Origin of the sequence: Nitrospina sp. P1_D6 (genome assembly GCF_052156615.1) — a bacterium.
Taxonomy (GTDB): Bacteria; Nitrospinota; Nitrospinia; order Nitrospinales; family Nitrospinaceae; genus Nitrospina.
The window spans coordinates 172080-229750 of record NZ_JBQKUN010000001.1 but is presented as its reverse complement, the minus strand read 5'-3'; the positions used below and the strand labels follow the sequence as shown (position 1 = coordinate 229750).

Sequence of the window (57671 nt, the reverse complement as noted above, 5' to 3'; positions counted from 1 at the left end):
TCGGCGCGCAGGGTGCGGGGACCCAGTCCCACCGTCCGGAAGCCGCGTTTTTTCAGGAACTCGACTTCCTGTAGCTCCCAACCCCCTTCAGGGCCGGCCACAAAGGCAATCGACTCAAATGCCTTGTCCCCATTGTCAACGTCGCGCAGGCGCGCCCGGGTCTCGTCTTCCCAGAACAGGAGTTTCAGGTCGCAGGTCTCAACCTGATCGCAAAAATTTTCCAGATCGGGGATGTTGGGTCCGACCTGCGGGATTTTGGATCGACCGCACTGCTTGGCCGCTTCCTCGGCGATGCGTTGCCAGCGTTCCAGCTTTTTTTCTACTTCCTGTTTTTTGATTCGCGCTACGCACCGACTGGTTTCCAGCGGCAGTACCTGGTGAACCCCCAGCTCCACCGCCTTGCGGACCAGATGGTCGAAGCGGTTGCCCTTGATGAGCGCCTGCCCCATCACGATTTTCACCGGTGATTCTGTAGCCACGCTGACCTCGGTCACCACCTCTCCTTCCACTTCTTTCGCACCGAGGCCGGTGAGCCGCACCTGCCACTGCCGTCCTTCATCATCCACAACGAAAATGTGGTCGCCTTCACCCAGGCGCAATACCTTGCGGATGTGGTTGACATCAGAGCCGCGTACAACCACACGCTTTTCGTCGATCTGGTCTGCCGGAACGAAGAATCGATGCATGGCTCAATCGGCACACACGATCTTCGGTACATCGTGCAGGGTGGAAAGAACATGATCCGGCTTCAATCCCGGGGGCACCGGTTCGCGGTCTCGGTTGATCCACGCGGTCTGCATGCCCACAGCATGAGCCCCGGTAATGTCCGCCACCGGGTTGTCACCGACGAACAGGATGCGTTCGGGGGACAGGCCGAGCCGGTCGATGGCCAGTTGGAATATGGTCGGGTGTGGTTTTCTGAAGGGGACTTCCGATGAATAGATGGAAAATTCAAAGTAATCGCGAAGGCCCAGCATTTCCTGCTCACGGTCCTTCATGTACCCGGGGTTGGTTGTGTTGGATACAACGCCCATGCGAATGCCCCGTTGTTTCAGGCCTTCGAGCACCGCGACCGTTTCCGGATACACCTTGCGCCGGGAATAGATGTCTTCATAGTACAAGGTCATGAGTTCCCGCATGGTGGTGCCGTTCAGCGTAATGCCGTGGCGAAAGAACAGGGTTTGCAGGGCGATCTCGAAGCGCGCTTCGAGCCCACACTCACGAGACACCGCGATCATGCTGTAGAAGAGGTCGTGGCAGGAGCGGTAAGCTTTTTCGAAGTCTGGAAGGACGATCCCCTTTTTGGCCAGGTGATCGAAAACTTTTTTAAGAGGAACGCGGTCGTCTTCATCAACAAGGTCGACCAGGGTATACGCCCAGTCGAACAACACGGCTTCGCAGGATTGACTCATGGCTTGTCGGAATTCATTGTATAACGTGTTTGGTACATCAAAGGTGGTTTTGTCCGTTTTGATTTCATTCTGCAATAATCGTTCTAAAAACAGAAGATTTATTGGACGGGGTCAATGAGGAATGGCAAATGGAGTCAATCGACCGGTCTGCAGTCACCGGACCTCACCAGAAGGAGAATAAGTTCTGGCCCACTTACGGTGAACCATGTTGTAATATATCATATACTTTTTTGATACAATTCACGCCTTCATCACACTTCGACATCTCACCTGCAAGGGAGTTCCATGATTTCAGATTTGCCGAACGTCAAGAATCTGCCCACGGACCGAGTGTCTGCATCACAAATGATTCAGGAAGCGGAAGCTTTGGGCAGTGCCCGCGCGAAGGTGATCCCGGTCCATGAAATCGCTCTGGGCCACTGGGTGCGCCTGCGATGTCAGTTCGGGTGCTCCTGTTTCAACCAGCGCCATACGTGCCCCACGTTCACTCCCACGAGTGACGAAATGGCGGATATTCTTTTGAATTACGGCCGGGCAATGGTAGTCGAAGCATCGAACTCGGAGGGTGTGCACACACTGGTACTCAGCCTGGAAGCCCGATTGCGGGAGAAGGGGTTTTTCAAGGCATTTGGTATGGGCGCCCTGCCTTGTAATTTGTGCGAGGTGTGCAACATCGAATCGAATTGCAAGTATCCCGATCGAGCCCGCCCCACCCTGCAGGCCTGCGGCATCGACGTTTCCCAAACTTTGTTGAATATCGGCTGGGATTTTGCGGTAAAATTCCAACCCTGTACGGAAGGTCACAAAATAGGTATGGTGCTTCTGGACTGAGTCCCCCGAAAATTTCCAGGAATGTTCTTATCCCATGAGCTATCGGTACGCCGTCCTCGGCGCCGGACGCCAGGGCATCGCCGCGGCCTACGACCTGGCCCGGTTTGGCGATGCTGCGGGCATTACCCTCTTCGATTCCAATTCCCTTTCCGCCCGGCAGGGCGCCGAACGCATCAACTCCTTACTGAGCACTCGATGCGTTCATGCAAACACCCTGAATGTTACTGACCGGAAGGCTCTGTCCAAAGCGTTAGCAGAAATCCACGCCACGGTGAGCGCAGTGCCGTTTCAGTACAATCCCGGCATCACCGAAGCGGCCATTGAAGCCGGGTCCAGCCTGGTGGACATGGGTGGAAATACGGAAATCGTGCGCAAGCAGTTGGCGATGGGCGACCGTGCCGAGGCGCAGGGCGTTTCCATCATACCCGATTGCGGGATGGCGCCCGGCCTCAATATCAACATGGGCGTGCGCGCCATGGAACTGGTGGAGGAGCCGGAAGAACTGCACATCTGGGACGGCGGGCTCCCGCTGAACCCGCAGCCGCCATACAACTACACTCTTTTATTTCACATCAACGGCCTGACCAACGAGTACGACGGCCACGCTCACTTTCTTCGCAACGGGCAGGTGACGGAAGTGCCCTGCCTGACCGAACTGGAGTTGATCGAGTTCGAACCGCTGGGTACGCTGGAAGCGGCGGTCACCGCCGGAGGATTGAGCACCATGCCGTGGACATTTGAAGGCAAGCTGCGCCGGCTGGAAAACCGCACCCTGCGTTACCTTGGCCACTGGGAACATTTCCGCACGTTTCAGGAACTGGGGCTGTTCAGCGAGGAACCGGTTTCCGTGAACGCGCGACGAATTTCGCCGCGCGACCTCTACCATAAACTTCTGGAGAAGAAAATTCATACGGAAAACGTGCAGGACATCTGCCTGATCCGGGTGCAGTGCACAGGGACCTCCAACAACAAGATGGCATCCTGCACACTGGACCTGGTGGAGACAGCCGATCTGGATACCGGGTTCACCGCCATGGAAAAGCTGACCGGCTGGCATGCCTCCCTCATCGCCATCCTCGCCGCCAAAGGCGCATTGCCGCGCGGTGCGGTACCGGTGGATTCGGCGCTCAGCGGTGAAACCTTTGACCGGGAAATAGAGAAACGGGGATGGGAACTGCGTAAAACCGTAACCCCCTGAAAAACCAATCCAGACACACACCGGACAGGCAGTCAGTTCTCCTGACCATCAAACCGGGGCTTTGACCGGCTTGTCGTACCAGGTTCGGGTGGCGTTGGTGATCCGCACCACGGAGAGCATGACCGGCACCTCGACAAGAACCCCCACCACCGTCGCCAGCGCCGCACCGGAATGAAACCCGAACAGGCTGATGGCCGTCGCCACCGCAAGCTCAAAAAAGTTGCTGGCGCCGATGAGGGCCGAAGGCGCCGCCACACAGTGGGCCACGCCAAAGTGCCGGTTCAGCACATAAGCCAGCCCTGAATTGAAATAAACCTGAATCAATATGGGAATCGCGAGAATACCGATGATCATGGGTTGCGCTAAAATCTGATTTCCCTGAAATCCGAACAACAAGACCAGAGTTGCCAGCAACGCCGACAGGGAAAAAGGATGCAGAGTGTCCAGCGTCCGTTTCAGCGCACTTTCACCTCCCTTCCGTAACAAATGCATTCTCCAGAAATGAGCCACGATGACAGGCACGACGATATACAAAATTACCGACAGGGTCAGGGTTTCCCACGGGACGGTGATCGAAGACAATCCTAAAAGCAAACCGACGATGGGGGCGAAGGCGAAAATCATGATCACATCGTTGAGCGCCACCTGGGTCAGCGTGAAATGCGGTTCGCCATTGGCAAGATGGCTCCACACAAAAACCATCGCCGTGCAGGGCGCCGCCGCCAGGATGATCAGGCCCGCAATGTAGGATTCAATCTGCCCCGCGGGCAAATACGGGGCAAACAGATGTCCGATGAACAACCAGCCCAGAAGCGCCATGGAAAACGGTTTGACGGCCCAATTGATAAAAACCGTGACCCCGACGCCTTTCCAATGAGCCCCCACTTCATGCAGGGCCTTGAAGTTCACTTTAAGGAGCATGGGAATGATCATGAGCCAGATCAGCGCCGCAACCGGAATGTTGACGCGGAATACCTCCATCCGGCCGATGGACTGAAACGGTCCCGGCAACCAGTGACCGAGAACGATGCCCGCCACAATGCAGAGAAACACCCAAATGGTCAGATACTTCTCAAAAAATCCCATCGAAAGGGCTTTCTTACTGTAAACAGCGGTGGAATTTTGCACAACATTCATTCCCGTCTCCCCAGGTATTCGGCTTCGGATTTTTTCAACCGTTCCACCAGTTGTGCGGTGTCCAGCGTTTCAAAGCAGGGCTCCAGCAAAACTTCAATCCTGCGCTCCAATTCTTTATAAATCCGTTCCGTCACGTCCATGCGTTCCGCATAAGACCCCTCGAATCCAGCCGGATCCGGCAGGCTCCAATGGGCGGTCAACGGACTTCCCGGCCAAACGGGGCACACCTCTCCAGCGGCATTGTCACAAACCGTGACCACCACATCGAAGACAGGCGCACCAGGATGGGTGAACTCCTCCCAGCTTTTACTGCGCAGGGCGCTCATCAAATGTCCCTGTTGAACGAGCAACTCAAAAGCAAGCGGATGAATGGTTCCGGCGGGATGACTCCCGGCGCTGTAAGCGCAGAAACAACATTCGCCCCAGTTGTTCAAAATGGCCTCGGCCATGATGCTCCGTGCGGAATTGCCCGTACATAGGAACAAAATGTTATAGCAGGGCTTTCTGGATACCGGGGGGCACTGCATTTTTCTTAGTCCGTTTCTTCGCACGTCGGCGGCAGGACACAGTCTTCCGGGTTCCCTTGACAGCAATTTTCGGTGAGGTACGCCATCAACCCGTTCATGGCTTCAAAGTTTGCGGAGTAGAACAGGGTTCGCCCCTCCCGGCGGCACCGAGCCAGATCTCCCTTTTTCAGCTGGCTTAAGTGAAAGGACAGCGTGGAAGGCGGTAAATCCAGTTCCTCGCTCAACTTCCCAGCGGGAAGACCGGTTTTGCCCGCTTGGATCAAAAGTCGGAAAATCTGGAGGCGGCTCTCCTGGGCCAACGCCGCCAAAGATGCTACTGCATTTAATATTTCCATATTTCTAGAAATATCAAAATTAATATGATGGGTCAATAAAAATCATCTCAACGTAATGGAATCCCTCCGATGGTCTTTAACAAAAGGGAAATAGCAGGTGGCAGGCCACTGAAAATTTTCGGGAATGTGCAACCTGGAGGGTATGGATTGAAACTATCAGGGGCTCGATCGGCGAGGAGGCTCTTTTAAGAAAAAAATAATGCCTTGAGCAAGGGATGGGAATGCGGGGCTCCAACCTGTCAGTTGATGGCGCCATCATTATTGATGGTGAAGGTATTGGAACTGCTGAGATGCTGTGCGGTTGCGGAAAAACTGGTTTCATCCCCGGACCCGTTCACCGTGACGTCGGGAGGGTCGATGAATCCATAGGCGGGATTGCCGGCCACGGCGGGGTCACAGGTATTGGTGCCCCCCTGGTCATCCCAATAGACCCGGCATGAAATGAAAAGATGCCGCAAGGTGGATTTGGAATCCGAATCGTACGCCCGTTCCTTGTATTGAGTGAACTGGGGAATCGCTATAGCGGCCAGGACCGCCACGATGGCAATGGTGATCAAAACCTCGATCAAGGTAAAGCCGCGTTGGTTGAAAACCCGTTTTCGGTAAGAATACATGAAGCCCCGGAAATCATTATTCCTACTTCCAGAGTAAGGCCCATCCAACGGGATGCAAACAAATTCTGCATTAAATTAAGTGGTGGAGCGAATAAACTATTAGCTTATCCGATAATTTCTGGAGAATCACCAAGGGGGATGGAGGGTCCTGTTTTTGATCGCAATGGACCCTTTTTTCTCAAGGACAGGCCCTGCAAGAAATGCAATGTGGCCGGGGTGCATTGCAAAAGGGTAAGAGGAGCGTTGTTCCCGGGTTTCGGGCTTCAACTAATACTGCCGTTACTGTCTATGTTGTAGGTATTGGTGCTGTCGTTATGCTGCGCGGTGCCGGCAAAGGTGGTTTCCGTTCCGGAAGCGGACAAGGTGATGTCGCTCGGATTCACAAAACCATATTCAGGTCCGGCGGCCACGGTGGGATCGCAGGAATTGGATCCCCCATTGTCATCCCAGTACACCCGGCAGGACAAAAAAAGATTCCGCAAAGTGGCCTTGGAATCGGAGTCGTACGCCCGTTCCTTATACTGAGCAAATTGGGGAATGGCGATGGCGGCCAGTATGGAAATGATGGCGATTACGATCAATAATTCGATCAGTGTGAAGCCGCGCTCGGAGAAACGTGCGTTTTTGTGCAATTCCATGATGCTCTCGTGAAGTTTATTATACACCCAGAATAATCTCGCTTCTCCAAATTGCAACTGAATTCTGACCCAACTGCCGGAAAATGGTTTCTCCAGATATAGTTCTTTCCATATTTGCAGTAAAAAGGAAGTTGAGTGAGGCTGGGAATTTCGGTCTGTAACGGGACCTTTTTGAACTTTTTGGAGGCTGAAGAGAGTATCCGGCTTTCCACCCGGAAAAACCTGAACGGCCCGAATTACCGGGAGACATGAATTTTTCTTCAGCCGGGCTTTCTCTTCACGACCTGCCGGAGTTCCTGCAGTTCGTTCCCGCTGATTCCGAGAAAGTACAGGATCAGTTCCAGGTTGGAAGTGCTGATGATGGCTTGCGCGTGCTTCTGCACGATGGGTTTGGCGTTGAAGGCGATTCCAAGACCGGCGCGGGCGAGCATGTGGATGTCGTTGGCGCCGTCCCCCACAGCCACGCATTGCTGGACCAGCAGACCTTCTTTTTCCGCCACCGATTCCAGGATGCGTTCCTTGGCGCGGGCATCGACGATGTCGCCCTCGAGTTCTCCTGTCACCCGGCCGTCCCTGATCTGAAGCTGGTTGGCGAAGCCGTAATCGAGGCCGTATTTTGATTTCAGTTTATCGATAAAAAACTGGAATCCTCCGCTGACGATCGCCACCTTGTAACCCAGGTGCTTGACGATGCGGACGAGGTCCTCCGCTCCCGGCGTAAGTGGAATGCGCTCGAACAATTCCTCCAGCTTTTCTACCGGCAGGCCTTTGAGCAACTGCACGCGTTCGCGAAGAGCCTCCGTGAAATCCAGTTCTCCGCTCATCGCCTTGTGGGTGATGGCCGCGAGCTGGTCCCCCACTCCCGCCAGCTTGCCCAACTCGTCGATCACCTCGCATTGCAGGAAGGTCATGTCCGCGTCGAAGACGATCAGCCGTTTGTTGCGGCGGAACAGGGTGTCCTCCTGCACCGCAATGTCCACGTCGAAGTTTTCCTTGAACTTGAGGAGCGCGTTGAGCACATCCACGTTGGTCAGCAACTGCTTTCCCCCCACCACGATTTCGAGCACGTGGTGATCGCCGTAATCCAGTTGCTCGATGCGTGGGATGTTGATGTCGAGTTCGGCGATGGTGCGGGTCAGTTCGAGAAAGGCAATGGTGCCGATGCGCCGTCCCAGGACGGTGATCACCAGCCGGTGGCAATACGGCGCTTCCGGACGGTAACCCGGCCGCCACGGATAGACGTTGATCTTGAGGCCGGACCGTTTGCTGTAAGCCGCAAATTTCTCTTCCAGCTGCAAAAGGATTTCACTGTCACTGCTTTCAAGCAGGAGGGAGAGGTTCAACAGTCCGCTGAACACGAACTGCTTGATGTCCACCACCAGCGCTTCGCACTCCACGACGGACTCCAGCGCTTTGGCGAGGATGCCGGGACGGTCCTCCCCCGCAATATGGACGTGTACCTGATACCTGTGTGGGAGTTCCAGCATAGACTCAGAACTGGGGGTTGTACCGCCAGCCTTCACGTTTTCTGCAGGTCCAGCCGGAATTGATTTGGAAGGTCGAAAGATTGTCCAGCGTCTGCGACTCGAACAGCGCCACCACGCCTTTGCCTTCGATGGGGTTGTCCTTCAAATGCAGCCGCTTGAGTAAAGGCAGGCATTTCGATTCGGCCAAATACTGGAGTCCCTGGTCGGTGAGACCGTTTTTATTGAGGTTGAGGTACTGAACGTTGGCAAGAAGGCCGCATTCCGCAAGCTCGCGCACGCCTTCGTCACCCAGATCGTTGTCATCCAGGTCCAGCCAGTTGACCTCCTTCATGCGCTCCGACTGCCATAACAGGCGCGCCTCTTCCGCCGACAGGCCGAGACCGCTGAACATGGCCTGGTTGCCGCGCAGGCGGCCTTCGAAAATGTCCTCTACCGTGTTGAATTTGGTTCGCGATGTCATCCTGCTGAAAAACCTTTCCGTGATTCGGATAAACCTATCTGATATATCAAGTTTCGTCCCGTTTGTCATCCGGGAGATACTTTTTTCCCCGCAATTCGGTGGGCAGGTATTGTTGATCGACCTTGCCATCCGGGTAATCGTGGGGGTACTTGTAGTCCACCCCATACCCGTATTTTTTAGCGTCCCGGTAATGCGCGTCTTTCAGGTGATCCGGCACCGGGTAGGCCAGCCCCTTGTTTTCGATGTCGCTGAGCGCGCTGTCGATGGCGGTGATGGCGGAGTTGTCCTTGGGAGCCCGCGCCACATAAATGACCGCCTGCGCCAGCGGAATCCGTGCTTCCGGCAGGCCGATTCGCTCCACCGCATCGGCGGCAGCATTGGCCACGACCAGCGCCATCGGGTCGGCATTGCCCACATCCTCAGCGGCGGTCACCACCAGCCTGCGGGCGATGAACTTCGGATCCTCGCCTCCGGCGATCATTTTGGCCAGCCAGTATATCGCCGCGTCGGGGTCCGATCCACGCAAACTTTTCTGGAACGCCGAGGCGTGGTCGTAGTGCTCGGTTCCATCCTTGTCGTAAAGCACGGTACAGCGCTGGATGATGCTCTCGATCATCTCCCGGTCCACGGGGGTCGCCGCTTCCGGGTCTCTCTGCAGATGGTAGCTGACGGCGGAATCCAGCACATTCAGTGCCCGCCGGGCGTCGCCGTTGGCGTGGCTGACAATCAGGTGCAGGGCCTCGTCGTCGAAAGCGACCGGATAACGACCCAATCCGTGGTCGCGGTCCTTCATCGCCCGCTCCAGGATGCCGCGCACGTCATCCGCACTCAGGTAACCCAGCCGGAACACCTGGCATCGGGAGCGGAGCGCCGGGATAACCTCGAACGACGGGTTCTCGGTAGTGGAACCGATCATGCGGATGGTGCCGTTCTCGACGTAGGGCAGAACGGCGTCCTGCTGGGCCTTGTTGAAGCGGTGGATTTCGTCAATGAACAAAACGGTTCGGCGTTTCTGGCTTTTCCACAATTTCTGCGCGGTCTCGATGATGTCGCGGATGTCCTTCACCCCGGCGTTGACGGCGCTGATCTCGAAAAACTGGCTCTGAGTGACGCGGGCCACGATGCGGGCGATGGTGGTCTTGCCGCAACCCGGCGGACCCCACAGGATGAACGACAGCCCTGTGTCCTTTTCGATGAGGCGGCGCAGGGGACTGCTCTCCCCCACCAGGTGCTCATGGCCGAACAATTCCTGCCAGTCCGAAGGGCGCATGCGGTCCGCCAGCGGTGCCTGCGGCAGGCGGCTGTTTTCGTTTTCCAGTTCAGGAAACAGTTCCATTCAACACCTAGTGATTCACCCTTTATATATCCATGGTGCGCAGGGCGCGGATGCCCCGTTTCATCGGAATCCACGTGACCAGTACAGTGAGGACCACGATCATGCCGTAAAAAACCGGAACCTCGATGCCGCCCACGAACTTGAACAAAAATTTTTCGTTGAAGTGAACGTACATGGGACGAGCGCTCAATACCAGAACCAGCATCACGTAGGCCAGGCTGGAAATCATGAACAGGATGCCGCCGGTGCCGGTGGAGATCTCCGACATGTTTTCGTGATCGAACCGGGGATACATCGCCCCCATGCCAACACCCATTCCAACCAGCCCGGTGGTGATGAGCATCACGCCTATAATTGACATCTTCATCACATAGGCATCCACCTGCAAAAGGTAATTGGAGGCCACGGTCAAAATTTCCGCCACCACCAGCAACGGGGGCCAGTACATCCAGAACTTGGCAACGAGGAAATGGCGCATGTCCACCGGCGCAGTGTAGAGCGTCCACATTTTCTTTCCTTCAATACTGATCGACGAAAAGACGAAGCGCGCAATCAGTGCAGATAGCACGAAGCCGATCAACCCGATATTCAGCACCGAAACCACGTTCTTGAGAACCAGGTTATCGAGCGGCAGGTTCATGATATTGAAGATGTACACGATCACCAGAACCAGCAAAATGAATATTTGCGACCAGTGAGCCGGATCGCGGGCAAACACTTTGAGATCCTTTGAGATCAGCGCCTGCTTCATCGGTCCGATGGGCAGGTATGCAAGAAGCGGTTTCCGGTGGCCGTTGTTTCTTTTCCTGGTGCGTGGGGCGTTTTTCACCTCCTGGTAACTGCGCCAGCCGGAAAAGTAAATCCGGCGGCTGATCCACGCAAACAGGACCAGCCCCACCCCGGCGGCGGCATACAGAAAACCCAAACGCCCAAAACTGATTTCAATATTGCCTTCGGTCCATGCCGTCAGTCCCCGCGTGATCCAGCTGGATGGCAGATACGGAAACTCCGGCACGCGCAGGCTCTCGACAAAGTCGATGATGACTTCATCCGACACTTTCTTGTCGAAAAATTTTTCCGGCGACAGGAAACGGAGGAAGGCCACCAGTCCGGCGACAAAAAACAGGCCCAGAAACGAAAGGATCTGATGCGCCTTGTCGGTGGGGAAAAACCGCATCAACACCATGATGCCCAGCACACCCAACGCGCAGGGCAACACCACAAACGGTAGAAACGACGCAATCAGATAAACGTAATAGGACGCGGTGACCTTGAAGTAATATCCGTAGGCGATGAACATGGGAAGTGAAAACACCAGCACCACCCACGATGCGTTGATAAGGGTCTGCACGAACCGCACGTGAATGATCGCATCCGGCACCATGGGAAGGGAATGCAGAAATTCCAGATCGGAGGAAACGTAATAGATGGCCAGTGCGGCTATGATGGTCGAGAACAACAGCATGGCGAACAAGGTGAGGAAAACCACGTTCAGTAACTGAACGATCAGTTCCTCCCCGACGCGCAAGGGCAGTCCGTCGAGGTAAGCCACCATACGGTAGAAGAAAACGTAGTCGGCAATGAGAAACAGCGTGCCCAGGGTACCGATCAGCAGCCAGCGGGTAACTTTGTCCCTGTTGGGCCGGCCAAAATGATTTTTCATGAACTTCAACCGCACCGCCGACAGACTTCGCATGTTCACCCACCACGGTTGAATCGTTTCCATTCCCTTACCTTTCCGTTTTGGGTGTGTGGGCCCGCACCCATTCGACGCAGACGTAGTCCATCCACCGCCGGTCCCCGAAGGGAGTGCATTTGCGAGCAATGTATCCCATGTGGCCGCCCCCCTTCGGATTCACAAATCTCACTTGCGTGGCGGATTCGATGCCTTCGAATACCGAGGGCGGAATGAAGGGATCGTCCTGCGAACACAGTAGGGTCGTCGGGGTGCGGATTCGGTCCAGAAACTGACGCGAACTGCACGTGTCGTAGTAGTCCTCCACTGTAGCGTACCCTGCCGCGGGAGCGGTATAAAGCTCATCAAATTCCCAGATGGACCCCGCCCGTTTCGCAGGGGCAAAGGCATTGGGAAAACATTCACGCAATGCATCCAACTGGTTGTACATGAGCCCCAGATAGTAACGGTTGAACGTGCGGGCGAAAGGTCCGTGACTGATGGCGCGGCTGGCCGCTTTCAAATCGACGGGAGGATTCACTGCGAAAGCGGCGCGCAATTGCGGGATGGGATCGTGCCCCTCTCCCAGGTATTTAAGCAGGATATTTCCACTCAGGGAAAACCCGATCGCGAGCAGGGGCGAATCCGGATAACGGTCTGTGATGAACTGCAGGACGGCTTTCAGGTCGCCACTGGAGCCGCCATTGAACAGGCGGTCGCACAAGCCCATGCCGGGCCCGCTTCCCCGGTGATTCATCATGAACACGCCGTACCCCTCCTGCCCCAGCTTGTTTGCGATCCGCCGGATGTAAGCCGACTCACTGCACCCGCCCATGCCGTGCATCATTAATACAAGCGGGCGACCCGGAGCCTGCGGTTTCAGTTCCAACAGTGCCAGCACGGCGTTTTCCTCAAGCCGGATTTTGTGGAGCGTTCGGGAAGCAATGCGCGTGTCGCCGGTCCATTGGGAACTTACAATGGTTTGAGCCACGGGTCCGGGAATCAAAACATGGGGTTTGAAGGGCATCCAGAATGGATCGATTCCACTGTCGCCTCCGTTCTTACCAGGAGTCGGGGTTTGCTTCACAGGTGTTCCTTCTCTAAATAAAAGGGAATTCGATGGGGGTTCCCCATTTAAACTGATTCGTGGTTTAGGGTATTATACCGTTACCGGATACCTGCTTGGCAAGCCTATTGCCATTGTTGGCTTGGATTGGCGGGCGGTACCGGAAGACCCATAATTTTTATCTGGTTGGCCTGGTTTTATGTTCCGTTTGAAAGTTTCTATTCTGGTTTTGGCGTTCAGCCTGGTCCTGCCCGCGGGCAGTTTCGCCGGTGACTTCGATTCCACCCCTCACCTGAAAAGAGCTCAGGAAATGAGCCTGCTTGGAAAATGGCCGGAAGCGGTGGAGGCATTCCAACAAGCGCTGAAGGAGCAACCGGACAACAACTGGATTCAGGCCAATCTGGGTGTCGCTTTAAGCCGCTCGGAACGCAACATGGAAGCCCTGCTGGCTTTTGAAAAAGCCCTGCAAATGGGATACGACAATGCGGAATTCCGTTACCTTCGTGGCTTGACGTTTGCCAAGGTCAATCTGCTGGCCGATGCCGCGAAAGAAATCGAACTGGCGCTCGAAATGGATTCCCAGCTCAAGTTTGCGGATTACGACCTGGGCCTCATCTACGAACACATGGGCGCCCATGACAAGGCGCTGGCCCAGGTCACCAAACTCTACCGCCGGAACAACACGCTGGCACGGAAACTTTACTTCGAGCTGACACCGGAATACAAAATCGCGGCAGTGGATGACGGCGGCTCGTTGAAGGGCAAGGTGCGCATGAATGGCTCCATTCCCAAACCCCGGGTGTTCCACCTGATCAACATCCCCAACATAAAATACTGTTCCCGCATTTCAGACGGCCAGGGTCACCGCATCCTTCATGATTTCGTGGTGAACGACACAGGGGCTTTGAAAGACACGGTCATCGCGATCCTCAATGTGGAAAAGGGAAAACCGTTTCCCCGCAAGATGACCAATGTCACCATCAGCCGTTGCCAGGCGGACCAATATGTGATCGGATTCAAAAACGGCGAGGACCTTCTGCTTGAAAACACAGACCCCATCAAGCACGAGATGGCGCTCTATGAGGTCAATGGTGTGTACAAGTACCAGGTGTCGAACAAAAACACCATGCCCCATTCGTCTCAGGTGCGGTCACTGTTCATGAAGCCGGGAGCGCCGGAGTTGATTTTGAAATGCAACCTGCACCCCTTCATTCAGACGCGGGGCCTTATGGTGGCAAATCCCTACTACGCGGTGACGGACGCAGAAGGCAACTTTGAAATCCACGATATCCCTCCCGGAACCTACGAAGTGATGGCGTGGCATCCATTCATCCCGAGCCAGACCGGAACCATCACGATTGAAAAGGGGAAAACCGCAAAACTGGATTTCACGTTCGAGGGCGAGGAAGAACGCCGTAAACTCTACCAGAACGACACCAAGGGGTACCGCTTCAACACGGTATTTGAGAATGAGGAAGGATTTTACGGGGGCAAACGGGAAATGGACCCGGTCGAGGTTCTTCAGCAGTTCAACAACACCGACCGATACATCGACGTGGGGGACTCTCCTACTGAAGAGTGAGGATCATGGTTTGGAGAGAATCCCGCATGCGGGCCAGACGCGCCGCATCCTCTGCCGCACCACGCCTTTCAAACTCACCTAAAAACACCCGGTACCAGACCCCTTTACCAGGCAAAGCCACCTGTGTGTAAAACGCGGGATAGCCTTTATTCTGCAGCTCTTCTTTAAACGCACGGGCACGCTCCACTTCCCGGAATGAACTAACCTGAACCTGGAACCGCGGATCGCCGGATGAGGTGACAGTGGATTCATTCACAACTGCCCTCTCATTTGAAGATTCGCCAGACCCGGTTTGGTCGGACCTGGTTTCCCCCGAATCATCGACCAGCGCTTCAAGTGCCCTGATTTTCTCTTCCAGGCTGGACTCCGTTTTCTTCTGCACCACCTGCACCGGTTCCGATTCGGGTAAGGCTATTACCGGCTCCTCCGGCCCTAAAATCGATTTCCCGGCTTCCACTTCCAGCTCGTTGACCAGCGATTCCTGTTCGTAGCCTTCCATTTGGATAATATTTCCATCCAGGTCAATAAACCGGTTCTGGCTGACGTCCGTGAGCGTGTCGAAAAACGTGAAGTCGTTTTTGACCTCGGGACCAGGCACCACATCCAGCAATTTACTTTTAAAGTTATCGGGTTTGATGGCCCGTACTTTCTTCACTGCTTCAGAAAGATTCTCGCTTTCCAGGGAGGGTGCAAAAATATCACTGCGCCAGGCATAACCGGTACCGGCACCGATGGCGATGAAAAACAGGATCAGGATGAAGCGGGTTTTCAGATGCATGACAGCCCCTCACATTGGCGGTCCACCGCGGGTTTGCCCTATAAGTCTTTGATTTTATGTGATTAAATGTGGAACAAGTATAACATGATTTTTTAAAATTTAAACAAATTTTATCAAAAACCATGGACCCCTGATGCCTGCGGGTCGCGGATTGCGAAGGGGAGCGGTATTACTGGAACCGGGCTACATCTTCTCCGGGGCGGTGACGCCCATGAGGGTCAGCCCGCTGACAATGACGTTGCGCAAAACGTGGATCAGAAACAGCCGGGCTCGGGTGAGCTCCGCATTGTCGGTCACGATGCGGTGGTGGGCGTAATAATTGTGGAAAATCGCCACCAGTTCATGCAGGTAAAACGGGATGCGGTGCACTTCCTGAGCCACCGCACTTTTTTCGATGACCTCAGGGTAAGCAAGTATTTTCTTGATGAGTGCGATCTCAGCGTTTTCCGTGAGAGGTGACAACTCCCCTTCCGCCCAGTCCTCGGGGCGGTAACCCTGCTCTTCCGCGGTGCGGAACACGTTGCAAATGCGCGCATGCGCATACTGGATGTAATACACCGGGTTTTCAGGAGTTTCCTTTTTCGCCAGTTCGAGGTCGAAATCGAGATGACTGTCCGAACTGCGCATGAGAAAGAAAAAACGCGTCGCGTCCACACCCACCTCTTTCACCACGTCCGCAAGGGTGACGAACTCGCCGGAGCGTGTGGACATCGATACCTTTTCCCCGCCGCGCCGCAGGGTGACGAACTGCACGAGAAGAACCTTGAAAACGTTTTCATCAAAACCCATCATCTTGAGCACCGACTGCATGCGCGGTACGTAGCCGTGGTGATCGGCCCCCCACAGGTCCAAGATCATGTCGAAGCCACGGTCGATCTTGTTTTTGTGGTAGGCGATGTCGGCACAGAAATAGGTCCTCTCGCCGTCGTTTTTTATGACGACACGGTCGGAATCGTCGTCGAACTCCGCCGTCTTGAGCCACGTCGCTCCATCCATTTCATAGATGTAACCTTTATCCTTCAGCCACTCGAGGGACTGGTCCACAGACTTGTCCTCGTGCAGGATCTGCTCGCTGAACCACCGGTCATACTCGACGCGGAACTCTTTCAGGTCCTCCTTGATCCCTTCGAGAATGGAGCCGGTTGCATGAAGGCGGAAAAAAGTCAGGGCGTCTTCGTCCTTTTTCTCGAGATGGGCTTTGCCGTCGCGCTCGATAATCTCCTTGGCGATGTCCTTGATGTAGTCGCCCTGATACCCCTCCTCCGGGAATACGATGTCTTCTCCAAGGAGTTGCCGGTAGCGGATCCATGTGGAGCGGCCGAGCGTGTTCATCTGGTTTCCGACGTCGTTGATGTAGTATTCGGTGGACACTACAAATCCGGCCATTTTCAGGATGCAGGACAACGCATGGCCGACCGCGGCACCGCGTCCGTGCCCTACGTGGAGCGGACCGGTCGGGTTGGCGCTCACGAACTCAACCAGCACCTTTTTGTTTTCCCCAACGTAGCAGCGTCCAAACTCTTTGCCTTTTCCTGCGGCCTCCTTCAATTGGTCGCGGAAAAAGTCCTGCGTCATCTTCAGGTTGATGAAGCCCGGGCCTGCAACGTTTGCCGACTCCACCTGCCCGCCATCGGTGCTGATTTCTTCGCAGATTTTCTGGGCGATCTCTCTGGGATTTTTCTTCTCCGGCTTGGCCAGTTGCATGGCGATGGTGGTGGCGAAGTCGCCCATCGACTCGTCCTTCGGCTCCTCGATGACGAGGTCCGGCACCGTGTCCAAAGTGAGCCCGCCCTGTTCCTTGACCCGGTTGAGAGCCTGCACCACCAGGTATTTGACAATATCTTTCATGCTTTCCGTTCTCATATTGAATACCATCGCACCGGGCAGCCGGGTGCAATTTCAGGTTTCCTGGTTTTAAGGGTGAAAAAGGGGGGAATGGCGGGCCCTTTGATCATTTACGGGACTCGTGGATCGCCTCTACTTTTTGCTCCATTTCTTTTTCCAGGCGTTCCTTTTCTGTCGCAAATTCCCGTTTGAGTTCTTCAGAGGCCGCATGCAGGTCCTCGGGCCGTGTTCGCTCCGAAAGCCGGTCCAGCTGGTGCTGAAGCATGACTTCCTTATCCGCAATCCGGGCCTTGTATTCCTTGCGGATGGCGTCAATTTCCTGTTTTTGCTTGTCGGTCAGCTTTTTCTTGTTTTTGAGCCCCGGGACCATTTTGTCGGATTTTTCCAGACTGAGTTCCCATGCGCTTTTGAGACCGGACATTGTCGCCTCCTGTTCGAGATGAGGAAATTATAAATAAAGCGTCAAACCAAAACAATTATAAATCGCCGAGCAAGTTCCGGCCCCGCCCTTAGCGGTTGACTGCCTTCCATCTTCTGCTATCCTTTTTTATTATGGGGGTTGAAGCCGAAAGAGCCGTTTTATTGCGACAACTGAAGGATTACCTGGTTTTTTTGAAGGACCAGGGCATGGACCGCGTCCCCCTGCTGGAGGCACTGGAAACCTCTTTCCGGACCTCTGCCGTGGGCCCCGTGAGGGCTTCCGCGCCACCCGCATCCATGCCCGCGTCTTCCGTTCCCGTTCCTCAATCCCGCACTGCCGCCAATACCATGATCCAGCCCGATGCCATGAGCCGCCTGACCGAAGTACGCAACGAGCTGGGCGAATGCACGCGTTGCAAACTGTCGGAAACACGCACGAACATCGTTTTCGGGTCCGGCAATCCGAACGCGAAACTGCTGTTCATCGGCGAGGGCCCGGGAGCCGACGAGGACGCGCAGGGCCTTCCGTTTGTAGGTCGGGCGGGAAAGAAGCTGACCGAGATAATTGAAAAGGGCATGAAGCTCGACCGCGAAAAAGACACCTATATCTGCAACATCGTCAAGTGCCGTCCTCCCGGCAACCGCGATCCGGAGATCGACGAGATCAACGCCTGCAAACCGTTTCTGGTTGAGCAGGTCCGGGCCATCCGGCCCAGGGTGATCGTGGCGCTGGGCAAACCCGCCGCCTCCACCCTGCTGGGCCGGTCGGTGGCCATCACCAAGGAACGCGGCACCTGGCACGAATTCGACGGCATCAAGCTGATGCTCACGTTTCATCCGGCATACCTGCTCCGCTTTTACACTCTGGAAAACCGGCGGGCGGTGATGGAAGACATGCAGAAAGTTCTTGAGGTGCTGAACTCATGAGTTCCACGACCGCGGCGATCGCCCGCCTCCAGTCCAATATCGAAAGCGTCATCATCGGCAAATCCGATGTCATTGAAAACACCATCATCACCCTGATTGCCGGGGGACATCTGTTGATCGAAGACGTCCCCGGTGTCGGCAAAAGCTCGCTGGCCTTCGCACTCGCGAAATCCCTGGGCCTCGAGTTCCGCCGGATCCAGTTCACCAACGACATCCTGCCTTCGGACATCGTCGGCGTCTCCATTTACAACCAGAAGGAAAACACATTCGAGTTCAACCGCGGTCCCATTTTCGCCAACCTGGTGCTGGCGGACGAGATCAATCGCTCATCGCCGCGCACGCAGAGCGCTTTGCTTGAAGCCATGAATGAAAAGCAGGTATCGGTGGACAATCGTACCTACGACCTGGAAGACCCGTTCATGGTGATCGCCACGCAGAACCCCATCGAAAGCCATGGGGCGCATCCGCTTCCGGAATCGCAACTCGACCGCTTCATGATGTACCTGTCGATGGGGTATCCCGATCCGGAAGAAGAACGCAAACTGCTCGGCACACAGTCTCCATCGCGCAATATCAAGGAGGTGAAGGCCATCCTCTCGCATGAGGATGTGTTGAACCTGCAAAAGCAGGCGGAGGCGGTGACCATGGAACCGGTACTGATCGACTACATCATGAACGTGGTGACGGCCACCCGCGAATCGAAGCACCTGTCGCTGGGTGTCAGTCCTCGCGGCGGATTGATTCTGCAACAGGCCGCCCGCGCCCGTGCCCTGGTGCACGGTCGCACTTACTGCATTCCCGACGACATCAAGCAACTCGCCATTCCCGTCCTGTGCCACCGCGTCATCCCGCAGAACCACCACGGCATGAACAAGCGCACGGCGGCGGACACCTCCGCGGTCATCATGGAAATCGTCGATAAAATGGAAATTCCGGTTTAAAATCAAACCATCATTTCTACCATCCGGCATCTTCCCCGGCGGGGTGATTCCATGAACCAGCCCAATGAGCACAAACCGGTTTTCACCGTCTCGTTTTACAACCGGACGCTCCACCTGACCCGCGAGGGTGGTGGATTCATCTTCCTCGTGTTCGGTGTCGGGCTGGGGGCAATCAACACCGGCAACAACCTTCTGTACCTGATCCTTGCCATGTGTTGCAGTTTCATCGTGGTTTCGGGTATCCTTTCCGAGCACACGTTGCGGGATATCCGGGTTTGGGCCAGTCTGCCCAGATCGATCTACCCTGGTGACGCCTACCCGGTCCCAATCAAAGTCCAGAATTGCAAAAAACGATTATCGTCGTATTCCTGTTACGTGGAATTCCCGGCAGACTCTCTGGGTCGGTACTCGGTGGCTCCCCCCCTGTATTTTTTCCAGATTCCTCCCGGAGATACGCTGGAGAAAACAGCTCTGGTGACTGCAAAAAAACGGGGCCCGCTGAAAATCCGGTTCGCCCAGTTGCGGACGCGGTTTCCCTTCGGCTTCTTCATGAAAACCAAGCTGGTTCCGGTTGATGTCGAAACACTGGTGTATCCGGTGATCAAACCGGTGGAACTGCCGGACCCAACAGACATCGCGGAGGAAGGTGAAGGGGTGATCAGCCAGAGTGGGGACGACCTTTACGCCTTGCGCGAGTTCCGCCCGGGGGACACCTTGAGCGCGGTCCACTGGAAATCCAGCGCCAAAACCGGAAACCTGCGCGTCAAGGAGTTCGCGCATGGAGGGTTTCACAGCTTCACCCTGTTTTTGAATATCATCGATCCGGAAACGCAAAGGATGGTGGCTTCCAGCGTGCTGGAGCAACGCGTCTCGGAAACGGCCTCACTGGCGTATCATTTGATGCGGCGCGGCGACGAGGTACGGCTCAAAACCCACGACTACGAATCGGCATCGGGCAATTCGGAAGCGCATCTGGAATCGCTCCTCACCTACCTCGCACTGGTTGGGTACGATTCGCAAATTAAAGAAACGAATGGCTAAAAAGAACGTTCAGGTCGGAATCATCGGTTCCGGCACCAATCAATACGCCAAACTGACGTGGCCCATCGGGCGGTGGATCGCCGAACAGGGATTCAACCTGGTGACGGGCGGCGGGGGCGGCGTGATGGAATCCACCGCACAGGCCTTCTGCCAGGTATCCCACCGCAAGGGAAAAGTCATCGGCATCCTGCCCTCCGGCATTGCCTGCGACCGTGCGGCAATGCGCAGTCACTACAAAACGCCTCCGGGATACCCCAATGACTTCGTAGACATTCCCATCTACACTCACCTGCACATGTCGGGCATCCAGGGAAAAGGCGTGGCCAGCAGGAACCACATCATCGTGCTGACGTCAGACGTGGTGATCGGCTTTCCCGGTGGACCCGGTACGCGTTCGGAGGTTCAACTGGCGCTGGAATACAGAAAACCGATCGTGCTCCTCAACAAGGATCACATCTGGGAAGAATTCAAACGTACAGAGGCCCGGGTGGTGGATTCGCCCGACGATGTCATCGCCGCGGTGCGCAGTCTGGAGCCGGACTGGTTCGACTGATCCTCACCGTTTGAGAATCCGTTTGGAAAAATACTTTGCAGGGATGTCCAAATTGAACTCGATGTGGTCGAACATGTAGGTGGTCCTGGTGTTGTCTTTCAACATGTCGCGGAACACCATCTTGCGCGGAAACAGACGGCCGTCAATAATGCGGTAGCCTTTGAAGTCGATCATCTTGAGAAGTTTTCCACTCTTGGCAAAACGCTGTTCGCGCAGAACGATCTTGCGTTCCGGATCGGTCCACACCTTTCGAAACTGGTAGGTTTTTTCCGGGTCCTTCGCAGTGAGGTCCAGCACCAGAGTATTCACCCCTTCGAATTCCTCCACCTTCGCAATTTCGGGAATGTAAGCATCGCTTAGCTTTTCATCCTCAAGCATGTCTTCATACGACAGGTCGCTTCCCATCATCGACTGGCGCAGAAGGTGACCGGCAATGAGTATGATGCGGTCGGTCTGCGGGGTATACAGCCACAGCTTACGGTCGATCTTGAGCATCTTGGTGTCGCGCTCGCGCGGGGGAGACTTGTAATGACTGAACGATTTGACGATGCCCTCCATCCACGTGTTCATCTCAAGCGTACGCACGCGGCGGCCGTTGTCCACAATCAGCCGTCCTTCGACGTATTTGGTGGGAGACCACAAATTGGCGTCGATGGCTTCGACCAGCTTCTGTGGATCGAGATTCTTCCATTCCTCATGAATCCCTTTTTGCCCCGCAGCCGTGGAAACCAATGCCAAAACCATGGCCCACCCCAACGCAGTATTTGTGATCCAGCATTTCCAGCTCATCGTCACCCCACTTCCAATTCGCGGAACAGATTGGCCTCGGAACGTTTGAAAATGGCGAGGCTGGCGAACAGACTGCCCGCCACACTTGCCGTCATGCCCGGCACGATGCCCCGCACAAATCCCTCCACCGTGATCCGGCCGCGTGCAATGTCGTTGATCATCAAACCCGATTTGGCCATGGCATCGCCCATGTCCACCCCCACCTCCTGCAGGTAGAACACCACGAGACCCCCGACCACGCACCCGGCAATGGAACCCAGCACTCCCACCGCAAACGCTTCCAGCGTGAGCGACGCCACCAGGTGCTTGTGCGTCTCGCCCATCGCCAGGCGCAGCCCCATCTCGCCGTAACGATGAATGCCGTTCAACAGGCCCGCGTTCCACAACACCAGCACCATGAGGAAGGTGAAGATGAGCACGATGACGCCGCGGATGAGTTCGAACTTGCGGGCGATCTCGCCGATGTTCCTCTGGTCGAGGATGGTGAGTGCGATGGGAAAATCATCCTTCGCCCACTGTTCCGGCGGGTTCTGCCGCAGGTCCGGCAGTTTTTCCTCGATGGCCCGCTTGATGTCCACATACTCATCATACGGCACCGAAGCGGGAAGGTACCCCAGCCAGTCGGTCACCATGTTCTCCATGTAAAACGTGTGCTGGGCGTCGGCCAGATCGATGAGCGCCATCTTCTTGTCCATGGCGGTGACACCGAACTGAATGAGTCCCGTCACCGTATAATTGTCGGTGGCGAGCCCGCCGTCGAAGGTCTGGCCCAGCAGGGTCACCATGGATCCGGGTTTCAGTCCCAGAGATTCAGCCAACTGAAACCCCACCAGCATCTCATGCGGGTTTTCGGAAACGCGCCCCGTTATGACGGAGGCCTTCAAATCGAGCCGCTCCCGCTCGGATGAAGTCGGGTTCAAAAGCTGAACCGCCATGCCGGTGATCGGGGTCTGGCTCACGGTGTTCCCTTCCTCGTCAGGCACATCCATCAACGCTCCCCAGCGGATGCGCGGGGTCCACTCGATACGCGGATCGCTGTTGGCTTCCAGCCACTCGCGGGTTTCCTGCTGGTCGGCCAGAGCCCGGTCCAGGGGCACGAGATGCTCTTCTTTATAAAACGGCTTGTTGACGAAGCGCAGGTGGCCGGTGTCCAGTTTCGCCGACATGTCCAGCATTCCCATGAAGATTCCGTCCATGAAACCGAGCAAACCCACCATGAGTGCCACGCCGACGGTGACGATGAGAAACGGAAACAGAGAACGGCTTTTGTCGCGCAGGATGCCCTTGAAGGTGAAATGGATCACGTGATGGCCCTCCCGCGCAACGCCTGCGTCGGGTCCAACCGTACTATTTTTTTCACCGGCGCCCAGGAAACCGCAATGACAATTGCGACAGTAATGAGGGTGGAGGTGATCACTTCCCAGAGATTGATGTCGAGGAATATTTTTTCGCGCACCGGGAACCCGGTCTCGCTCAGGTGCGATACGTCAAAACCGACACCCTGAAACCAGATGAAAAATGGAACGCCGAGCAGAACCGCAACCACCACCGCGAGAAGCGCGGCGAAACTTCCCTCCAGAGTGAACAGTCGCACCACCCACTGCGGCGTCATGCCCAATGCCATGAGGGTGCCGATTTCTTTCTGCCGTTTGAACACGCTGAGAATCTGTGTATTGAACACACTGATGGCGGCGAGCGAGATGAGGATGAACCACAGAATGCGCGTGTTTCTCCGGTCATGACGAAGAAGCGTCATGAGATCGTGCATAAGCATTTCCACTGACTGGAACTCGAATCCCTTGATGACGCCCATCGGCTCCTTCACCGCCACCCAGGTGACCTCGCCCGGCCGGTCGGTGATTTTGCGCAGGTGATCCAGCCGCATCCACACCACGCCTTCGTCGATGCGTGGATTGATGAGAGGCACCACATCGACCACCCGCACGTCCAGCGCATCCACTGCACCGTGGCGGTCGCGCCACTTGAGCACCACCACGTCGCCCACCGCCAGGTGTGATTTTTCCGCCATTTTGTTTCCGAGAATGACGGGGATGATCGATCCCACCTCCGGACTTTCACGCCGGAGGGGTTCCAGCGGCAGCTCAAGCAGGGCCTGTTCCATTTCCACGCCGCGCAACTGCACCGGGAACAGGCGCCGGTTGGGGAACAACTGCCCCTGTTGAACGAGCACTTCGGCTTTTTCCGAGTGCGGCAGTCGGGCGAGGTTGTGCGGCACCGCCCGTGTCTGGTCTTCCCACTCCGTCGGCTCCAGAATGTCGAAACCGGGCACACGGTAATGGCCCCCGGCAACATCGGTGCTGGCCATGTTGCGCAGGGCCTGAGCCTGGAAGCCGTTGAGGAGGGAAAGCGAAAATACGACGGCAATCAGTATCAGTGCGGTAACCAGCACGTTCAGCCAGACACGCAGGCCCTGCCGAATGAAATTCTTGAACGCCATGTCGTAGATCATGCCGCCTCGCCTCCCACCTGGCGCACCTCATCCGTTTTTACGTATCCGTCCTCCAGACGGATTTCCCGGCGAACGTACTGTGTCACTTTCTCGTCGTGAGTGCTGAACACAAAGGCGGCACCGATCTCACGGTTGAGCTTCTGCATCAGTTCAAGGACGTGGTACGAGTTCTCAGCGTCGAGGTTTGCGGTGGGTTCGTCTGCCAGCACCACCGCCGGTTCCTTCACCAGGGCCCGGGCGATGGCAACGCGCTGGCACTGGCCTCCGGAAAGCGTTGCCGGTTTCTTGTTGATCTGCTCCGACAGGCCCACCCGGTCTACCAGGTCCCTCACTTTCTGCCTCACTTCGTTTTCGTCCTTACCCATGAGGAGGAGTGGGAACAGGACGTTTTCGTACACATCGTAGACAGGAAGCAGGTTGTAAGACTGGAATATGAAGCCGACATGGTCCCGCCGGAAGGCGGCTAACTCGTCGCGGGACATGGAACTGAGCGCCCTGCCCTGGAACCGCACCTCGCCGGAGGTGGGACTGTCGAGCCCGCCAAGCAGGTTCAGGATGGTGGTCTTGCCGGAGCCGGACGGCCCGACGAACGACATGAAGGAACCGTTTTCGATTTCGAGGGAAATGCCGTGCAGGGCGGTGAAATCCTGCTCGCCCACCCGGTACACCTTGGTCACGTCCTGCATCAAGAACATGCACGCACTCCCATTGAAATGTTAATGAAACCACACCAGCGTGAGCCCGACCCGTGACTCGGTACCGTTGAACACCGGGGTCTGCCGAAACAGGCGGCCGGTGCGGTTGTCGCCTTCCACACTGCCGCCGATCAACGCGGTGAGGTACAGATAAACCTGGCCGAACACATTGTGCTCGATCTGCGGTGCGATCTGGAAACTGCGGTCACGCATATCGTAGAAAGCAAAGAAGCGCCAGACGGTGGCAATGCCGACGGGCTGATCGATCTGCAATCCCAGCTCGTGAAGGGTGCGTTCCCGCTTGACGTCTTCGACGGTGAACCCGGGTTCCTGCGTACGGAAAAAATATTCCAGCAGGACGTGCAGCCCCTGCCCGACGTCGAAGGTGTAGTCAATCCCCGCGACCATGTCGAAGCGGAGCGGCTTCCCCGGCTTGTTCTGCTCGATGTCCACCCGGCCCTCGTTCCAGAATCCAATCACCTGCGTCCCTTTAAAATGGTACCCGAACTGGAACAACTCCAAATTGTGGCTGGGCAGAAACTCGAGATCGGTGACCGGCTTGTATTGAAGCAGGAGGCCCGTCTCCAGAATACCAATCTGGCGCTCGCCGCGCAGTCCCCAAATGATGCGTTCGTTGAAACGGGCGGGAATGGCCCATCCTTCCACTTTGGAGGTGGGGCCGGTGAAGTAAGTGGCGCGGAGGCCGTCCACGCCGGTGGTCTGGGGAATGACGCCGGATATGAGGCGGTCGTCGAACACACCGAGGGGGCGGAACAACTGGCCCGGACCGAACAGGATGGCCTGACGTCCCCCCCGCAGACGAAACTGGTCTTTCTCGAAGCGGAGCCAGCCGCGGAACACGTCGAGGTCCCATTCGTCCACCAGGCCCACCTGCTCGATGGCTCCGCCGCGATATTCGGATTGGAAGGTGAATTCGAAGTCGAGGAGCGAGGTGTCATCGCTCCAGATATCGCCCACGAGGCCGTTTCTCAGCTGGACCTGGTGGTTGAAGTCGTTGGAGAGAGGGGGCGCGTCCCACAGGTACTCCGAGGCGGCCAGAAACCGCCCCTCATAGCGCCAGTCGAAAGCCCCTGCAGGGGAAGGTAAAAGCAGCCACCCGCCCTGAATGAGGACCAGCAACAAGGCAAAGATAAGGGAGCCGGGACACCGCACCGGACAACATGATATCAATTATCGCATTTAATATTAAAAATTTAAAAATACTTATTTAAAGTAATTTCTTAATAAATGGAATCAGCTGATCCGCACCCACCCCGGGGCTGCGTGCCTGGATGACACCTTTGGAGTCGATGACCAGCACGGTCGGCATGTCCCGCTGGACATATTTCTGGTGAACGGTATGGTTGGGATCCAGCAGATAGGGAAAGTCCACCTGGCTCGGGAACTGGGAAAGGTAATCCACGACCTTTTCCTTGGAATCGCCACTGGTGTTAATACCAATGATGGCCACCTTATCACCAAGTTCTTTACGGACTTTTTCAAATTCCATAGCCTGGTTCATGCAGGGAACGCATATGTGGAACATGCCGACCAGAACCACCTTCCCCTTGAAGTCGCCCAGCGAAACCTGCTGGCCGTCCACAGAGGTCAGGGAAAAGCCCGGTGCCGGGTCTCCCGCTTTAGGTACCGCCGCCCAGGCAGTCTGCCAGATCAACAACAACGCTGTGACGAAAATGGCGCATTTTTTCATGGTGTCCTTATTCCTTCCTTACGCTACGGTTGAGAGCCCGGATTTGCACTTTAAATGGGCACCTTTTTTATCATTTTAAAATACGGGGAGGCTGAATCAAAGCCAAATCCGGTCCGTCTTCCATTAAGTGTTTTTCATCTCCGGTTAAGCTTCGTTTAATGCAGCCAGGTTAGACTTTAGGAGTGGGATGGGCCGCGCGAACCTGACAAAAGGGGCTGAAAACCCGGAAATCCGGCCAATCAAGTCCCCCCTTGCACTTGCCTGGGGATTGAGATATGATTCGTTAGTAATACTCCTTTGTAGGGCTTAAGTCGATATGTTTAAAGGTTTTTTTCTTACACTCAGCCTGTTTGCGTTGGTCGGAACCGCGTCCGCGGCCGAGCTCAAAGGGACGGTCACATTCAGTGGAACGCCGCCCCCTGCGACCATCCATAAAACCGGAATATACAGCAAGGCATGTGGAGCGGAGTTTGCCGGTCAGACCCTTCTTTTAAAAGGAAAAAACGTACGGAACGCCGTGGTCTGGCTGACGGAGAAAAAAGGCCATGCCCTCAAAGACAAAGACACCTCGGGCGAATTCGTTCTGGATCAGACGAAGTGCCGCTACGAACCGCATGTGGTGGCCATGCCGCGGGGCAGCGAGTTGACGATCCTGTCCAGTGATCCGATCAACCACAACATTCATACCTATTCCTTCGACAACGACCCGATCAACCTGATGTTCATTCCGGGGCAGGAACACATCCAGGAATTTGAAGAAGCAGAGATCGTGAAAGTCGAGTGCGACCTGCATTCCTGGATGCAGGCATGGATTGTGGTGACCCCGAACCCTTATTATTCCACCACCGTGGAATCCGGCGCGTTCACCATCCCCAATGTGCCTGCGGGAAATTACACCCTGAATGTCTGGCACGAAGTTCTGGGAACGCAGAGTCGGGAAGTTGAAGTTTCCAGCGCCAACCAGGAAATTCATTTCGATTTTCCCGAGTTGGCCGAACAGGTATCACAGAACCAATAACCTTAAGCTTTCCTGAGTCGTTACCATGTTTGAAAATTGGATTAAACATTTTTCCGTAAAAATGAGTTGCGCGTTCACCGCCCTGTTTATCCTCATGCTGGGTTTCGGCCCCTCTGCCTGGGCTTATCAGGAAATTGAAGTGAACAACGGCGGCTCGATTTCCGGAAAGGCCATTCTGGACGGCCCCATTCCCCAGCCCCGCGTTTATCACCTGGTGCTGTTCCCCAACCTCGACATCTGCGCCGAGGTGGAAACCGATGATGAAATGAACCGCGTACTCTACGACTTCATCGTGGATGAAAACCGCGGAATGCGCGATGTGGTCATCACGCTGGAGCACGTGGATGCGGGCAAACCGTTCGAGCCCAAGCCCATCAACATCCTGTCCGAGAACTGCAAATTCTACCCGGACGTGAACGTGATCCGGCAGGGAGAGACGTTTTTCGTGGACAACCAGGATGCGGTGATGCACAACAGCCAAGTTTACCAGAAGGAACGCGGCAAGATCATTCTGAACATCCCCATTCCCGCAGAGGAAATCTCCGAAGGCAAGGTGCATTTCCAGAAGCACTATAAAATCTTTCAGATGATCTGCGGCATGCACGAGTTCATGCAGACCTGGGGCTACCGCGTACAGAATCCCTACTTCTTCAAAACCGGCGCCGATGGTACTTTCAAAATCGAAAACATTCCCCCCGGGGAATACACCGTCAATGCCTGGCATTACCTGATGAAGGTGCGGACCCAGAAAATCAAGATCGGACCGAATGAGGACGTGAAGATCGATTTCCATTTCAATGGAGACGAAATCGAACGGCCTTATTACGAGACGATCAAGTCCGGACGCATCAAGAAAGACGCCCGATTGCCGGGAACGATTCATTGAGGCGTTGAGGAATCAATCCGGAACCATACTTTCCGCTGGGTAACCCGTTGATTGCATCCGTTATCGTTAAACTTCAACGGACGTATCTGCCCGGGCTGGGGGGGCTCGCCTTGCTTGTGAGCCTGCTCGTCAGCCCGGTTTTTGCGTTCACCAGTCCGACGAGTGCCGACCTGCCGGAAACCATCACGGTCGGGGCCACCACCTATTCCCTGCCCAACCTGGACAACCCGCTCCGGGCCGACAAAACCAAACTGAAGGACCATAAAAAGGCCGGGGCCAAACTGTACTTCACCCACTGCTTTCTGTGCCACGGCGACCTGAAAGACGGACAGGGCGTGTTTGGGGACCGGTTCCGTCCGGCTCCAGCCAACCTGAGAAAGCTCGTGGCCGACCCGGACAAGGGAGAGAATTACGCCTTCTGGCGGATCGCAAAAGGGGGCCGTGGACTGCCTCAAGAGCATCAACCCTGGGAGTCCGCCATGCCGGCATGGGGAGGCAAACTGACACCGGAGGAAATCTGGCAGGTGGTTCTCTATCTCTTCGATTCGGTTCGATACCCCTTTGTGCCCAATGAGCCCCAAAAAGCCAGCGTGGAACGGGGCACCGAGGTCTACGAAAAGCATTGCCTCCACTGCCACGGAGCGAAAGGGGGCGGCAAAGGTATCGCGGCCCCATTTTCCAGCCCGCAGCCACGCAACTTCACCAAGGGTCACTACAAGTTCCGCTCCACCGCCTTCGGTAAAATCCCCACGGATGAAGACCTGCGCGAAATGCTGGTTACAGGCATGCCCGGCACCACCATGCCTTCATGGAAGCACCTGCCGGAGGTGGACCGCGAAAGCCTGGTGCTTTACCTGAAATCCCTGGGACGCAAATTTGAGAAATTCAAGAAACGCGGAAAGTCGCACAAGGTGATCCCGGTTCCGGAACCCGCACCCTTTACGCTGGAAAGCAAGGAGCGCGGGCGCAAATTGTTTATTAAAAACTGCTCCGGCTGTCATGGGGTGGAAGGCAGGAGCGACGGCGCCTCCACGCACAAGATCGTCAACATCGCCAAGGACCAGTTGCGCCCGCGGAACCTGACCAAGTCCTGGCTTTTCCGCCGGAGCCACACCCGCAGGGACCTTTTCCAGACTCTGCGGACGGGATTGTCACTGACCGCCATGCCACGCCTGTCACCGCGCGTACATTCCGATGAGACCGTGTGGGATCTCGTCAACTACATATATACTCTTTCGCCCGCGGTTCAGCCGGAGGTGCTGGATGAGATGCACGCCGAACGGGTGGAGGGTCCATTGCCCGACGATCCCGAGGACCCCGCGTGGAAATCGGTTACGGCCTACTATTTCCCGCTAGGGGGTCAACTGGAAGAAGAACCCAAATCCTACTTCACCACCACGGACAGCCTGTGGGTGCAGGCGGTCCACAACGGACGCGAAATCGCGTTCCGCATTCGGTGGGATGACCCGACCTTCGACCCCATTCTAAAAGAAACGGCAAAGGTCCTGGAGTCGCCTCCACCTCCCCTGCCCGCTCACCTGCAGGCGGACCCGGCGGACCAACCGCCTCCTCCCAAGCCCGAGCCGCAAAAAATCCCGGATGGGTTTGCACTGCAGTTTCCGGCTTCGCTGAACTCCGGCACCCTGCCCCATTTTTTGAACGGAGAGCCAGGCCATCCGGTGACGCTGTGGAAATGGACTTCGTACCCGAATCAGGTCACGGAATGGTCAGCGCAAAGCATATCACAATGGTCCCGCAAGGGAATGAGCCAGGAAGTGAAGGGCAAGGTGGCATTCCGCTATGGGCAATACCAGCTTGTACTGAAGCGCACCCTCACCACGTCCGACAGGAACCGTGACATTCAGTTTCAACCGGGACAGGAAGTGCCGATTGCTTTCAACGCCTGGGATGGAAACGAGGGTGAATCGGGAAGCAAGAAAGCGGTCTCAAGCTGGTACAGACTGATACTGGATTGATCAGCGGTTGACGACCGAAACGTTGCTCTTTCCCGGCGGAGATTGGGGCGGTTCCAGCGTGGACAGGTATGCAAGAATATCGAGGATATCCTGCTGGGAGAGGATATCACCAAAGTTGCCGGGCATTATGGAGATATCCTGAGTTTTATATTTTTTGATATCGTTCTTCTCAACTTGAATGCTGTTCCCTTCCTTATCAACGATATATATCGACTTGTCGTCTTCATTGATTTTAACGCCGGTCAGGAACTGGCCTTTCTTGGTAAGAATAAGCACAGATGAATAACCCACGGTGATCACTTCCCGGGGGTTGAGAATCGATTCCAGAATAAAGGGACGCGTCCGGCTGACGCCCACGTAACTCAAGTCGGGCCCTACCTTCCCGCCCTTGCCGTCTATGCTGTGGCACTTGGAACAATAGGCGTTGCCTTTGGAATCGTAAAACAGCTTTTTCCCCCGGGCGGCATCCCCCTTTTTATCCAAATAGGTTTTCCACTCTTTGGGAATTTCCGTTCCGCTGAGGCTGGAAAGAAATGCCGTGATAAGACGGTCTTCTTGTTTATCCAGACCAATGGTTGGCATTTTCGTTTCGGGTTTGACCAGCTGCGGACTGCGAATCCAACCATAAATCCATTCCGGTGTGTACATGAAGCCGGCGCGGGAAAGATCCGGACCCACCACCCCGCCTTCCTCATTCACCGTATGGCAGGCAAAACAACTCTTCTTTTCACGAAACAGCCAGCGCCCGTCTCCAATCACTTTGGGGTCATTACCATGCTTTTTAAACCACGAACGGAATCCATCAACTTCTTTGGAATCCAGGGAGGGAACATGAGGCCTTTGGGTTTTCACATTCTCCGGAAGGGTGACCGGCTGTGAACGGTCCCCGGCCAGATACCGCACGTAAGCCACGAGACTCCAGATTTCCTCTTCGGAGAGGGTGCGGCCGAACACAGGCATCAGGTGGGATTTGCGTGTGCCCTCCCCTCCCAGTTTAATGGCTCGAAAAAGCTGCTCATTGGACTTCTTCTGGACAAAGTCAGGGTCGGAGAGTTCGGCTGGCCATTTTTCCAGTTGCTCGGCATTGTAACCATCGCCGTTTCCAGAAAGGCCGTGGCAGTGGGCACAGTAGTGCAGATACAGGGGCCGGCCTTTTTTGATGAGGGTATCGAATTTATTTTTGATTCGTTCGATTTCGCCTTGGGCACCGACAGAAAATGGCAAAACCGCCAAAATAAAAACTGTGAGGAAGAGTGATTTCAGAATTCGTAGCATGAAACATCATATAGGAATTTCTGATTGGACATCCCGGCTCTGGTGCACTTCACAAATCCAAAGGGTTCCACAAACCGAACTCAGTGCAAATTCAGGACTTTCTAGTCAGAGGATATCCTATTCCCGCTCTTTTGTTAATCAAAAAAGAAGTGGTTTGGCCCGGACTCATGGAGGCCCCGGCCATGGTCCCAGGCACCTCGTTGGGATTGGGCTTCCCATCTGAAACCGGAAACATTTTAAAAGAGGGTCAAAAAAAAAACAGCACCGGACAATGTCCGGTGCTGTTGATTTTTACTCGTGCGAGATGCTTACTTCTTCTCCAACGTAAAGTCCGCTTTCGCATCTGCACCACCGCTTACGGTCACTTCCTGGGTCACCTCACCTACATAAGGGTGCCAGGCGGTTACCTTGTACTTGCCGGCCGGAATCTGGTCGATCTTGAAAGATCCATCTTCACTGCTTACAGCAAAGTACGGATTCCAGACAACACGAGCATCGGCTTCCATGAAGTTGTGCTGGTCGCACTGCAGGAAGAAATGCTGGTCTTTACCCGGGCGCATCCGCATCAGGTTCTTGGTGACGTCCGCAATGTCGCCTTTGCTGGGCAGAGGCTTGTTGAACAGGGTCTTGCGGCGAGCACCCATTACGGAATAACCGTGCGGGTTGTGGAGGATATCCGGGTCCTGGTTGGTAACCATGACCAGGCCTTCACGAACACCCCGCGGCGGGCGGCGCACAACAGTCACCTTCGGCTCGATGTCACACTTGGCGAAATCGAAGTTGATCGGTCCCGGCCATGCTTTGCCCTTGGAAATGTCTTCGATGAATACAACCGTGTTTTTCAATTTACCGCCGTTGACAACCACTTTCTGCCGGGGGCGGATGTTGCCTTCCTGGGTGTTAGGGTGCGTGGCACAAAATTCCACGTTTTTACCTTTATTGAGGTCTTCCATGATGGGATCGGGAACCGTACCCTTGAAATTGATCACACCACTGATAGAACCTCCATTGCTGACGCTGCCTTCCTCATAACTCCCCTTTTTTGCCATGGACAGGGAAGCCGAAAGTGCCAGCACCGTCAGTACCGCCAGAATCTGGAACAAGCTTTTTTTAATCATTCCTTCTCTCTCCTTAATACTTGAACATTCAAGCAACAAAAACTAACTGAAAACTGAAACAGAAACCCACAAAAACTTACAGCTCGATTCAAACCGAAAGCCGAAATCATAACACAAAATGGAAAAAACTTAAAACAAAGGGGCCTCCGGGTAGGAGGCCCCTCGTTTTTTATGTCTCAAGCGATGCTATCGCATGGACAGTTTGTTGTCATCCACATTTTGAGCGGATTTCAAGCCCTGGGGGGTCGCTCCATCCAGGGGAAGGATCGACCGGTCGCCTTGCGGCAAGACCTTGAAATACCCCCATTGCCCCGCCTGCTGGTAAGGCGTCCGCGCATTCAACCACAGGTAGGTACCCGGGTTGTGATACGTGCCGCCTGCACCGTTGCGCAGGTGGGCCTGGATATACTCACCGCCACCAAATTGCTCGACGTCGATCATATCGGAACCTTCCTGATCCATATGACGGCGCCACTGGTGGCCATCCAGGTTGAACATCTGGTTCTGCTCGTTGTGGGCACCGAAGACGTTGATCATCACCTTGTCTCCGGCATGAGCTTTGAGCACCGGGGTTGCCGGGTCGCCTTCCGCAGCCACGCAGGGCGTGAACATATTGCCGAAGTCACAACCTTCGAACTCCCGATACAACCAGGGCTCCAGCCGGTAGTTGACGCCCGTCAGGCCCGCTACGTTCTGCAGGTAAGGCATGAAAGACGTACCGATGATGTTGTCTTCGTCCTGGAAGTACAGGGCGAAATCACGATAGTTCTCCAGATCCGCGTTTTCCGGATAGGATTTATCGATGATGACGTCCGCTTTCCAGGAATTACCCAGGGAGATGTCCTTGCCGGTTTCAGGATCCCGGTAAACGGAACCCCGCGGGCCGACAATGATACCGCCGTACAGGCCATCCCGGATGTTGCTAACCAGGTTGCCGAAGTCCCAAATCAGCGATCCGTTGATCTTGAATCCCGGATGCGCGTAGAAGGTATAATTCTTCGACTTGCCTGGGGCGACCGTCTGGTCTCCCGGGTTGTTGCCCACGTTGATCCCCTGAGAATCTTTGGGATCGAACGCAATGTTGTTGACATGCAACGAAGTGTTGCTTTTCTCCAGACGATTGGTGAGTTTGATTTTCACACAGTCGCCGATGTTGACACGCAACGTCAGCGGATGCGGCATCACATCGTCGTCCGAAGCCTTGCTCACTTCGTCTTCCAGCATGAACACCTTGCCCTCCGGGTTCGCCAGCAACAGCTTGCGCTCGAAATCCACCTCAAGGTAGTCATCCGCATTGGGGTTGAACTTGAGCTCCTTGTTGACAGCAACCACGTTGAACTTTTTCACCGGTGCGCCCGCCGGGCACAATTCCGTTTTGGATTTCGGAATTGGAGCATGCGGGTTCAACAGTTTCAGGTCTTTCTGCAGTTCATCGTAGACCCGGAGAATACCCCAGCTGCCTTCCGACAGTTTGGACGTCCGGCCATTGTAGAACAGGTAGTCGCCAGCCATCTGCTGGTAACCGCCTGCCGTCGTGGCCAAATCGTACCGCTCTGCGATACCGATATGGATCGTGTTCGTCACACGGGAATCACCGTCGTACCGCTCGGGGCGGTAGCCGTGACCCGACACAACGAACGTATGGGTCTCGTTCATCAAGCCGTGCAACAGGCGGAAAACAACGCTGTCACCCAAATACGCCCGAACCTGCGGGGTATCCGGATCGCGGTGTTTAAGACTGCTGAACAGCCATTCGGCTTTCGGGTTCGCCCTCAGGCGGGACGTCAGGGACGCCGCCCGGAAGTTGAAACCGGAGCCGGTGGTGTGGGTACCGCCGTTCAGATGCGGAAACGCCACTTCCAACATGTCTTTCGGCATCTGGAAGGAAACCGACTGACCCGCGGCGATCGCGTTCTCACGCGACAGTCCCGGGGGGTTGCCTTTGCTTACCAGCTGTGCCGTGTGCGGAACCGTGTCGTGCAACTGAACCACGATTTCGCGGAACGCACCGCTTCGGGAGTACGCTACCGGCTCGGTGCCGTGGATATCCACAACCGGGCCACTGCGTACTTCCTTGCCGGTTTTCGGATCGTGATACGTCGAACCCCAGGGCTCTACGATCGTCGATCCAATACCGCCATGCGGCCAGGTCGTCGCGCCGAAGGCATGGTCATGCCAGAACACCAGTCCGACGTCCGCATCCACCCACCAGCGGTACCGCACATATTCGGTGGAAACAATCTGACCTTTCTTGTGCGGATGGCTCATGCCCTCCGAGAAGGTGATCGTATACACACCGTCTTTAGCAAAGCCTTTGCTCGGATCCGGGCTGATTTTCTTGATCCACCGCGCATCCTTCTTGTTGGGCACTTCGATGCCAACAATGATGTCTGCACCAACATGGTAGGGGGTCGCGCCCTCCGCCATCTTGATTTTCACGGTGTTGTCGCCCGGTTTCGTATCCTCCAAAACCTTCGCGTTCATGGGCACCGGCAAACCGACATGATGCCCTTTCTTCTCTTTCTTGGTGAACTGCGTGTACGGACGCATCGACTGGTCGTAACTGAAACCGGTGATAACGCCGTCCGACGCCTGGTTGTCGAACTGGAAGAAATGCGGATGGATGTTCACCTTCGACATCTGGAAGTTGGTGAAGTCATCGTCATTCCATTCGCTCGTCAACAGCACGTCCACACAATCGTACACGTTGGCGCGGATGACCAGCGGGATCGCTTTCTTCGGATCCGCTTTCACCCCTGCCATATCTTCATCGATCACGTAGATCAGACCGTACTTATCGAGAACCGGAGGCGTGTTGCCATAGGCGCCCGACACTTCGATCGGCGTGTTGATGAAGTGCAAATTGTACTGCTTGCGTCCCGCACCTTCCGGGCACAGACTCCAACGTCCGTGCGCACCGGGTTTGGCGGGAGACGAGTTCTCCACGTTGGGACCTGACCGGCCACTTCCCGACTCGGAATGCAGAATTTTCGGATCGGGGAGCATGTGGAACGGTTCGAGCCACGGAGCACCACCATGATGCCGCGCAAACGGTACGCGTTTGCCGAAATGCGGCGTCAGGTGCGGCCACGCCAGCTTGCCCGTCAACGGGCTGAACTGAAGCGGGTGCCGCTTGCCAGGGCGCGGAGAAATGTACTTGGGAACCTTGTACGTGGATTCCTTCTCGGACAAAGCCTGATTGCCTTTCCAGGACCAGCCCAGAACGGAACCGTCGTAAGACAGGATTTGCCCCTTCTCGTCGTCGGTGTGGCCCGGGTTGCCCTGAGGCGGCAGCATGTACTTGACCCAGTCCTTCACGTTGACGACCGGGGATTCCCGGTTCCAGTCGCTATTGCCTTTATCAACAATCTGGAAATGCTTACCGAACCAGTCCATGGTCTTGCCGACCAGCTGGTCCGAGGTCACACCTCTAGGGATGCGGCCTTTGCGATCCGGCAGCTCCTGCAGAGGGGGCATGATGTCGGTGGAACCGAGCGGATAATTGCCCTCCTGCAGGGTGTTGTACACACGCCAGTATCCCCACATTCCGGCCACGTAATGGTGCGCCACGTGGCAGTGGAACAGGAAGTCACCAGCCAGACGCTGACACAAACCGGAACCACACTCGGTCTCCAGGTCCACCACTTCGGCCGGGCCAATGACTTGCACGTCAACGCGGTCGGTGGTGGTGCGGACAACCGGGTATTTCACGGGACCGTCCCAGGCTGCGGTAACCAGGTTTTCGAGGCCCGGCTCCCGTTTCGGGGAACGCGTCCAGCGGATGGTGCCGCCGTGCGGATGATGCGAGTGGAACACCTCACCACCGCCGTGCACCAGGCGGTATTTCGCCGGGTCACCGAGGTACGACCGCGGAATCGTGGTTGGGGCGTCCCCGAAGGTGTACGAGCTGTAGCCCAGGGATTCGTCCTCAAAGTGGAACATCTTCTCCTGAACTGCCAGGTTGTTGATACCGAACGGCTCACTGCGATAGTTGATCGCACGCGCCGAGGGCCGATACGAGTCGGTCTGCGGATCGCGCTGCGGGATCATCTCACCGTGGCGGTTGAGCGGGCGGAAAGACTCGTCACCGACTTCGTGGTAGAAAATAACAAACTCACGGAAGTCTTTGGCGTCCTTATTGGTGATCATCGCCATCCAGCCGTTTTCAAGAGGCTCACCGGTCCACGGGTTCAGGTACTCAGAACCGCGCGGCTCAACCATGAACGCACCCACCAGACCAAGAGAAGCGGGATCCCGGCCGGCGTGGCTGACGATCATGCGACCGCCCTCCTGCTCGTCGATCGGAATGTACCACTCGTACTCCTGGGTTTTACCCGGGGCGATGATGGCTCCTTTGGTCGCTGCCGTGTTCGGCTCGCCGGTTTCGCTGATGATCATTGCAGAACCGTTGATCTGAAAACCGGCAGACTCATACTCCAGCTTGTTGTGGAAGGTGATGCGCACACAGTCACCCTGGTTGGCACGAATGGCCATGGGGGTGATGGCGTCACCCTGATGACCGGTCCGAACCGCACCCGGGTCCAGGGCTTCTTCCCGCGCCGCTGCGTTCTTTTCTTCCTCAGCACGCACCTTGTCGATGTCCTTGGACAGCACGTACATGTAACCAGGATAATAGTCGCCCCACTGGTTCAACGTGATCTCCACGTTGATGGCGCTGACATCGTAGTGCTTGGTGGGCACTCCTGCAGGACAATGTGCACCCCGGTACACCTTGTTGGCAGCTTTCGTCGGCCCCAACAGGTAGCCCTGTTGCAACTGATGCGCGGCCCACGACTCATGGAACATACCGCTTGAGGATGCGGGAACGGCGTGCTCCAGGAGTTTGCCCTTCAGGTTGTCCATGAGGGTGCGGAAGGTTTTGTCCAGCTTTTGCTGGTTGCCTTCCAGGCCTTCCATCATCTCCTCGTAGTCGACTTGCTCTTCGAGCTTCTTCAACCAGTCGGGACGATCGGCGCCGTCGTGCCCCTCATGCTTGGGATTCGCGAGAGCCGGAGTGATCCCCAGGCTCAGCGCGGCCAGCAGGACAACCAGAAGCTGCCCCACCCACTTTGTTGATTTAGCGATTGCCATTAGTTACCTCCTAAGATTCTTCCGCTAAAAAATAATAAATGAATCTTGGAACCTATATTGAAAAACCCATCGGGTTATTCGCTCCTGCTCAATGTCAGGCTCACTTCTTCATCGGCCCGTTGAACGGTTACCGAAATGGACCCCCGCACATGATTCTGCCGGAGTATGCTTTCAAAATGACCGCGATTGATCACATCCTGGCCGTTCAGGCCGGTGATCAGATCGCCTACCATCAGGCCGCCCCGGTCCGCGGACCCACCCGGTTCCACCCGGGTCACAAGGACGCCCTCTTTTTTCTTATCTGAATCTTCATGGTCCCCCGTCATGGTTCCGGCTTCATGCTCCGTCCACTCGAAACCAAGCTCAGGAAGTGGGTTTTCCTGCAGAGACGCCATTTCCATCTGGTCTTTGCGTTGCCCCAATCGAATCGAATACGTTCGCTCCTCGCCATCGCGGAGGATATCGAGGTTGATAAACTGGCCGGGGGAAACGTTGCCGATAAGACGGATCATCCCGTTGGGGGAATCCACATTGGAACCCCCTATCTTCAAAATAATGTCACCCACCTTGAGTCCCGCCATGTGGGCGGGCTGACCCTCGAAAACGGAGTTGATCATAACACCCCGCCCTTTGGCGAGGTTGACCTGGGCGGCAACGTCTTCAGGAACGTTCTCAATACCCACGCCCAACCAGCCGCGATTGACCTCACCGTGCTCAATGATCTGGCGTGAAACGTTTTTGACGACATTGGAGGGAATGGCAAAGCCGATGCTCTGCGCATAGTTGATGATGGCTGTATTGATTCCGATCACTTCGCCACGGATATTGAGGAGAGGCCCCCCGCTGTTGCCCGGATTGATGGAGGCATCCGTTTGAATGAAGTCTTCGTAACGGGAAAGGTTGATATTCTCCCGGTTGAGACCGCTGATCACGCCAAGGCTCAAGGTTTCTTTCAATCCATAGGGGTTGCCGATAGCGACAACCAGTTGGCCAATTTTCAATTTTGACGAATCCCCCAGATTCACCTGCGGCAGGATCTCGTCGCTATCGATATGAACGACCGCCAGGTCCGTTTCTTCGTCGGTCCCCAATACGGTTCCGACATATTCCTGACCGTCGTAAAGAGTCACCCTAATCTTTTCAGCCTTCCTCACCACATGCGCGTTGGTGATCAGGTATCCGTTTCGCCCGTCAACAATCACACCGGCGCCGGCATTGTTCGGCCGCTTGCGCAGGGATTCCGGCGTGCCGACCGACGCCTCTGGAACGAAAGGCGAAATGCTGACCACGGAAGGCAACGTATGCTCCGCGAGCCCAACAAGGCCCGATTCCACCTCTTCCAGAACACGCAAACCATTGCCCAATGAATGCCCGGCCAACGCGCTTGAACCGAACATCAAACACGCGACAAACGCCAACAGGAAATATATGTTGGTAACCAACCGGCTTTTCATCTTTCAACCCTGCCAGTTTTCCGCCTACTAGCGGTGGTGCTCCTTATCCAGAAACCCGGAAAGAAAAGAAAATGGAGGGATCACTCCGTTTGGGGTGGACCGAAACAGGTCTTGCAACGAACAGGTCGCCTCACAGCCAAACTATCTACCACTATTTCTCTTCCTACTGCGGTCCCCATTGGCGCAATGGGTACCCCAAAAGCCCATTATTTTCAAGGTCTTATACCCTGCCCGGATACGCCTAGACCCTGAAAAAATAAAGGCTTTGGAGCCCTTCGAATCACCTTATATATACAGATTTGATGAGGGTGTCAAGGGAAAAAGCGTTCCTTGCAATCCGGTGTAAACCTTGGTAAATAATACAGTTTCTTTTTCCCCCGCCCGGCTGTGTAGTACACTAGCTTACATAATCCTTCGTCGATTCGGGAGTTTAAGTATGAACTGGCAGGAATTTGAGCAAAAATCAGCCTCTGAGATCATGAACGAGGCGCTGGACCGTTTCGGCGAGCGGGCTGGCATCGCTTCCAGCTTCGGTTTGGAGGACATGGTACTGATCGACCTCGCGCACCGCTCTGGCAAACCTTTCACCGTGTTCACGCTGGACACCGGCCGCCTGCACGAGGAAACGTATGAAATTATGGAAAAAACGCGCGCCAGGTACGGCATCCCCATTCGCGCTTACTTCCCGGACGCAACCGCCGTGGAAACCCTGGAACGGGAAAAAGGCCTGTTCTCGTTCCGCGAAAGCCTGGAAAACCGTAAGGAATGTTGTCGCATCCGCAAGGTAGAACCGCTCGGACGCGCCCTGAACGAACTAGACGCCTGGATTACGGGCGTGCGCCGGGAGCAGAGTGTGACGCGTAGCGACATTCAAAAAGCGCATGAGGATGCAGACCACCCCCCGCTCATCAAGTTCAATCCGCTTGCGGACTGGACCGAGGCGCAGGTGAACCAGTATATCCAGGACAACAAGATTCCGGTCAACGCCCTGCACGCGAGGAATTACCCGAGCATCGGCTGTGCGCCGTGCACACGGCCGATCGAACCGGGCGAGGACATCCGGGCCGGACGCTGGTGGTGGGAAAATCCCGAGCACAAGGAATGCGGTCTGCACCGGCCCCGCTGATTCTCCGCTCCATTCAAGCCACTCCCTGCTCTGGCACGGTTTCGTCTCCCTGCTGCAACTCCAACGCAAAACGGTCAACCTGACCAAACAGGTGCGTGACCAGCGGTCCAAGAAGCAGCGCCGCCGACCATGCATCACGCAGACCCATTTTCTTTTGCGTTTCTGCGTTCGCTTCCCGCCGCCGTTCCATTTCGCCCAGAATGAACCGCTCCGCTTCAACGCACAGAATCGGGATCAATTGAATCGACCACAATCCCACCGTGAACACGTCCAGAATTTTCTGTCTCCAAACGGGCGAGGGAAGGATCGCCCACCTTTGCAGGCATTCAATGAGAGCCATCGGTGGAGTGGTGCGGGTGAGCAGGATCGACAGCGCAAACATCACGGTCAGTTTCATGCAGGCCATGGTCCCCCCATAAATACCCTCCCATGTAATGGGAACCGGAAGGAAACTCAAAGCCGGAATCACGGTGCCGGGTGTGAACAGCATCGGGAACACCCCGATCACCAGAAGCAACCATCTCAATGACCGGAGCAGCCTGAGCAACGTGGCAAGGGGGATGCCCGCGCTGATGGTGCAAAACACGACCAGTATCGTGAGACCGACCAGCACCGTCAGGTCCGCAAGGGCAATCCACACAAGGAGACCCAGCACCGTAAGGATCTTCCAGCCCGGGCTCAACTTATGAAAAAAGGAATCGCCCTTCTGGTAACGGCTTGCAAGAATACTTTTCGATAAAGGGGTGTGGCCCGCCATGCGTTGCCGGTTCCTTTCCAATTGGCCGATTAGATGTTGAAATTGTGAATGAGTATATTAAGATTCCGCAAAATACACCACCCCCAACCGAAAGAGTGCCCTGATGTCCTCCGCCGTCATTGAAAAAACCCGGAAGTTCGCACAATCGTTTTTCGCGGACGACGGCTCCGGTCACGATTGGTGGCACGTCCACCGGGTGTGGCAGATGGCCTGCAAACTGGCCGACGCCGAGGGGGCCGACCGTACGGTCGTGGAGATCGCCGCCCTCCTGCACGATGTCGCCGACTGGAAACTGGGAAACGGCGAAGAACAGCAGGGTTACGAAACCATCCGCAACCTTCTCAAGGACGATCTGCCTGAGGAGACAGTGGAACGGGTGTGCGACATCATCTCCAAAGTCTCCTACAAAGGAGCCGGGGTGACGACGCCCGTGGACTGCCTGGAAGGTCAGTGCGTGCAGGATGCGGATCGTCTGGACGCCATCGGCGCTGTGGGCATCGCCCGCGCCTTTGCCTACGGCGGAAACAGGAACCGGCTGATCCACGACCCGGCGCAGGAGCCGGTGCTTCATCAGAGCTTCGGCGAATACAAAAAAAACAAGGGACCCTCGATCAATCACTTTTATGAAAAACTGCTGCTGCTCAAGGACCGCATGAACACCGCGACGGCCCGTGCCCTGGCCGAGGAGCGGCATCGCTTTATGGAACAGTATCTGCAACAGTTTTTCGGAGAATGGGATGGAAACCTCTAGCCAACTCCTTCGTTGTGCCAAAGTGCTTTCGATGGCCGACTCGATTTTGATCCTGACAAGCGCCGGCATGAGTGCCGACTCCAACATCCCCACCTTTCGCGACAAGGAGGGGTACTGGAAAAATTTTCCTCCCTTCAAATCCAAGGGACTGGAAGCGCAGGACCTGGCCAACCCGTGGGCGTTCGAGCACGAGCTGGAACACGCCTGGGCATTTTATGAATGGCGGCGGCGCAACGCCGATGAAAACCAGCCGCACCCCGGTTACCACATTCTCAACCGCTGGGTGGACGAGGTGTTTGAAAACGCTTTCATCCACACCACCAACACCGACGGGTATCATCTCCGCTCCGGAGCCCCGGTGGACAAGGTGAAGGAAGTCCACGGTTCCATGTGGCGACTGCAGTGCACGCGTCCGTGCTGTGACGATTTCTGGGACGAACCCGCGGTGCCGCTTTGCGGGCTCGATTATGACACCATGAAGGCGTCGAACTTTCCACTGTGTCCTCAATGCGGCGCGGTGGCGCGTCCGCACATCCTCATGTTCGGCGACGCGCAGTACACCGGGAACCCGGAGCAGGATGTCAATTTTTCGCGCTTCATTAAAAACCCGGTGGACGCGGTGCTGTTGATTGGAAGTTCCGGCGCGGTGCCCACCAACGATTACCTGGCCATGCATTTCCGCGACCAGGGGGCACCGGTGGTCAACATCAATCTCGACCCTTCCGCCAATGCCCTGTTGCGTACAGAGTTCATGCTGGAGATGCCCGGTAAAGCTGCATTGGAGGCGCTCGATCAGGCCATCGCCTCTTTAAGAAACTGATTTCTCTCCAGTGCGCGGGCTAAATAAAAAATAGAAAGAACATCCTCAAATTACGGGGGTCCGGAATGGGAAATTTTGGCGTATCTTCATGTCGGAAAATATAGTATTCTTTGCCAAATTCGATGAATCACCCTGAATAATCGTTTCATTCCCTCAAGGAGTTGGCACAATGCGTATTCTGGCAATCGGATTGATTCTCTGGTTTTCCATGGTGTCTTTGGTCTGGGCGGATTGCACCAAGGAGGAAGTGTGCTCCATGATGAAAACCATGGGCCATTTTGACATATTGAATCAATGCCCGAATGCCGCCCCGTTGCTGGTCGAGTGCAAAAAGGTGTCCGAAACCCGATTGGAGGAACTCCCGACTCCCAAGTTTGTAGAAAACGGGGATGGCACGGTCAAGGACACGGTCAACAATCTGGAATGGCTGCAAGCCGGAATCCGTGACAAAAAGTACTCCCTGAAGGAAGCGGAAGACCTGGCATTGACTGCACAGCAGTCGGGCAAGACCGGGTGGCGGATTCCGACTTTACCAGAGCTCAAAACTCTGTTGTATAATGAGAGAGTCGCAAACGTCAGTGGACAAAAGGCATGGATCAACCCCATATTCGATGATGGACGCGGGCACTATTACTGGACCTCCACCACATGCGAGAAAGTATCCGTGGTGGAAGACCGGTATCAGAAAAAACTGTGCCAGCAGGGTGAACAAGGCGCCTGGTTGATCCATTTTAATATCGGTGCTATTTTCTGGCACCACACCACCGCCAAAAACTATTATGTGTGGCTGGTCCGAAATAACGAGTAGTCCCTCCCCTTCTCAGACGGGCTTGCTTTCGACCCCGGGAAGATCCGTTCCTGTTGTATCGTTTTCCGCTCCCCCCCGTAATCAAAACCTGTATTTCATTCAACGTTTTCAGTCATACAAAAAACCCTGCCTGAATATGGCACATCTTAAACACCAGCGCAGGGTTCATCGCTCCTTCAACTTATGCAAAGGAGGATCCCATGACAGATATTCTTGAAGAAGTCGGAAACTTCATGTCTTCCCCGGTACTGCGCATCGATTCGGATGCCTCGGTTCAGGACGCGGCGATACTGATGGAACAGAGCCACGTCGGCAGTCTGATAATCGAACAGTATGGAGAAGACATCGGTATTCTGACCGAGAGGGATTTCACGCAGAAGGTTCTGTCGAAGGGAAAAAATCCGGAAGAAATCAAGGCCGAGGAGATCATGAGTTCGCCGATCAAGAGCATGGACCGCTTCATGCCGATCGAAGAGGCCAACCGGTACATGCAGAAAAATAAAATCCGGCACCTGGGAATCACGGATGACGACAAGATTGTGGGCATCCTTTCCATCAAGGATCTGGTTGGCTACTATTCGAAAGATTTCAAGGTCCGGGAAGATTATTAAGGAAAGCTGTTGCAGACTCTGGAGACACTGAATTTTCAAAACCGGTTCGTCCGCCTGGGTGGGGAGTTTTACCAGTACAAGCCCCCCACTCCGGTGTCGAACCCGTTCCCCGTGGCCAAAAATCCGGACGTCGCCGGTCTGCTGGATCTCGATACTCAGGAATTCGAACGGCCTGAATTCTGGCAGCACTTCGGCGGCAACCGGATGCTGCCCGGAGCCCAGCCTCTGGCGATGGTGTATTCGGGTTTCCAGTTCGGCAGCTACAATCCGCAACTGGGCGACGGACGCGGGCTGTTGCTGGGAGAAGTCCAGAACCAACAGGACGAGTTCTGGGATGTGTACCTCAAAGGGTGTGGTCAGACGCGTTTTTGCCGCGGCTTTGACGGACGCGCCACCTTGCGCTCCTCCATCCGCGAATACCTGTGCGGGGAGGCCATGGCCGGCCTCAGCGTCCCCACCACCCGCGCCCTTGCGTTGGTCGGCATTCAAGAGCTGGTCCAGCGCGAATTGCCGGAACCCGCCGCGGTGCTGGTGCGCGTCGCCCGGACGCACATCCGCTTCGGCAACTTCGATTACTTCCACTACACCAACCGGCCGGAAAAGGTCACCGAACTCGCCGATCACGTCATCCACCATTATTTTCCGCAACTGGAACCGGCCCCGGACAAATACGCCCAACTGTTCGGACAGGTGGTGGACAAAACAGCCTGGATGATCGCGTGCTGGCAGTCCGTCGGCTTCGCCCACGGTGTCATGAACACGGACAACATGTCGATCCTGGGCGAGACGTTCGACTACGGCCCCTTTGGTTTCATGGACCGCTACAACCCGATGTTCATCCCCAATCACTCGGACATCCACGGACGATACGCTTATGCCCAGCAACCGCAGATCGGCCACTGGAACCTGGCCAAGCTGGGCGAAACGCTGACTCACCTGGTCGAGCCCGAACGTTTGCAGAAAGAGCTGGAACAGTACGCCGCCCGCTTCAACCACTACAACCGTACGATGATGGGACGGAAACTGGGATTGAGTGTGCTCGACTCCGAGTTCGACAACCTGGTCAGCGGATTGATCCAGCTCCTCTCCCGGCACAAACCCGACCACACCAACTTTTTCCGAACCCTTTCAGGGTTCCGTTGCGGCACCCTCGACGCCCTGCGCACGTATTTCCCCAACAACCCCGACGAACTCGACGGGTGGCTGGATCGGTACACGCGCCTGCTGGAGCGGGAGGACATTTCCCCCGAAGAGCAGAGGGAAGAGATGGACGCCGTCAATCCCAAATTCATCCTGCGCAATTACCTTGCACAGCAGGCCATCGACCGGGCCCTCAAGGAAAATGATTATTCGGAAATCGAACGGCTTCGGGTTATCCTGAAGCACCCATTCGGGGACCAGCCGGAGTTGTTCCGGGAATGGGGCATCGATCCCGAACACTACGCCAGCGACACACCGGAACCTTACCTCGGCATGCAGGTCAGCTGTTCCGCGTGAGGCCCGCGAAACCATTTCACATCGATCAGCGTTCTATCCGCGCGGCATTGCAGGGCCGTTGCAAGAAAGGATTCACTGTATGCTCATGTTTGAAGGTGAGATCACACATATCAAGGTTCCGCCCAATAAGGCGGAGTATGAGAGGGACCTCGAGATCTGGATCGACGAGACCAGCAACGAATTCGAAATCACGCTGGATTTGAATACGTTCCAGAAGAACGGGTTCCAGGTGGGCGACAAGCTGACCATCAAAATCGAGAAGCAGGCGGATTTCGATTCCCTCGCCCGCGACTTTTTCAAGGAAAACCAGTGACAGCGGATACCCGTACCCGGGGCAGGCAATGGACCTCGATCGCTTGGGCGAGTTCGGGCTGATCGCCCGGCTGGCCTCCCACATACCCCATCGGTCCCGACGTGTTGTGAAAGGTATCGGCGACGACTGCGCGGTGTATTCCCAACCCGGGGGAAACTACCTGGTGGTGACCGCCGATGCGCTGATCGAAACCGTTCATTTCGACCTCAACACCACCACACCCGAGCAACTGGGCTGGAAAACGGTCGCGGTCAACGCCAGCGATGTGGCGGCGATGGGCGCGGCGCCACGCTTTGCCGTCCTCACCCTGGGTATTCCCAAAGCCACAAAGGTGAACTTCCTCGACCGGCTCTACAAGGGACTCGGCCGCGCCTGTGAGGCGTACGGGCTGGACCTCCTGGGCGGGGATACGGTATCCACACCCGAACATTGGATGTTGAGTTTGACGATGGTGGGGGAAACCCACAAAAAGCGTCTGTTCACCCGCAAGGGGGCCAAACCGGGCGATGCCATCGTGATGACCGGCACCGTCGGCGACTCCGCTCTTGGCCTTCAGATCCTGCAATCCCCGGATAAAAAATGGTCCGGGAGCACCACTGACCGCAAACACCTCATCAAACGGCACCTCGAGCCCACCGCCCGCGTGAAGGAAGCCACCAGACTGGCGAAATCCAGGTTGCGGGTGACGTCGATGATCGACGTGAGTGACGGACTGGCGCAGGACCTGGGCCACCTGCTTAGCGCCTCCGAAGTCGGGGGGGAGCTTTGGGAGACCGCCCTGCCACTCAGTAAACCCTTTGAAAAAACATGCATTAAAAACGGTTTGGAGGGTGGAGAGCTGGCTCTCGGGGGTGGGGAGGACTATGAATTGTTATTTACATTAAAATCTGAAGATGTTAAAAAATTGATGGGGTCGTTTGTTAATTACGGAACGCCTGTGACTCAAATCGGAGAGATCACGGCCCGCCAAGGGGTCACTTGGGTCCGCACCAACGGACGCCGCCAAACTCTCCGAAAGCCTGCGGGATTCAATCACTTTAAAAAAAATGGTTGAACCACGGCCTCATCCCTTGCGGGAACGCATCTCCCGGGCTCAGGCAATGAGTTCCGGCCTTTTGGGGGCATAAAAAAACTTTTGGACGAGTCATCGATATTACCCCGGTCCGTCATACTGATCACTTTACTGGGGCTTTCCGGATTCTTCGCGGCGTGCGAAGCGGCTTTCTTTTCCCTCAACACCGCTCAAGTCGCCTCTCTCAAAGACCAACACGGACGGACAGGGAACCTGGTCAGCGACTTGCTGCAAACGCCCCGCGAACTGCTTATCACCATTTACATCGGCAATGAGCTGGTCAACATCGGTGTGTCCGCACTGGCCACCTCCATTGCCCTGACGATTTTTGGCGACATGGGTGTCGCCATCGCCATCGGGATCGGCACCTTCCTCATCCTGCTGTTCGGTGAAATCCTGCCGAAATCCATGGCCCTCAACTTTGCGGAGCGGTTCGCCCTGCTCGCGGCCTTTCCCCTCAAAGTGTTCGCTTACCTGGTCCAACCCATCCAGAAGCCTTTCGTGCGCTTTGCCCAGAAAGTCATCACCTACCTGGGCGTCCCGACCTTTGAAGAAGAAGGCATCATCACCGATGCGGATTTTCGCGCCATGGTGAAGATCGGCGAGGGCGAGGGCATCATCGACGCCGAGGAAGGCGAACTGATTCACAACGTCATCGAGTTCGGGCAGAAGACCGTGGGGGAGATCATGACGCCCAAGATCGACATGTTCTACATCACGGTGAACCAGAAGATGGACGAGATCCTGCCGCAGATCATCGAAAACTTTTATTCCCGTGTTCCGGTTTTCGAAGAGGACGAAGAAACCCTGGTCGGTGTGCTGTTGACCAAGGACCTGGCCAACTTCCGGCAACTGCCTCCGGAAAAATTCAATCTCAAAAACATCGCCAAGCCGGCACTCACCGTGCCCGCGTCCAAGAACCTGAAAGACATGCTGAAGAATTTCCGCAAGTCGCAACGCCACATGGCCATCGTGCTGGACGAATACGGAAGCATCGACGGGCTGGTCACACTGGAGGACGTCCTGGAGGAGCTGGTGGGTGAGATTGACAGCGAGATGCGCCGGGAGGAAAGCTTCATACACAAGATCACGGAAAAACGGTACCGCCTGAATGCCATGCTGAGTATCGAGGAGTTCAATAATTACTTCACCACCTCGTTGCCCGATGAACAGTTCAATACCATTGGCGGTTTTGTATTTGGCCTGTTCGGCCGCGTTCCCCGCTCTGCGGAAACCATCAGTTTCGAGCGTTTCAAATTCCGCGTGGAGAAGATGAAAGGAGCGCGTATATTGAGCCTTCACCTCACCGTGACCGCCACGAAAAAGCCCGAACCGAATACGGTTGAAGAGGAGGCCGCAGGCTGATGGACCTGGGAACCACACTGCTTCTGGTGGGCGTGTTCATTTTGCTGGAAGGTTTTTTCTCCGGTTGCGAGATCGGCATGATCTCCGTGAACCGCATTCGCATGGAACAGCTCGCCGGCGAAGGGGTGCGATCCGCCCGCCTCATCAACAAGCTCCTGCAAACACCCGAACAACTGTTCGCCATCACCTCGCTCGGAACCAATGTCTGCGTGGTCAGTTCCACCGCCGTCTTCACGAGCTACCTGGTCACGACATTTGGAAGCTGGGGGGATTTTCTTTCGATGCTCATCATCTCCCCGTTCATCCTGTTCGCCGGGGAAATCATCCCGAAGCTCATTTTCCAGAGTCGTTCCGACGCCATCATGTCGGCGATGGTGTATCCGCTCAACATCGTCGGCAAAATCCTGGCACCGTTCAACGCGATGTTCACTCACCTCAATGCGTTCATCTATAAAAAAATCCTCCGGCAATCGGATGTTCCCAGCTACACGAGGGTGAGCCGCGAACAGATCCGCCACATCTCGCATCCGGAGTCGAACACCTCCGAGCTGGAACCGGAAGAACGGGTGATGATTCACCGGATTTTCAATTTCAGCGAGCTTACGGTGGAGCAGTGCATGGTGCCTTTGATCCAGCTCTATGCCATTTCGGACACAGCGACGGTGGAAGAAGCCAACAAGCTGGCCATGGAATCGGGTTTTTCACGCCTGCCCGTATTTCATGAACGAATGTTCAACCTGATCGGTATTCTCAATACCTTCGACCTGTTAACGATCCCGCCGGACAACAGTCCCATCACCGACCTGATCCGCCCGGCGTACTACATCCCACCCAACAAAAAACTCGACGACCTGTTGAAGGAACTGCAACAACGCGGCCTTCACCTGGCGATTGTTGTGGACGAACACGGCGGGTGTGTGGGCATCATCACCATTGAGGACCTGCTGGAACAGATCGTCGGAGAAATCGAGGACGAGTACGACGAGCCGCCGAAATATTACGAAAAATACGATGAAGACGGTTACCTGGTGCAGGGAGACATCGAGATCGCCATGCTCAACGAGGAACTGGACCTGGATCTGCCCGAAGGCAATTACGAAACGGTGGCGGGACTGATGATCGACAGGTTGGAGAAAATTCCCGTCGCAGGCGACCAGGTGATCGTTCAGGACTGCCGTTTGACCGTAAAAGAGGCGAGCAAGCGCAAAATCAATTCCGTCATTCTGCGCAAACTGCCGCCGGACTTCGACGCCGAAACGCAGAACGGCGAAAAGACGGGCAACGGCCAATCAGGATCGGCCGCTTCCAAAGAAAATTCCGCAGCCGTTTCGGATCCCGTTCCCCCAGCCGATACGGCTTCCATGGAAAACGACACCCCTCCCAAACAAAGCAAGACGAAGAAATCGTTTTTTTCCTCGTCCCGTTCCTGAGCTCAGAACCGCCGCATCCGTCGGATTTCCTTGTACGCTTCCTGCAACTGCAAAAACCGGATGTGCGCCAGCTCCACCTCCTCCCCTCCCAGGTGGGCCACGCGATCGGGATGATACTGCGCGGCCATTCGGCGGTACGCCCTTTTGATTTCCTCATCGGTTGCGGAAACCGGAACGCCCAGAATACCGTACGGCGTCACCAGGCTGTCCAGTGAAAACTGCTCCCGGATGCCGTTGTGCCGTTCGTGAGATATTTCCAGCAGGCGGGCCAATCCGTTGATCTCCTTTTGAGTTTCTTCGGAGAGGGAGTTTTCCACCAGCGCCACCTGGTAGGCAAGCGTTAAAAGAAGTGCGCGGTATTTGGATTCAGAAGATTGCTTGTACTGCTCGACGATCGGCTGCAGGTCGGGATTTTTTTCGTAAGTATCGCGGATAACACGATTGATGCCGTCGAAGTCCCCTTCGCGGTAATTGAGGTTGCGCACAAAAAACCGGTAAATGGTTTCCACCTCGCGTGGTAGAAGAGCGCCCTTGATCATGGCAATCTTCGTCATCACCACAATGATGCAACCCACGAACACCGGCTCGTTCTTCACCCCCGGCAGGCTTTTCCGAACCAGTTTCTGAAATTTTCTGGACAGGAAATGCTGGGCCACGCCGCCCACCACTGCTCCCAGCGGCCCACCCCGCAAAAATCCCAATCCGGCACCAAACAACCACGACATAGAATCGTTTCACCCGTAAATCGATCGATTGAACTTCAGGCCCTGTATCACCATACAATAACCCGCCTTCCATTTTCACTTCAAAACGCGGAAGGCTTGATTGAGACAGGGGATACGGGTACCCTTGTCCTTCTTTAAAATTCAATCCCCCTCAAGTGGAGAATGCGAATGGTCAAACACATCGTCATGTTCAAACTGAAAGAAAAAACCCCAGAGAATGTGGACGCTCTGGTGGAGGCGCTGAATGGCATGCAGGGCCAAATTGATACCCTGCGGTTCATAGAGGTCGGACGTGACTTTAAAGAGTCGGAACGGTCCTTTGACGTGGTTCTGACAACACACTTTGACGACAGGAAGGGGCTGGAGTCCTACGCCCGGCACCCGGTGCACCAGCCGGTCATTCAACTTGCGCGGGAGCTCTGCCATCCCACGGTTGTCGTGGATTATGAAATTTGAAAAAATCCCACCATATGGCGGAAACCCGGAAAATCCGTATAAGGTAAATAAAATCTTGTACTTTGAGGCCACCAGTGATACCCTTTTTTCGCTTTTATGTACACATTTACTGTTAATCAGCCAATCAGGCTGTAAGAAAAAGTTTGAGTTTGCAAGGCAATCAGAGTTAAATAGGCAATTTCTAAAGCGGAACCACGTGTCAAAAGGATTTCTTTTTCAAAACACGTACCCACACCTCTACAGAAACAGGAGACTGCGCGGTGGCTGTTAAAAAGAAAAAATCTGCAAGCCCAAGGAAGGCAGTGGTGAAGAAAAAGTCCTCGGGATCGAAAGCCCGGGCCAAGACCAAAACCAAAGCCAAAACCAAGGTCAAGTCGAAGGTCAAGTCCAAGGCTAAGAAAAAATCGACGCCAAAAAAGAAAACCGCAAAAAAGAAGACAGCGGCAAAAAAGACAACCACCAAAGCCACGAAAAAAACCAAAGCCAAGGTAAAAAAAACATCCACCAAAGCCAAAAAAACAACCACCAAAAAGGCCGCTCCGGTAAAGAAAAAAGTCGCTCCCAAAAAAGCAGCTGCCGCCGTACCCACACCGACCCAAAGGAAAGTGAAATCCCCGGCTAAACCGAGACCGGCTCCTGTTGTGGAAGAACCCGTGGAAAAGCCGGTTCACAAGGAGCCGCCGCCGCGAAACCTCGATCCAATCATCCTCAAAATCCGCTCCCAATTAATCCAACAGCGCAATGAACTGATGACGATGATCAAGTCGTCTCAGGAGGTAGAGCGAAACATCGGCGAGATCACGTTCAGCAATGAGATCGATCTGGCTTCCAGCCTGGAAGGCCGGGAGATGGCGTTTCAGCTTTCCAGTCGCGAGCGCAACGAGTTGAAGCTGATTGAAGAGGCATTATTCAAGATGGCAAAGGGAACCTACGGGGTGTGCGAGGGGTGTTCGAAAAACATTCCGGTCAAGCGCCTTCAGATCATGCCGCTGACGCCGCTTTGTATCGAGTGCCAGGAAAACCTGGAAGTCTCCTGAGTCCTGCTCTCGGTCCAGCCGTCACTGGCCATGGCACTTTTTGTATTTCTTTCCGCTTCCACAGGGACAAGGATCGTTCCGGCCGACTTTTTTATCATCCCGCCGAACCGGTTCGGTTTTACTTTCCCCTTCCCCCTCACCGCGGTGTTCGCGGACTTTCTGGGCTTCCCGTTCCTGATTTTCTTCCAGCGTGGAAACCGTCTCCTTGGTGATCTGGGCCTTGAACAGGAACTCACAGATTTCTTCCTTGAGGCGAAAGGTGGTTTCGCTGAATAACTGAAACCCTTCCTTCTTGTATTCATTGAGCGGATTTTTCTGTGCATAACCACGGAAGGCGATGGCTTCTTTGAGGTGATCCATGCCAAGGAGGTGTTCGCGCCACAAATTATCCAGAACCTGAAGCATGATCATCCGTTCCGGGTAGCGCATGTATTCCCCACCCACCTGCGCTTCCTTGGCTTCGTAACGCTCGATGGCCATATTGAGGACGGTTTCCTGCAGTTGAGCGGCAGTACAATGCTCCAATTCCAGCCGGGTCTTGCCGCAGACTTCCAGTTCCTGATCGCTGGCTTTGGTGATTCCCACGCCGAAAACCCGGTCGGTATAATTGTGGACCTGCTCGATGTCCCATTCTTCCGGATACACCCCCTCCGGGCACATCTCGTCAATGCGTTCGCCCAGCACCTCATCGGCCATGTCAAACAGAAGCTCCTTCTGGTTGGCCGAAGTGAGGATCTCCCGCCTCAAGGTGTAGATCACCTCGCGCTGTTTGTTCATGACATCGTCGTACTGTAAAAGATGCTTGCGAATTTCGAAGTTGTGGGCCTCCACCTTGCGCTGTGCATTTTCGACCGCCCGCGAGACCATGGCGTGCTCGATGGGCTGACCGTTCTCCATACCGAGTTTGCCCATCAAACCGGAAATGCGGTCGGAACCGAAGATGCGAAGAAGATCGTCTTCCAGGGAAAGATAAAAACGCGAGGAACCGGGGTCCCCTTGTCGGCCGGAGCGGCCGCGGAGCTGGTTGTCAATACGGCGGCTTTCGTGGCGTTCGGTGCCGATGATGTGCAGTCCCCCCAGACCTGGCACGCCTTCCCCAAGAACAATATCGGTACCGCGGCCGGCCATGTTGGTGGCAATCGTCACCGCTTTCTGTTGTCCCGCCTGCGCAATGATTTCCGCCTCCTGTTCGTGGTGCTTGGCGTTCAGAACATTGTGCGGCACACCACAACGCTTCAGGTGCTTGCTCAACAGTTCGGATTTCTCAATGGAGATGGTCCCAACCAGGGCCGGACGTCCTATTTCGTAACATTCCTGGATTTCCTCAATAACCGCATCGAACTTTTCCTTTTCGGTGCGATAGATGAGGTCAGCCTGATCGTCGCGCACCATGGGTTGATTGGTGGGAATCACGAGAACCTCAATGCCGTAGGTGGAATTGAATTCTTCGGCTTCCGTGTCGGCGGTGCCGGTCATGCCTGCCAGCTTGTCGTACATGCGGAAGTAATTCTGGAATGTGATGGTGGCGAGAGTCTGGTTTTCATTTTCTATCTCGACACCTTCTTTCGCCTCCAGGGCCTGATGAAGTCCGTCACTGTAACGCCGTCCCGGCATCATGCGCCCGGTGAATTCGTCGATGATGACGACCTTCCCGTCCTTGACAACGTAATCGACCTCATTCTTGAACAGTGCGTGAGCCTTCAACCCCTGGTTGACATGGTGCAGGATGTCGATGTGTGACGGATCGTAAAGGTTGTCAATGTTCAACTGCTTCTCAACCAGTGAGATGCCGTCGTCGTTGAGCGCAACGGAACGGGCTTTTTCGTCAACCGTGTAGTGAGTTTCTTTTTGAAGTTTGGGGATGACACTGTTGATGACGTAATACTTGTCGGTGGATTCCTCGCCGGGACCGGAGATAATGAGCGGCGTACGCGCCTCGTCAATAAGTATGCTGTCCACCTCGTCCACGATAGCGAAATTCAGTTCCCGCTGAACGTAGTCCTCCGCCGCAAACTTCATGTTGTCGCGCAGGTAATCGAATCCGAACTCATTGTTGGTCCCGTAGGTGACATCCGACGCATAGGCTTTTTTGCGGTCCTCCTCAGACATGTCATGGTAGATCACGCCCACATCCAGACCCAGCCAGCGGTAGACGGTGCCCATCCACTCCGCGTCGCGCTTGGCCAGGTAATCGTTGACCGTAACAACATGAACTCCGCGCCCGGTGAGTGCGTTGAGATAAACCGGAAGCGTCGCAACCAGGGTTTTCCCCTCACCCGTTTTCATTTCGGCGATTTTGCCCTCGTGCAGGGCGACGCCCCCAATCAACTGCACATCAAAATGACGCATCTTGAGAGTGCGCCTGCTGGCCTCTCTGACTACGGCAAACGCTTCGGGAAGAATTTCATTCAAATCCTCGCCGCCTTTGAGACGTTCCTTGAATTCCTGGGTTTTCGCCTTTAACTGGTCGTCGGACAGGTCCTGGATGCTGGGCTCCAGTTCATTGATCTGGTCCACGTAAGACTGGATCCGTTTTAATTCCCTGTCATTGCGGGTACCGACAATTTTTTTTATCAGTCCTAATACCATTGGCGTTTTCGTCCTGTTCGGGTTCGAATTTTGATGAACAGATTAACATAAAAGGCCCACGGACTTCCTCAGTCTTTCGACTGCGCGGGGCCAGCGGCGGGAAATGCCTGTCATAAAATAAGGTGGACTCCCGTGCAGGCTGCACGGGGTGCGTCACACCAAGAGGAAATGAAACGAGTGGAGCCGGAAGACGGGTCAGCCGGATCAGTCTTCCAGAATATAGTTCCGCGGGTTTACCGGAATCCCGTCCACAATGATTTCATAATGGACGTGGGGACCCGTGCTGCGGCCGGTGTTGCCTACCAGCGCGACCAGGTCGCCGCGCTCAATCTTGTCACCCACTTTAACAAGGTTCTTGGAGTTGTGTCCGTAGCGGGTGATCACGCCATAACCGTGATCGATCTCGATCAGGTTACCGTAACCGTATTGCCGCCCGGCCGTAATGACCTTGCCGTCGGCAGTCGCACGGATTTCGGAACCCTTGCGGGAAGCAATATCCAGTCCTTCATGTTTTTCGGGAAGGCCGGTAAACGGGGATTTTCGATATCCAAAACCGGAAGTCACCCAACCGCGTGTCGGCCAGATGGACGGGGTGGATGCCAACAGCGACCGCTGGTTCTTGAAAAATTCGTCCAATTCCTGGAAGCTCACCTGGCGCAGTTTCGCCTGGCTGGTAAGGATATTCAGGTCCCCTTCCAGACTGTCAAGCATGGCCTGCACTTCCTTATCCAAAGCAGTGCGTATGCTGTGATTGGAGAGACCGTGGGGTCCACCGACACCCCAGTTTTCATCTCTGGGCTTGGAATCCTTGTCGAGAGCGGTGATGATGCGAAGCTTTTTCTCAAAGTTTTCGAGCCGGGACATTTCGGTTTCAAACGTCCGTACCCGCTTCCCGAATTTTTCTATCTGCACTTTCTGGATTTTGCTTTTGCGCTTCAGTTCGGCCAGTTCCACCTTATCTTCGCGGAACTGGAGAAACTGCTGGGTCAGATACGCGAACGCACCCCCAAACCCCACTGCCAACACCAGGCTCGTGTACAAGGCAACTCTGGCAAATTTTTTGGGAATCTGGAATCGTTTGGGTTTTTCGGTGGCTTCGGGAAAAACCACTATGGTGTAGACTTCTTTATCCACCATACCTCCTTTTTATTTTTACTTTTCAAGCCCTTAAGCGCAGAAAGCCCCTCTGCGGACGAAATCGTCTCAAGGTTAATTGCTTACTTCCTTTGTTGTCAATGGTTTTTGAATATCGGCGATCCTTAATCCTTAGCGGATAAAACCTAACAAACATAAATTCAAAAACTTATCAAAAATATGGGATCAGTTATTTTTTTCTTCCAAAGCCCGGATTTTTTCCCGTGCCTGCAGGTGGTTCGGATTGATTTTTAAGACCTCCCGGTATTCCGAGTGGGCTTCCTCAAGGGCCCCGGTCTCCTCCAGAAGCAGTCCCAGGCTGAAGTGCGCCGCGACCACCCCGGTGATGTGGTTGATTTCTATGTAAACCTGTAGCATTTCACGGGTCAGTCCAATGGCCTTATGTTTGTTCCCGCCGGCGTATTCGCTAAAACTTTTTTGACGAAAGTTTTGCGCCATGACCAAACCGTACTGCTTCGCCACCGCTGTATTGCCGGACTTAAGATGATACCGGTATTCGTTTTCAAATTGCCGGGGTGTTCCCTTGCGCTGATAAATCATTTTGAGGTTGCGGAAAAACATCACTTCAGAAGGATGCAGATCGATCGCACGTTTCACGTATTTCACAGCGGTTTCGTAATCTTTCAACTGCGTCAACGCCGCGCCCAGAGCGTTCCAGGCCAGTGCGAGTTTCGGGTCCAGTTCCACCGCGCGTTCCAGGGGGCCTTTCGATTCCGAATACCTTCCCATCTGGTAATAGGTGTACCCCAGCCCATACCAAGCCGGCGCGGCTTTGGGATTGTCATTCACGAACTTCTGAAAGAACACCTGCGACTCGTCAAGTTGGTTCCCAACCTGGTAAGCACGAACAATGCCCCGCACCGCATAATGGTTGTGCGGTTCCTGCCGCCAGATATTGCGAAAGGTTTCGAGAGCCTGCGCCGGTTTTTTTCTTAGAAGATAAATCTCTCCTTTCTGCAAGGGGGACAATTGATCCCACTCCATATGCGGCGACTGGGCTTCAATCGGGACGGTCCATACAAAAATTGCAGTGAGGAGAAATGTGAGTGCGGGTAATAAAAGGCGACGTGGGTGGGATTGAATCATGAAAGGTTCCGGATCAGGCTTCAACCATGGGGGCCTCAAATTCATGATGGGCCAGGTTTTCAAAGCGGGTGAATTCTTTCAGGAAGGCAAGCTTGACTTCTCCGATAGGGCCGTTTCGTTGTTTGCGGATTAATATTTCAGCCTTGCCTGCATCTTCCGAACTCTCATTATAAACTTCATCCCGATATATGAAGGCCACGACATCGGCATCCTGCTCAATGGATCCTGATTCGCGGAGGTCGGACAATAAGGGCCGCTTATCCGTCCGGCTTTCCACTGCGCGGCTCAACTGGGAAAGCGCGATGATGGGAACGTCCAACTCCTTGGCGAGTCCTTTCAAGCCACGGCTGATTTCGGAGATTTCAAGTTGACGGCTCTCTGTCTTCTGGATGCCATGCATGAGTTGCAGATAATCGACTATGACCAGCCCCAGGTTGTGTTCGGCCTTCAAGCGCCGGGCGCGGGCGCGCACATCCAGTGTGCTGACCTGCGGACTGTCGTCGATAAAAATGGGAGCCTCCGAGATGCGCCCCGCCGCGGCGGTGAGATTCGGCCAGTCCTCGCGCGCCAGAAACCCGGTGCGCAGTTTCACGGAACTGACGCGCGCTTCGGAGCACAGCATGCGCATGCCCAGCTGTTCCTTGGACATCTCAAGACTGAAAATGGCCGTTGGCACTTTTCGTTTGCTTGCGGCAAAACGGGCGATGTCCAGCGCGAAGCTGGTTTTGCCCATGCTGGGCCGTCCCGCGATGATGATGAGATCCGACCGCTGCAGACCGGAGGTCAT

The 57671-nt window shown here is 55.2% G+C and carries 54 protein-coding genes (2 of these 54 cut by a window edge); 22 read left to right on the top strand and 32 right to left on the bottom strand.

The window, feature by feature from the left end; translation table 11 throughout:
- Window positions 1-686 carry the 5' portion of a 16S rRNA (uracil(1498)-N(3))-methyltransferase gene (locus ACTRXA_RS01040; RefSeq protein ID WP_442425349.1) on the bottom strand. It extends 55 nt beyond the left edge of the window, so 686 of the gene's 741 nt are visible here — the first part of the coding sequence; its start codon is at window positions 684-686; its stop codon lies off the left edge, out of view.
- Between the two features lie 3 nt (window positions 687-689).
- The gene (locus ACTRXA_RS01035; protein WP_442425348.1) at window positions 690-1412 is read right to left on the bottom strand and encodes an HAD family hydrolase; all 723 of its coding nucleotides are present in this window, start codon (window positions 1410-1412) and stop codon (window positions 690-692) included.
- Between the two features lie 330 nt (window positions 1413-1742).
- Between ACTRXA_RS01035 and ACTRXA_RS01030 the strand changes: the two genes are divergently transcribed.
- Window positions 1743-2243 (top strand): DUF2284 domain-containing protein, encoded by a 501-nt coding sequence (locus ACTRXA_RS01030; protein WP_442425347.1) that lies wholly within the window; start codon window positions 1743-1745, stop codon window positions 2241-2243.
- A gap of 34 nt (window positions 2244-2277) precedes the next feature.
- Entirely contained in the window at window positions 2278-3441 is a 1164-nt protein-coding gene (locus ACTRXA_RS01025) for a saccharopine dehydrogenase family protein (protein ID WP_442425346.1), read from the top strand.
- Between the two features lie 48 nt (window positions 3442-3489).
- Here the strand turns inward: ACTRXA_RS01025 and arsB are convergent, their stop codons facing one another.
- The 10 genes from arsB to ACTRXA_RS00975 form a co-directional block, all read right to left on the bottom strand.
- The gene (gene arsB, locus ACTRXA_RS01020; RefSeq protein WP_442425853.1) at window positions 3490-4527 is read right to left on the bottom strand and encodes an ACR3 family arsenite efflux transporter; all 1038 of its coding nucleotides are present in this window, start codon (window positions 4525-4527) and stop codon (window positions 3490-3492) included.
- A 47-nt stretch (window positions 4528-4574) separates the two neighbouring features.
- On the bottom strand, window positions 4575-5105 hold the full coding sequence (locus ACTRXA_RS01015; RefSeq protein WP_442425345.1) for an arsenate reductase ArsC: 531 nt from the start codon (window positions 5103-5105) through the stop codon (window positions 4575-4577).
- 5 nt (window positions 5106-5110) lie between these two features.
- On the bottom strand, window positions 5111-5440 hold the full coding sequence (locus ACTRXA_RS01010; protein ID WP_442425852.1) for an ArsR/SmtB family transcription factor: 330 nt from the start codon (window positions 5438-5440) through the stop codon (window positions 5111-5113).
- A 239-nt stretch (window positions 5441-5679) separates the two neighbouring features.
- A complete protein-coding gene (locus ACTRXA_RS01005) occupies window positions 5680-6054 on the bottom strand; it encodes a type IV pilin protein (RefSeq protein WP_442425344.1) in 375 nt (124 codons plus the stop codon).
- A 263-nt stretch (window positions 6055-6317) separates the two neighbouring features.
- Window positions 6318-6692 carry a prepilin-type N-terminal cleavage/methylation domain-containing protein gene (locus tag ACTRXA_RS01000; RefSeq protein WP_442425343.1) on the bottom strand — a complete coding sequence of 125 codons (375 nt, stop codon included), beginning with the start codon at window positions 6690-6692 and terminating at the stop codon, window positions 6318-6320.
- Window positions 6693-6952: 260 nt separating this feature from the next.
- Window positions 6953-8179, bottom strand: a complete 1227-nt coding sequence (gene serB / locus ACTRXA_RS00995) for a phosphoserine phosphatase SerB (RefSeq protein ID WP_442425342.1) — start codon at window positions 8177-8179, stop codon at window positions 6953-6955.
- A gap of 4 nt (window positions 8180-8183) precedes the next feature.
- Complete coding sequence (locus tag ACTRXA_RS00990) at window positions 8184-8639, bottom strand: hypothetical protein (RefSeq protein ID WP_442425341.1); 456 nt, start codon at window positions 8637-8639, stop codon at window positions 8184-8186.
- Window positions 8640-8685: 46 nt separating this feature from the next.
- Entirely contained in the window at window positions 8686-9975 is a 1290-nt protein-coding gene (locus tag ACTRXA_RS00985; protein WP_442425340.1) for a replication-associated recombination protein A, read from the bottom strand.
- A gap of 22 nt (window positions 9976-9997) precedes the next feature.
- On the bottom strand, window positions 9998-11701 hold the full coding sequence (locus ACTRXA_RS00980) for a putative ABC transporter permease subunit (protein WP_442425339.1): 1704 nt from the start codon (window positions 11699-11701) through the stop codon (window positions 9998-10000).
- 4 nt (window positions 11702-11705) lie between these two features.
- Window positions 11706-12737 carry a YheT family hydrolase gene (locus ACTRXA_RS00975; RefSeq protein WP_442425338.1) on the bottom strand — a complete coding sequence of 344 codons (1032 nt, stop codon included), beginning with the start codon at window positions 12735-12737 and terminating at the stop codon, window positions 11706-11708.
- Window positions 12738-12915: 178 nt separating this feature from the next.
- On the opposite strand from ACTRXA_RS00975, the gene ACTRXA_RS00970 reads away from it, so the two are divergent.
- Window positions 12916-14298, top strand: a complete 1383-nt coding sequence (locus ACTRXA_RS00970; RefSeq protein WP_442425337.1) for a tetratricopeptide repeat protein — start codon at window positions 12916-12918, stop codon at window positions 14296-14298.
- On the opposite strand, the gene ACTRXA_RS00965 is transcribed toward ACTRXA_RS00970, so the two are convergent.
- From ACTRXA_RS00965 to ACTRXA_RS00955, 3 genes are all read right to left on the bottom strand, one after another.
- Window positions 14285-15076, bottom strand: a complete 792-nt coding sequence (locus ACTRXA_RS00965; protein WP_442425336.1) for an SPOR domain-containing protein — start codon at window positions 15074-15076, stop codon at window positions 14285-14287. The genes ACTRXA_RS00970 and ACTRXA_RS00965 overlap by 14 nt on opposite strands.
- 183 nt (window positions 15077-15259) lie before the next feature.
- The gene (gene argS / locus ACTRXA_RS00960; RefSeq protein WP_442425335.1) at window positions 15260-16924 is read right to left on the bottom strand and encodes an arginine--tRNA ligase; all 1665 of its coding nucleotides are present in this window, start codon (window positions 16922-16924) and stop codon (window positions 15260-15262) included.
- Window positions 16925-17027: 103 nt separating this feature from the next.
- Window positions 17028-17342, bottom strand: a complete 315-nt coding sequence (locus ACTRXA_RS00955; RefSeq protein ID WP_442425334.1) for a hypothetical protein — start codon at window positions 17340-17342, stop codon at window positions 17028-17030.
- A 161-nt stretch (window positions 17343-17503) separates the two neighbouring features.
- Between ACTRXA_RS00955 and ACTRXA_RS00950 the strand changes: the two genes are divergently transcribed.
- Genes ACTRXA_RS00950 through ACTRXA_RS00935 form a run of 4 tightly spaced genes read left to right on the top strand, consistent with a single transcriptional unit; the run spans window position 17504 to window position 20803 of the window.
- Complete coding sequence (locus tag ACTRXA_RS00950; RefSeq protein WP_442425333.1) at window positions 17504-18268, top strand: uracil-DNA glycosylase; 765 nt, start codon at window positions 17504-17506, stop codon at window positions 18266-18268.
- Window positions 18265-19209 (top strand): AAA family ATPase, encoded by a 945-nt coding sequence (locus tag ACTRXA_RS00945; protein ID WP_442425332.1) that lies wholly within the window; start codon window positions 18265-18267, stop codon window positions 19207-19209. The genes ACTRXA_RS00950 and ACTRXA_RS00945 overlap by 4 nt, the downstream gene beginning before the upstream one ends.
- Window positions 19210-19260: 51 nt before the next feature.
- Window positions 19261-20250, top strand: coding sequence for a DUF58 domain-containing protein (locus ACTRXA_RS00940; RefSeq protein WP_442425331.1), 990 nt, complete (start codon window positions 19261-19263; stop codon window positions 20248-20250).
- Window positions 20243-20803 (top strand): LOG family protein, encoded by a 561-nt coding sequence (locus ACTRXA_RS00935; RefSeq protein ID WP_442425330.1) that lies wholly within the window; start codon window positions 20243-20245, stop codon window positions 20801-20803. Before ACTRXA_RS00940 ends, ACTRXA_RS00935 begins: the two co-directional genes overlap by 8 nt.
- A gap of 3 nt (window positions 20804-20806) precedes the next feature.
- On the opposite strand, the gene ACTRXA_RS00930 is transcribed toward ACTRXA_RS00935, so the two are convergent.
- From ACTRXA_RS00930 to ACTRXA_RS00905, 6 genes are all read right to left on the bottom strand, one after another.
- Window positions 20807-21547 carry an outer membrane lipoprotein-sorting protein gene (locus ACTRXA_RS00930; RefSeq protein ID WP_442425329.1) on the bottom strand — a complete coding sequence of 247 codons (741 nt, stop codon included), beginning with the start codon at window positions 21545-21547 and terminating at the stop codon, window positions 20807-20809.
- Between the two features lie 47 nt (window positions 21548-21594).
- The gene (locus ACTRXA_RS00925; RefSeq protein WP_442425328.1) at window positions 21595-22896 is read right to left on the bottom strand and encodes an ABC transporter permease; all 1302 of its coding nucleotides are present in this window, start codon (window positions 22894-22896) and stop codon (window positions 21595-21597) included.
- Entirely contained in the window at window positions 22893-24062 is a 1170-nt protein-coding gene (locus tag ACTRXA_RS00920; protein WP_442425327.1) for an ABC transporter permease, read from the bottom strand. The genes ACTRXA_RS00925 and ACTRXA_RS00920 overlap by 4 nt, the downstream gene beginning before the upstream one ends.
- The gene (locus ACTRXA_RS00915; RefSeq protein WP_442425326.1) at window positions 24059-24757 is read right to left on the bottom strand and encodes an ABC transporter ATP-binding protein; all 699 of its coding nucleotides are present in this window, start codon (window positions 24755-24757) and stop codon (window positions 24059-24061) included. The genes ACTRXA_RS00920 and ACTRXA_RS00915 overlap by 4 nt, the downstream gene beginning before the upstream one ends.
- A gap of 21 nt (window positions 24758-24778) precedes the next feature.
- Entirely contained in the window at window positions 24779-25897 is a 1119-nt protein-coding gene (locus ACTRXA_RS00910) for a hypothetical protein (protein ID WP_442425325.1), read from the bottom strand.
- Between the two features lie 88 nt (window positions 25898-25985).
- Window positions 25986-26468: a peroxiredoxin family protein gene (locus tag ACTRXA_RS00905; protein ID WP_442425324.1), complete on the bottom strand. Its 483-nt coding sequence runs from the start codon at window positions 26466-26468 to the stop codon at window positions 25986-25988.
- Between the two features lie 316 nt (window positions 26469-26784).
- On the opposite strand from ACTRXA_RS00905, the gene ACTRXA_RS00900 reads away from it, so the two are divergent.
- The 3 genes from ACTRXA_RS00900 (at window position 26785) to ACTRXA_RS00890 (ending at window position 30348) form a co-directional block, all read left to right on the top strand.
- On the top strand, window positions 26785-27486 hold the full coding sequence (locus ACTRXA_RS00900) for a hypothetical protein (RefSeq protein WP_442425323.1): 702 nt from the start codon (window positions 26785-26787) through the stop codon (window positions 27484-27486).
- A 61-nt stretch (window positions 27487-27547) separates the two neighbouring features.
- Complete coding sequence (locus tag ACTRXA_RS00895) at window positions 27548-28372, top strand: hypothetical protein (protein ID WP_442425322.1); 825 nt, start codon at window positions 27548-27550, stop codon at window positions 28370-28372.
- 47 nt (window positions 28373-28419) lie between these two features.
- Window positions 28420-30348 (top strand): c-type cytochrome, encoded by a 1929-nt coding sequence (locus ACTRXA_RS00890; RefSeq protein ID WP_442425321.1) that lies wholly within the window; start codon window positions 28420-28422, stop codon window positions 30346-30348.
- Here ACTRXA_RS00890 and ACTRXA_RS00885 read toward each other — a convergent pair whose 3' ends face one another.
- From ACTRXA_RS00885 to ACTRXA_RS00870, 4 genes are all read right to left on the bottom strand, one after another.
- Window positions 30349-31623, bottom strand: a complete 1275-nt coding sequence (locus tag ACTRXA_RS00885) for a c-type cytochrome (RefSeq protein ID WP_442425320.1) — start codon at window positions 31621-31623, stop codon at window positions 30349-30351. It abuts the gene before it with no gap.
- Window positions 31624-31931: 308 nt separating this feature from the next.
- Window positions 31932-32741, bottom strand: a complete 810-nt coding sequence (locus ACTRXA_RS00880; RefSeq protein WP_442425319.1) for a carboxypeptidase-like regulatory domain-containing protein — start codon at window positions 32739-32741, stop codon at window positions 31932-31934.
- A gap of 186 nt (window positions 32742-32927) precedes the next feature.
- The gene (locus tag ACTRXA_RS00875; protein WP_442425318.1) at window positions 32928-37832 is read right to left on the bottom strand and encodes a multicopper oxidase domain-containing protein; all 4905 of its coding nucleotides are present in this window, start codon (window positions 37830-37832) and stop codon (window positions 32928-32930) included.
- Window positions 37833-37906: 74 nt separating this feature from the next.
- A complete protein-coding gene (locus ACTRXA_RS00870) occupies window positions 37907-39286 on the bottom strand; it encodes a trypsin-like peptidase domain-containing protein (RefSeq protein ID WP_442425317.1) in 1380 nt (459 codons plus the stop codon).
- 436 nt (window positions 39287-39722) lie between these two features.
- Between ACTRXA_RS00870 and ACTRXA_RS00865 the strand changes: the two genes are divergently transcribed.
- Window positions 39723-40412 (top strand): phosphoadenylyl-sulfate reductase, encoded by a 690-nt coding sequence (locus ACTRXA_RS00865; protein ID WP_442425316.1) that lies wholly within the window; start codon window positions 39723-39725, stop codon window positions 40410-40412.
- 13 nt (window positions 40413-40425) lie between these two features.
- Here ACTRXA_RS00865 and ACTRXA_RS00860 read toward each other — a convergent pair whose 3' ends face one another.
- Window positions 40426-41169 (bottom strand): energy-coupling factor transporter transmembrane component T family protein, encoded by a 744-nt coding sequence (locus ACTRXA_RS00860; RefSeq protein ID WP_442425315.1) that lies wholly within the window; start codon window positions 41167-41169, stop codon window positions 40426-40428.
- A 103-nt stretch (window positions 41170-41272) separates the two neighbouring features.
- Between ACTRXA_RS00860 and ACTRXA_RS00855 the strand changes: the two genes are divergently transcribed.
- From ACTRXA_RS00855 to ACTRXA_RS00815, 9 genes are all read left to right on the top strand, one after another.
- Window positions 41273-41920, top strand: coding sequence for an HD domain-containing protein (locus ACTRXA_RS00855; protein WP_442425314.1), 648 nt, complete (start codon window positions 41273-41275; stop codon window positions 41918-41920).
- Entirely contained in the window at window positions 41907-42740 is an 834-nt protein-coding gene (locus tag ACTRXA_RS00850) for an SIR2 family NAD-dependent protein deacylase (protein ID WP_442425313.1), read from the top strand. Before ACTRXA_RS00855 ends, ACTRXA_RS00850 begins: the two co-directional genes overlap by 14 nt.
- A gap of 169 nt (window positions 42741-42909) precedes the next feature.
- A complete protein-coding gene (locus tag ACTRXA_RS00845) occupies window positions 42910-43548 on the top strand; it encodes a DUF1566 domain-containing protein (RefSeq protein WP_442425312.1) in 639 nt (212 codons plus the stop codon).
- A gap of 200 nt (window positions 43549-43748) precedes the next feature.
- Window positions 43749-44159: a CBS domain-containing protein gene (locus ACTRXA_RS00840; protein ID WP_442425311.1), complete on the top strand. Its 411-nt coding sequence runs from the start codon at window positions 43749-43751 to the stop codon at window positions 44157-44159.
- 9 nt (window positions 44160-44168) lie between these two features.
- Entirely contained in the window at window positions 44169-45656 is a 1488-nt protein-coding gene (locus ACTRXA_RS00835) for a protein adenylyltransferase SelO (RefSeq protein WP_442425310.1), read from the top strand.
- A gap of 79 nt (window positions 45657-45735) precedes the next feature.
- The gene (locus ACTRXA_RS00830) at window positions 45736-45969 is read left to right on the top strand and encodes a hypothetical protein (protein ID WP_005009883.1); all 234 of its coding nucleotides are present in this window, start codon (window positions 45736-45738) and stop codon (window positions 45967-45969) included.
- A 28-nt stretch (window positions 45970-45997) separates the two neighbouring features.
- Window positions 45998-47023 (top strand): thiamine-phosphate kinase, encoded by a 1026-nt coding sequence (gene thiL / locus ACTRXA_RS00825; RefSeq protein ID WP_442425309.1) that lies wholly within the window; start codon window positions 45998-46000, stop codon window positions 47021-47023.
- 81 nt (window positions 47024-47104) lie between these two features.
- The gene (locus ACTRXA_RS00820) at window positions 47105-48406 is read left to right on the top strand and encodes a hemolysin family protein (RefSeq protein WP_442425308.1); all 1302 of its coding nucleotides are present in this window, start codon (window positions 47105-47107) and stop codon (window positions 48404-48406) included.
- Window positions 48406-49836, top strand: coding sequence for a hemolysin family protein (locus tag ACTRXA_RS00815; protein WP_442425307.1), 1431 nt, complete (start codon window positions 48406-48408; stop codon window positions 49834-49836). The genes ACTRXA_RS00820 and ACTRXA_RS00815 overlap by 1 nt, the downstream gene beginning before the upstream one ends.
- 2 nt (window positions 49837-49838) lie before the next feature.
- On the opposite strand, the gene ACTRXA_RS00810 is transcribed toward ACTRXA_RS00815, so the two are convergent.
- On the bottom strand, window positions 49839-50561 hold the full coding sequence (locus ACTRXA_RS00810) for a DnaJ domain-containing protein (RefSeq protein WP_442425306.1): 723 nt from the start codon (window positions 50559-50561) through the stop codon (window positions 49839-49841).
- Between the two features lie 162 nt (window positions 50562-50723).
- Between ACTRXA_RS00810 and ACTRXA_RS00805 the strand changes: the two genes are divergently transcribed.
- The gene (locus tag ACTRXA_RS00805) at window positions 50724-51017 is read left to right on the top strand and encodes a Dabb family protein (protein WP_442425305.1); all 294 of its coding nucleotides are present in this window, start codon (window positions 50724-50726) and stop codon (window positions 51015-51017) included.
- Between the two features lie 199 nt (window positions 51018-51216).
- Here ACTRXA_RS00805 and ACTRXA_RS00800 read toward each other — a convergent pair whose 3' ends face one another.
- Window positions 51217-51606 (bottom strand): hypothetical protein, encoded by a 390-nt coding sequence (locus tag ACTRXA_RS00800; RefSeq protein ID WP_442425304.1) that lies wholly within the window; start codon window positions 51604-51606, stop codon window positions 51217-51219.
- Between the two features lie 64 nt (window positions 51607-51670).
- Between ACTRXA_RS00800 and ACTRXA_RS00795 the strand changes: the two genes are divergently transcribed.
- Entirely contained in the window at window positions 51671-52054 is a 384-nt protein-coding gene (locus tag ACTRXA_RS00795; protein WP_442425303.1) for a TraR/DksA family transcriptional regulator, read from the top strand.
- A gap of 21 nt (window positions 52055-52075) precedes the next feature.
- On the opposite strand, the gene secA is transcribed toward ACTRXA_RS00795, so the two are convergent.
- The 4 genes from secA to dnaB form a co-directional block, all read right to left on the bottom strand.
- Window positions 52076-54643, bottom strand: coding sequence for a preprotein translocase subunit SecA (secA, locus tag ACTRXA_RS00790; protein WP_442425302.1), 2568 nt, complete (start codon window positions 54641-54643; stop codon window positions 52076-52078).
- A gap of 204 nt (window positions 54644-54847) precedes the next feature.
- Window positions 54848-55780, bottom strand: a complete 933-nt coding sequence (locus ACTRXA_RS00785; RefSeq protein WP_442425301.1) for a M23 family metallopeptidase — start codon at window positions 55778-55780, stop codon at window positions 54848-54850.
- Between the two features lie 183 nt (window positions 55781-55963).
- Window positions 55964-56884: a tetratricopeptide repeat protein gene (locus ACTRXA_RS00780; RefSeq protein WP_442425300.1), complete on the bottom strand. Its 921-nt coding sequence runs from the start codon at window positions 56882-56884 to the stop codon at window positions 55964-55966.
- A 13-nt stretch (window positions 56885-56897) separates the two neighbouring features.
- Window positions 56898-57671, bottom strand: partial view of a replicative DNA helicase gene (dnaB, locus tag ACTRXA_RS00775; RefSeq protein ID WP_442425299.1) — the 3' portion only. It continues 594 nt past the right edge of the window; the window shows 774 of its 1368 coding nt (coding positions 595-1368); its start codon lies off the right edge, out of view; its stop codon occupies window positions 56898-56900.

Coding starts and splice junctions, on each gene's coding strand:
- ACTRXA_RS01035 (WP_442425348.1), bottom strand. CDS start 1,412: ATGAGTCAATCCTGCGAAGCCGTGTTGTTCGACTGGGCGTATACCCTG.
- ACTRXA_RS01025 (WP_442425346.1), top strand. CDS start 2,278: ATGAGCTATCGGTACGCCGTCCTCGGCGCCGGACGCCAGGGCATCGCC.
- arsB (WP_442425853.1), bottom strand. CDS start 4,527: ATGGGATTTTTTGAGAAGTATCTGACCATTTGGGTGTTTCTCTGCATT.
- ACTRXA_RS01015 (WP_442425345.1), bottom strand. CDS start 5,105: ATGCAGTGCCCCCCGGTATCCAGAAAGCCCTGCTATAACATTTTGTTC.
- ACTRXA_RS01010 (WP_442425852.1), bottom strand. CDS start 5,440: ATGGAAATATTAAATGCAGTAGCATCTTTGGCGGCGTTGGCCCAGGAG.
- ACTRXA_RS01005 (WP_442425344.1), bottom strand. CDS start 6,054: ATGTATTCTTACCGAAAACGGGTTTTCAACCAACGCGGCTTTACCTTG.
- ACTRXA_RS01000 (WP_442425343.1), bottom strand. CDS start 6,692: ATGGAATTGCACAAAAACGCACGTTTCTCCGAGCGCGGCTTCACACTG.
- serB (WP_442425342.1), bottom strand. CDS start 8,179: ATGCTGGAACTCCCACACAGGTATCAGGTACACGTCCATATTGCGGGG.
- ACTRXA_RS00990 (WP_442425341.1), bottom strand. CDS start 8,639: ATGACATCGCGAACCAAATTCAACACGGTAGAGGACATTTTCGAAGGC.
- ACTRXA_RS00985 (WP_442425340.1), bottom strand. CDS start 9,975: ATGGAACTGTTTCCTGAACTGGAAAACGAAAACAGCCGCCTGCCGCAG.
- ACTRXA_RS00980 (WP_442425339.1), bottom strand. CDS start 11,701: ATGGAAACGATTCAACCGTGGTGGGTGAACATGCGAAGTCTGTCGGCG.
- ACTRXA_RS00970 (WP_442425337.1), top strand. CDS start 12,916: ATGTTCCGTTTGAAAGTTTCTATTCTGGTTTTGGCGTTCAGCCTGGTC.
- ACTRXA_RS00965 (WP_442425336.1), bottom strand. CDS start 15,076: ATGCATCTGAAAACCCGCTTCATCCTGATCCTGTTTTTCATCGCCATC.
- argS (WP_442425335.1), bottom strand. CDS start 16,924: ATGAAAGATATTGTCAAATACCTGGTGGTGCAGGCTCTCAACCGGGTC.
- ACTRXA_RS00955 (WP_442425334.1), bottom strand. CDS start 17,342: ATGTCCGGTCTCAAAAGCGCATGGGAACTCAGTCTGGAAAAATCCGAC.
- ACTRXA_RS00945 (WP_442425332.1), top strand. CDS start 18,265: ATGAGTTCCACGACCGCGGCGATCGCCCGCCTCCAGTCCAATATCGAA.
- ACTRXA_RS00940 (WP_442425331.1), top strand. CDS start 19,261: ATGAACCAGCCCAATGAGCACAAACCGGTTTTCACCGTCTCGTTTTAC.
- ACTRXA_RS00935 (WP_442425330.1), top strand. CDS start 20,243: ATGGCTAAAAAGAACGTTCAGGTCGGAATCATCGGTTCCGGCACCAAT.
- ACTRXA_RS00930 (WP_442425329.1), bottom strand. CDS start 21,547: ATGGTTTTGGCATTGGTTTCCACGGCTGCGGGGCAAAAAGGGATTCAT.
- ACTRXA_RS00920 (WP_442425327.1), bottom strand. CDS start 24,062: ATGATCTACGACATGGCGTTCAAGAATTTCATTCGGCAGGGCCTGCGT.
- ACTRXA_RS00915 (WP_442425326.1), bottom strand. CDS start 24,757: ATGTTCTTGATGCAGGACGTGACCAAGGTGTACCGGGTGGGCGAGCAG.
- ACTRXA_RS00905 (WP_442425324.1), bottom strand. CDS start 26,468: ATGAAAAAATGCGCCATTTTCGTCACAGCGTTGTTGTTGATCTGGCAG.
- ACTRXA_RS00900 (WP_442425323.1), top strand. CDS start 26,785: ATGTTTAAAGGTTTTTTTCTTACACTCAGCCTGTTTGCGTTGGTCGGA.
- ACTRXA_RS00895 (WP_442425322.1), top strand. CDS start 27,548: ATGAGTTGCGCGTTCACCGCCCTGTTTATCCTCATGCTGGGTTTCGGC.
- ACTRXA_RS00885 (WP_442425320.1), bottom strand. CDS start 31,623: ATGCTACGAATTCTGAAATCACTCTTCCTCACAGTTTTTATTTTGGCG.
- ACTRXA_RS00880 (WP_442425319.1), bottom strand. CDS start 32,741: ATGATTAAAAAAAGCTTGTTCCAGATTCTGGCGGTACTGACGGTGCTG.
- ACTRXA_RS00875 (WP_442425318.1), bottom strand. CDS start 37,832: ATGGCAATCGCTAAATCAACAAAGTGGGTGGGGCAGCTTCTGGTTGTC.
- ACTRXA_RS00870 (WP_442425317.1), bottom strand. CDS start 39,286: ATGAAAAGCCGGTTGGTTACCAACATATATTTCCTGTTGGCGTTTGTC.
- ACTRXA_RS00865 (WP_442425316.1), top strand. CDS start 39,723: ATGAACTGGCAGGAATTTGAGCAAAAATCAGCCTCTGAGATCATGAAC.
- ACTRXA_RS00860 (WP_442425315.1), bottom strand. CDS start 41,169: ATGGCGGGCCACACCCCTTTATCGAAAAGTATTCTTGCAAGCCGTTAC.
- ACTRXA_RS00855 (WP_442425314.1), top strand. CDS start 41,273: ATGTCCTCCGCCGTCATTGAAAAAACCCGGAAGTTCGCACAATCGTTT.
- ACTRXA_RS00850 (WP_442425313.1), top strand. CDS start 41,907: ATGGAAACCTCTAGCCAACTCCTTCGTTGTGCCAAAGTGCTTTCGATG.
- ACTRXA_RS00845 (WP_442425312.1), top strand. CDS start 42,910: ATGCGTATTCTGGCAATCGGATTGATTCTCTGGTTTTCCATGGTGTCT.
- ACTRXA_RS00840 (WP_442425311.1), top strand. CDS start 43,749: ATGACAGATATTCTTGAAGAAGTCGGAAACTTCATGTCTTCCCCGGTA.
- ACTRXA_RS00830 (WP_005009883.1), top strand. CDS start 45,736: ATGCTCATGTTTGAAGGTGAGATCACACATATCAAGGTTCCGCCCAAT.
- thiL (WP_442425309.1), top strand. CDS start 45,998: ATGGACCTCGATCGCTTGGGCGAGTTCGGGCTGATCGCCCGGCTGGCC.
- ACTRXA_RS00815 (WP_442425307.1), top strand. CDS start 48,406: ATGGACCTGGGAACCACACTGCTTCTGGTGGGCGTGTTCATTTTGCTG.
- ACTRXA_RS00810 (WP_442425306.1), bottom strand. CDS start 50,561: ATGTCGTGGTTGTTTGGTGCCGGATTGGGATTTTTGCGGGGTGGGCCG.
- ACTRXA_RS00805 (WP_442425305.1), top strand. CDS start 50,724: ATGCGAATGGTCAAACACATCGTCATGTTCAAACTGAAAGAAAAAACC.
- secA (WP_442425302.1), bottom strand. CDS start 54,643: ATGGTATTAGGACTGATAAAAAAAATTGTCGGTACCCGCAATGACAGG.
- ACTRXA_RS00785 (WP_442425301.1), bottom strand. CDS start 55,780: ATGGTGGATAAAGAAGTCTACACCATAGTGGTTTTTCCCGAAGCCACC.
- ACTRXA_RS00780 (WP_442425300.1), bottom strand. CDS start 56,884: ATGATTCAATCCCACCCACGTCGCCTTTTATTACCCGCACTCACATTT.